Origin of the sequence: Kocuria sp. CPCC 205297 (assembly GCF_040981035.1) — a bacterium.
Classification (GTDB): domain Bacteria; phylum Actinomycetota; class Actinomycetes; order Actinomycetales; family Micrococcaceae; genus Kocuria; species Kocuria marina.
In genome coordinates, this window is record NZ_JAVKPY010000007.1 from 112,935 (window position 1) to 169,314 (window position 56,380).

Sequence of the window (56,380 nt, forward strand, 5' to 3'; positions counted from 1 at the left end):
AGCTCTCACCGGTCGCCTCCACGACCTCCCGCATGACGGGCAGTGCGGTGCCGGCGTAACCCCTGGCCGTGGCCGCCTTCTGTCCCATCGCGAAGAGCAGCAGACCCAACCGGTACTGCTTGGTCGCGGGCTCGTACTCCGCGTACCCGGCGTCCACGAGGGTGCTCAGCAAGCGGTAACACGTGCTGAACGCGTAGCCGGAGTCCGCCACGAGTTGCCCGGCGGTCGCCCCGTGGGGGTACTCGGCCAGCATCTCGAGCAGCGCGAGCCCCTTGCGCACGGTTCCCGAACGGTCAGCGGCCCGGGACCGGCTACCGGCCCCGCCCTCCCCGGACTCCCGACCCGGTTTTCGGTCGCCTTCTCGCTCCGGTTCCCAGCCGGATTCCTGCTCCGGTTCCTGGGCCGGTTCCTTGACCGCCGACGCCGCGACGCGCGACTGCGATGCGCTGGGGCTCACGCTCAACTCCTGATTCGCTGACGGACATTCTTCTCGACCACTTGACGAACAGTGTGACCCACACCATTCTTGGTTTCAAGTATTCGGAAGTGATTTTCATTATTTGGCAATTGCCAACGCGATGACGCCCCACGGAAGGACCCGCTCATGAGCACGACCCCAGGACCGGATCAGCCGATCCACCCGCCGGCCCCGGCGGCGTCGGCGTCGTCGGGACAACTGACCGACTCACGCCCCGAGAACGTCAAGACCCCCAAGAAGGCGGCGCTGGCCAGCTGGATCGGCTCCGCGCTCGAGTACTACGACTTCGCGGTGTACGGCACCGCGGCGGCGCTCGTGCTCAACCACTTGTTCTTCCCCAAGGACGCGTCCCCGGGTGTGGCCATCCTGTTGGCCATGGGCACCGTGGGCGTGGCCTACGTGGTGCGGCCGCTGGGGGCGCTCATCATGGGCCCGCTCGGTGACCGGATGGGACGCAAGTTCGTCCTGATGCTGACCCTGTTCATGATGGGCGGCGCCACGTTCCTGGTCGGGTGCCTGCCCACGTACGACCAGGTGGGCCTGTTGGCACCCGCCCTGCTCGTGCTGTGCCGCGTGATCCAGGGCCTGTCCGCCTCTGGTGAGCAGGCCAGTGCCATCTCGGTGTCCCTGGAGCACGCCGACGACCGCCACCGTGCGTTCACCACCTCGTGGACCCTGCAGGGGACGCAGTTCGGCACCCTGCTGGCCACCGCCGTGTTCATTCCGTTCACTCTGTTGCTGAGTGAGGAGCAGCTGTTCAGCTGGGGCTGGCGCGTCCCGTTCTGGATCTCCGCCGTGGTGGTCCTGGTCGCCTACCTGATCCGCCGTCACCTGGAGGAGCCGCCCGCCTTCGAGGACGCCCAGGCCGAGACCCCCGGCGAGAAGCCCGCGACCCCGCTGGCCCTGATGCTCAAGTACCACAAGGCCGCCGTGATCCGGATCGCCGCCGCCGCGCTGATCAACACCGTCAACGTAGTGTTCCTGGTGTGGTCCCTGTCCTTCGCGACCTCGGTCGTGGGCCTGGAACGCTCCACCATGCTGTGGGTGTCCGTGCTCGCCAACTTCGTGGCCCTGTTCACCATCCCCGTGTGGGCGCTGCTCGCGGACCGGGTGGGCCGCAAGCCCATCTTCGTAATGGGTGTGATCGGTTCCTCGCTGCTCATGTTCCCCTATCTGGGCGCGGTGTCTTCCGGTAACTGGGTCCTGATCTTCCTCCTGGGTGCGGTGCTCTCCGGCGTGTTCTACTCCATGGCCAACGGCATCTGGCCGTCCTTCTACGCCGAGATGTTCCCCACCCGGGTGCGCGTCTCCGGGCTCGCGCTGGGCACGCAGATCGGCTTCGCGATCTCCGGCGGCGTGACCCCCTTCCTGGCCACCGCCGTGGCCGGCGCCGAGGGCGACGCCTGGCTCAACGTGGCACTCGTGGTCTGCGCCGCCGGTCTGATCTCGGTGATCGCCGCACTCACGGCCAAGGAGACCAAGTCTCGTTCGCTGCGCAACATCGACGACCTGCACACCAGCCGCACGGAGGCACTCGAGGTCGTGGCACTGGGCAAGCGCAACGCCGCGGGCCGCTGATTCCGAGCTCTGGTCATCGCACTGCCATTCCGTGGAAGGCGCGGTCGGGAGCTCCCCGGTCGCGCCTTCCGTCTGCCCGCCGTCAGGTGCGGTGGGTCGCGGAGGCTGCGCAGCGTCGTCGTCCGAGCACGGGGACGACGACGCCGCGCGGCCCCGTCCTCAGACGTCCCGGCGGCGTCCGGGCGGGCGGGTCGCGTGGATGGCGACCGAGACCAGCAGGGCGGCCACCCCGGCCCCGAGGGTGAGCAGGAACCCGTGCCGCGGCACGACCGACAGGACCCCGCCCAGTGCCGAGCCGAAGGAGACCCCCAGGACCAGGCAGGTCGTGAGCATGGTCATGACGCTCGCGATCCGGTGGGACGGGGCCACGCGCTCACCGCGCGTGTAGGCGCTGACCAGGATGGAGCCGACGCCCAGGCCGATCACCGTGAACAGCAGCGCCAGACCCACCGAGCCGGGGACCGGCAGCAGTAGGACGGACACCAGCACCACGAGAAGTGCTCCGCCGGCCACGCGCCATGCGAGCGGCACGCGCTCCGGGAGCCGGGACACCAGCACGCTCGCCACGGCGCTGCCCAGCCCCATGAAGCCGTAGATGATGCCCGTGTAGGCATCGGTCCCTCGGGCCGCGTTGATCGCGGTGAGTGCGGTCTGCGTGGAGCCGAAGACCGTGCCCACGCACAGGCACGCGAGCATGGGCGGGAGGACAGCCTTCAGGCGGATCCGTGGGGCGGTGCCGTCGGTGGGGGTGGGCGTCTGCGCGTCCACCCTCATGCCGCGGCGGCTCACCAGGTAGGCGATGAAACACCCCTGACCCACCACGACCCACGTCATGAGCACCAAGAGCGCCGGATTCGGGCCGAGTACACCCACCAGGATCCCGGCGATCACGGGCCCCAGGATGAAGCTGATCTCGTCGCACGCGGTCTCGTACCCCAAGGCCTTGCCCACCAGGCCGGGGGTGTCCCGGCGCCTGGCCAGGGCGGACCAGCGGGCCCTCGCGATGGCTCCCACCTGGGGGTTCGCGGCGCCGACCACCGCGGCGCACACCAGGATCAGTGACCGGGGCGCGTCGTGAAGGACCACGGCGAGCAACGATCCCATCCCGAGCAGTTGCACCACGGTGGCCGCGAGCACCACGGGCAGGGGTCCGAAGCGATCCACCAACCGCCCGATCACGGGCGCGCCCACGGCGGAACCGAGTCCCGCGGCGGCCACGGTGATCCCCGCGAGCCCCAGGCCCAGACCGGCCCCGCTCACGTACAGCAACAGACCCAATTGCACCGTGGCGGCGGGGAGCCTGCCAACCAGCGCGGTGATGAGGAAGGGCCATCCGCCCGCAGCCGCGAGGGACAGTGAGTCCCGGGCGGGTTCAGGGACGGCGGGTGGGCGAGTGCTCACGGATTCTCCTGGGTACGACCGACGCCGCGCACCCGACCACACGCGCGGATAATCCCCTGACGACACCTCGATGCTACCCGGGGGCCATCGGGCCGCGGTCTCTACTGCACCCTCGTGGCCCAGCGCGCCAAGTCGGCCCAGGTCCGAGGCAAGCGCTTCGTCCACGTCGACTGCACGGAGTATTCCCGGCCCATCCTCGAACGGACGGGCCTGACGCCGACCACTTCGGTCACCGCCGCGACGTGGCGCCGAGGCTGATGACAGGGCAATTCGTCGAGCCCGAGCGGTTGTTGGGGCCGATCAAGGGCCAGCTATTTTGTGCGGTTGACGTAGTCGAGGAATGCGAAGTGGAGCAAAAGCAGCATCACCCCCCGCGAATCGACATTTGCTCAGCTAAAGCAGGGGGTCAGCCGCTCGTCCGAGGATCCCGGGCTGAGGCGCCAGTCACGACCCAAGAAACGCAGGAGGGTGGCAGCCGTCCGTCCAGACGGCTGCCACCCTCCTGAAGGAACCCGTGCCTACCGGGCCGCCACCTTCGCGAACGGGTAGTCCACGTACCCCTTGGGTCCGCCCACGTAAAAGGTCGTGGGATCCGGGGTGTTCAGCTCCAGCCCGTCACGCCAGCGCTCCACCAGGTCCGGGTTGGCGATGAGCTCACGGCCCACCACCACGCCGTCCGCGAGATCGGCGCTCATGATGTGCTCCGCCTCCTCAAGTTCGGTGACCACGCTGAAGCCGCTGTTGAGGTAGAACACACCCTCGAAGTCACGGCGCAAGTCCCGCACGAACTCCCCGTCCACGTCCTTGTGCAGCACCGACAGGTACGCGAGGTCGAGTCCGCGCAGACCGGTGAGCAACGCGTCATAGGTGGCCACGACGTCGTCGTGGTCGTCCTCGATCGCGCCCTGGACGTTGTGCTCGGGCGAGATCCGCAGCCCCACGCGCTGCCCGCCGATCTCCTCGGCGACGGCGCGCACCACCTCGATCACGAACCGTGCCCGGTTCTGCGGGGAACCACCGTACTCGTCGGTGCGGTGGTTGGAGGACGGGGCGAGGAACTCGTGGAGGATGTAGCCGTTGGCGCCGTGGATCTCCACGCCGTCGATCCCGGCGTCCACCGCGCGGCGGGCGGCGGCGACGAACTCCTGCTTGATGCGGGGCAGCTCGTCGGTCTCCAGGGCACGGGGCGTGGGCATGGGCTGCTTGCCGCTGGGCACGTGCACCGTCTGGTCCACACCGATCGCACTGGGGGCCTCGGGCAGGGGGCCGCCGGTGAGTTCGGGGTGGGAGACCCGCCCGGCGTTCATGATCTGCAGGAAGATCACGCCGCCCTTCTCGTGTACGGCGTCCGCCACCCGGGACCAGCCCTGGGCCTGCTCGGCGGTCTCGATGCCGGCCTGACCCCAGAACCCGCGGCTCGTCACGGCCGGGAACGTGCCCTCCGTGACCACGAGGCCCGCGGACGCCCGCTGCGAGTAGTACTCGACGTTCATGTCCTTGGGTACACCGTCCGCGTCGGAACGCATCCGGGTCAGCGGCGCCATGGCCACACGATTGGCGAGCTCGAACTTTCCTACGGTGATCGGGTCGAACAGGGTGGGCATATGTTTTCCTTCGTCGAAAGCTGTTGGTACTTAGTCAGTACGCACAACATCCTTCCCCCGCACACCATTCCCGAGGAAGGCTTTCAGAAGGGTCGCCGGAGGAGTTGCCGCAGCCCTTCTGCCCCTGGCCCACCAACGGGTTGTCGTACTGCAGCTTGTTCTGCAGCGGACCCAGGACGTTCTGTTCCTCACGTCCATTGCCCATGGGCATCTGCTGCGCCACGCCGACGAGCGCCTCGCACACGGAGTCGTAGACGTCCTCGTGGACGTAGAGGCGCGTGAGCGCGGCACACGTCTGGCCCGTGTTGATGAACGCACCCCAGAACAGGTCCCCGGCAATGGCCTGCGGGTCCACGTCCGGCAGCACCACACCGGCTTCGTTGCCCCCGAGCTCGAGGGTCAGTCGTGCGAGCCCGTCCGCGGCCGAGCGCATGATCGCCTGGCCGGTCTTGGTGGAGCCGGTGAACATGATCTTCTCCACACCGTCGTGTTCGGACAGCGCCTTGCCCACCTCGCCGCCGCCGGGCACCACGTGCAGGACGTCCGCCGGGAGCACCTGGTTGAGCACGTGGATCAGGCCCAGCACGGACAGCGGGGTGTACTCGGAGGGCTTGACCACCACGGTGTTGCCCATGCGCAGCGACGCCGCGACCTGCCCCACCGTGATCATCATGGGCCAGTTCCACGGCCCGATCGCCCCCCCCCACGACGCCCAGCGGGACGTAATGCAGTTCGGCCCGCCCGGACTCGTCGTCCACGAGCACCTCGGCGAGCACCTCCGCGTTCGCCTCCACGGCGTCCGCGGCGCGGTGCAGGTACTCCGAGCGCTTCGCGTGCCCCAGCCCCGCCCATTCGGGTTGGGCCGCGCGGGCGGCGGCCACGGCGTCGTCGAGCTCGGCGACCGCGCACTCGTGGACGGAACCCACCACCTCACCGGTAGCCGGGTCCAGGATCTCGCGCCCTGACGGGTCGGTGACGGCGGCGAACAGGTCTTGGTAGGTGCTCACGGTGGCTTCTCGTGGCTGGGTCGGTTTGGCGCCGGTACGCGCGCAGCTGCCCCCATTGTGTCCCAGATCACCCCCCGGTGGCTTGTGCAGGCGTGCAGTGCGGTTGGCGTTGCATGCCGGGGACGACGACGCCGCACGCTGCCTGCGCGCACACCCGCGCCTCGACAGCCAGGCGCACGGCACGGATGTGCGAGGCCACCGTGAAGTCCTGTGCCGCGAAACGGGTGTGCACCTGGCGGACGGAGACGTAGAGGGCCCGGGCCACGGACCCCGGGGACAGCTCGGGATCATCGAGGTGGCCGGCGATGTACGCCATGGCCTGCTGCACCAGCAGGTCGCTGGCGTTCTCCTCCGCGGGCTCCACGACCTCGGCGGAGAGCACACTAACCAGCATGTCCAGCGCGGAGCGGATACTTCAGGGGCATGTTCCAGCGGTAGGCGACGTACACGATGAACAGGATCACGGAAGCTACCGTGACCACGTACACCCAGCCCAGATTGATGGCGAGCCACTGCACCAGGCCGAGCATGGCCTTGTCCGCCCGCACGGGGGCCAAGATGGTCCACACGGAGAAGGCACGATGATGGCACCGGACACGATCATGACCCGCCAGTTCACGCGCGTCTCGCCGCAGCAGGAGAGATCTGCGTATCCGCGACTGAGATCCATGGGTTCCTCGGGCCCGGGGTGAATGGCTCCGACCTGGGGGTGCTCCCGCTCTAGGCCAGCCCCAGCATCGCCCGGGCGATCAGGAAGTAGACCACGAGCCCAGCGGCATCCACGAACGTGGAGATGAACGGGTTGGAGAACACGGCCGGGTCCGCCCCGATGGCGCGTGCGATCAATGGCATACATCCCCCCACGGTGGCGGCTAACGTGCACAGGGCCAGCAGTGTCAGCCCGATCACCGCGCCGATGTCCCACCCGTAGATCAACCCCACGATCACGAATCCCAGTCCGCCCAACAACAGCCCCAAACACAGTCCCACGCGCATCTCGCGCAGCATGACCTTGACGACGTCCCGGGTGTGCACGTCCCCCAGGGCGAGCGCGCGGGTCAGGGATGTCGCCGCCTGGTTACCCGTGTTGCCGCCGGTGCCCGTGAGCAGCGGGATGAACACGGACAGCACCACGAGCTGTTCCAGGGTGGACTCGAACGTCTCCAACACCCGTACGGTGAGCACGGCGCTGACCGCGAGCACCAACAACCACACCACGCGCGAGCGCACGAGCCGGAACACGGGGGTGGACAGGTACGGCCTGCGCAACGGCTCGGAACCGCTGAGCCGCGCCTGGTCCTCGGACTCGGCGTCCTCGAGAATGTTCAGGGCGTCGTCCACGGTGAGCACGCCCACCAGGCGGTCCTCGTCGTCCACGACGGGCAGGCTAAGCACCCGCAGGGCCGCGCACTGGCGCGCCGCCCGCTCCCGGGGTTCCGTCGCGGACACCCGGTCCGCCTGCTCCATGACCTGTGAGACGAGGGTGTCCGGAGGGGCTGCCATGAGTCGCTGCAGGCTGGTCACGCCCAGGAGCCGCCGCTGCGGATCCGTGACCATGACCGTGTACACATTGCGGGTGCGTTCCAGTTCCCCGCGCACCCGTTCCAGACTCTCGGCGCACGTCAGGTCGGGGTGGGTCGTGACGTACGAGGGGTTCATCCGCCGCCCGATCGAGTTCTCCGGGTAGCCGAGCACCGCCGCGGTGAGCTCGCGCTCGGAGGGCGGCAATCCCTTCAACAGCCGGGTGGCCAGGGCCGCAGGCAGTTCGTCCAGCAGACTCACGCGATCGTCGGTGTCCAGGGACTCGACGACGCCCGCGACCTCCTCGTCCCGCAGACCCGTGACGAGTTCGCGCTGCAGCGGCGCGTCGAGACGTTCGAACACGGTCACCGCGCGGTCCTTGGCCAGCATCCGGTAGGCGACGGCGCGCTGGCGCACTCCCAGCCGCTCCAACAGGTCCACGACCTCCCCCACCGTGAACTCCGCGAGCAAGCGTGCCACCTCCGGCAGGTCCTGGCTCCCGATGGCCGATTCGACGGCGCGGAAGGGCCGTTGGACCTTGACTTCGTGGACACGGCTCACGTGCCACCCCTTCCTGGTCATTGGACGGCACCGACGGGACGCGGGAGCCGTTGCCAGCCTGTCAGAAATCGGACGCGCCCGCCCAGTGGTGGCCGCACTCTAGAGTGTTCTCGTATCGCCCCACCCCGCACCCGGGAGTGGTCCTCCAGGCCCGGCCAGGCCCCGCACCGAAGGGTGACCGTGTACGCAGACCCCACCGACATGACCGCCATCCGTGAACTCCTGCACGAGATCCTGCGCAACGATCCCGCTCCCCTGCACCTGGGCATGGACCTCGGTGAGATCGAACAGGGCCGAGTGACCATGTCCATGACCGTGTCCGACTTCATGGCCAACGGCCACGGTGTCTGCCACGGCGGATACCTGTTCACCCTGGCGGACACCACGCTCGCGTACTGCTGCGCGACCGCCGGCTCCCCCATCCTCACGCGCAACGCCGAGATCACGTTCACGGCTCCCGCGCACAGCGGCCAGGTGATCACCGCGATCGCCACGCGCCGGGTGAGCTTCGGCAGGAATCAGATCTGCGACGTCGTCCTGGAGGCCGACGGGCGCGTGATCGCCTACTTCACGGGGCAGGGCACCACCCCGCCGCAGCCCAAAGGTACGGTGAAGTGACGGGCCGAACACTGTAACGCCCACCGCTGGAAGTTCTCGGGCACGCCGAGGCCACGTTCGACCCCGTGAGGTAGCCTCGGCGTGCCTCAGACTTTGGTGCGGGCTCGCGAATGACGCGCGGATGCGGCGTCGGCACTGGAACGCCGCGCCGTCACCGCATGACAGACCGGAACGGCGCTACACCCGCCCCCTGTGCACGATGCGACCGTCGCGGTTCACGCGCTCCTGGCCCAAATTATTGATGTGCGAATTTCCGAGCTCCTACACGAACGCGGTCGAGGACGCCGCGATGAGGTCCAAGACTTGCCTCACGGCGCGGTCCCCGATCCCGTGGATCACCCCCCGCAGCCCACTGCTCAGGGCACGCCCAACCATGGCGGCCACGGCCGGAAGCGCGTGGTCAGCTCTTCTGCGGTGTGCAGCCGCTGGTAGGCGCCCACTTCCAGGGGGCCGCTGCTCATGCCGTGGACGGTGGTGATCCCCCACGCGGAGAAGTCGGCCAGGGCCACCCGCTTCCCGGCCAGCAGGTCGGCCGGGCCCGTCCATCAGGTGCTCGTCGTAGCCCACCCACGCACCCACTCCCCCGCCTCGGCTTCCTGTGCGGCCTCGCGGATCGCTTTGACGACGTCGCTCGCTCGCGGTGTCACGGACGGCCTGCAGTCCGCCTTCATGGCCAGGCAGACATATATCCCGGGATGCCCGTGGGACTCGATGAACCCCGGCATGAGGTAACGCCCACCCGCATCCACGACGGGTGCACCCTCCGGGGTGCGGGCGCGCGCGATGGCCGAATAGCGGACCTTGACCGGGAACAACTGGGTCAGGACGGTGCACACGGGGGCGTACGGGATGGAGGCGAAGCCGAGTCCCAGGATCATGGCCACGGCGATCAGGGCGGTGCCCCGGGTATCCACGAGCCAGAAAATGGGGAAAGCCTCGAGCGCGGCGATCGCGTAGCCGACGGCCTCCACGATGGACGGGGAGGTCTTGTCCGCGAGGGCCACCACGGCGGCCACGATCATGGAGGACAGGATGGTGCCGGTGGGCGAACCCAGCTGCACCACCGCGCTGGAGAAACCGCGCTTGTGCTCAGGGGCGTTCTCCACGGCCAGCAGGGTGGCGCCGCCCCATTCGTCGCCGACCGCCATGCCCTGCAGGAACCGCAGGACGGCCAGCGCGGGGTCCTCGCCACCGAAGAACAAGGGCGCGAAGACGATGGACGCGGTGGCGCCGAACAGGAAGAAGTCGTACCACTCGGGGGACGTGCCCACATAGGCGCCGATCAGCGCTTTGCAGGCCTTGCGGGGGTCGTGTTCTCGGGCCGCGGGATGCCCCGTGGGACCTTCGGTCGTGCTGGACATGACAACCTCTGGATCAAGGAAGTGGTGCCGTTGCCCCGGGACCCGCTCATACGAGCACCCGGAACAGTGGCCGCGATTATTTATGTGACCAGGGTCCTACACCGGAGTTTTCCGGCGGGTTCAAGACTGGAAGGGGTCCGTCCGAAATTCGCTGCCGCGAGACGGTTGTCGCGTCCCGTGGCAAGTGGTCGAATGAACGCATGAGTGAAAACAGCATCTGGGATGCCCTGGAATCCGCACGCGACAAGGCCAAGGAACGGGAGCAGGAGGAGATGCAGCGCGTCGAGGACGCGGACAACCACGAGCAGCAACGCGCCGCCAGCTCCCGCATGGCAGCGCGCCAAGCCGTGCGCGAGACGCTCGACGACATTCTCGCGCAGCGGGAGGGGTGAGGGGTTCACGGAGGGGGTGAGCCCCCTCCGGCAACCTCGTGCGGCTCGGGGAACGGTTCCGTTCCCCGAGCCGCCGCGCCATCTGATAGTGATGCTGGGGACGCACATCGACCGAGGAGTCCCCACGAGCACGCATCACTTCATCCGAGCACGGCTGCCGTGGGTGGTGGCCGGGATCATCCTCGTGGCGCTGAGCTTGCGCGGGCCGATCATCGCGCCCACGCCCGTGATCACGAACATCCAGGCGGACATCGGCCTCTCGTCGGTCGCGGCGGGGCTGCTCACGGGACTCCCGGTGTTCCTCTTCGCCGTGGTCACCCCGGCGGCCTCCACGGTCATCCGACGTGCGGGCCCCGAGGCCGCCGTCCTGCTCAGCCTCGTCGGTGTCCTAGTGGGCACCATCATCCGTTCCCTCGGCTCCACGCCCCTGCTGTTGGTGGGCACCGTGGTCATCGGGGCGTCGATCACGATCGGCAACATCGTGATCCCGGTCATCATCCGCCGCGACGTCCCCTGGCGCCAGGTCTTCGTGGTCACCGCCGCCTACTCCGCGGCCCTCAACGTGGGGTCCATGATCACCGCGCTCGGCACCGCGCCGCTCGCCGCCGCCCTAGGGTGGCGCTGGGCCATCACGGCCTGGGGCGTCCTGGCGCTCGCCGGCATCGGCTACTGGCTCCTGCTTTCACGACGCCGCTCCGGCAGCCCCGGCGACGACGCCGCCTCAGCCGCCCACACGCCGTCGTCCCCCGACGCCCCCGGCCGCGGCGCGGCCCCCAACCCCCACGCGCCGTCGGCCCCCGAAACCTCAGAGGCCCCCGCGGAGATGCTGCCGCCAGCGGAACCCGACACCGCTCACGCGACGGGCGTGTGCGGCGCATCGGCTGGTTGCTCGCGCTGGCGTTCTGCGGGCAGGCCATGGCCTACTACTCGGTGACGGCGTGGCTACCCGCGCTGCTCGCGGACACGCGGGGGTTGAGCTTGGCGAGTTCCGGGGCCTCGGCGTCGCTGTTCCAGGTGGCCGCCGTCATCGGGGCGTTCGGCGTGCCCCTCCTGGCCGCACGGGCGCCCGCGTGGGTTCCGGTGGCACTGATCGGAGCGCTGTGGATCACCCTACCCATCGGCCTGATGCTCGCGCCGGGGTGGTTCATCGCGTGGTCGCTCATCGGCGGGGCGGCCCAGGGCGGCGGTTTCACGGCGATCTTCTCGATCGTCGCCCGCGTGGCCCGCTCCTCCGCCGAGGCGGCGCGGATGTCCGCGCGGGTGCAGGGCATCGGCTACCTCGCGGCCACGATCGGGCCACCCCTGGCCGGAGGTTTGAACACCGCGACCGGGGCGTGGACGGCGCCCCTGCTGTTGGTGCTCGCCGCGACCGTGGTGTTCACGGTGGGCGGGGTGTTGGCGGCGTTCAGTGCGCGGTCGTGAACACCACGACATGACAGCGCGCGTTCCACGGCAGTTGATGTTACGGATACAGGACTGGGGCCCACTCACGAATGAGTGGGCCCCAGCCATCACGTCCTGGATCTAGAACCTACGGAACGAGGTCTCAGCGACCCGGGTGGGTGGTGCCGTCCACGTTGATGGTCCCGGTGTCGCGCACGGTGCTGGTCCCGGTGTCGCGGCGACGATCCGTGGTGTGGTCGACGTGGCGATCGTTGTGGACGCTTCGCCGCCTCTCTCGGGCAACAGTGTGCTCTCTTTATATTCGGGAATAATCAAAGGCGAGTCCGAGAGCTTGATTCTCCTGGCCGGGGCCAGCCGGAACACCGGCGCGTACTGCATCACCCAGGTGAAGCGGCGATTTCCTTAAATTTTCCCGGATACACGCGGGCGAAGAGGATGAATCGGGAATAAATATACGATTTGGTCCTCGCGCCCCCAGCACCGATGATCGAGGAATGCAGAGGGCATTCCCCTACCCCCTCCGCAACCTCACCCGCCCCGGACCAGCGCGCCCCCTTCCCCGGGTAGTTTCAAGATCAGTCACCCCGGGAGGAGCTCACATGTCCCAGCGCATCGCCATCATCGGCGCGGGAATCGGCGGTCTGACCCTTGCCATCGATCTGCAGCGCAAGGGGTTGGACGTCCGGATCTACGAACAGACCGCTGTCCTGCGGGAGGTCGGCGCCGCCGTCCCCCACCACGGCCAGGGCGCGAGTCCCTGATCCGGTCCCACGCCGTAGCGAGAGCCGCCGTCCCCCACCACGGCCAGGGCGCGAACCAGTCCATCGAGGACGCGATCGTCCTATCCGACCTACTCTCCAGCACGACCGACTGGGACCATGCGCGTGCCGAGTACGAGCGGCGTCGTCGTTTCCGCACCCGCACGATCGTGGACGCGTCCGTCACCGTGGGTGAAATGCTTCACCTGCCCGACGGCGCTCGCGCCCGGGAACGCAACACTCGCCTGGCCTCGCCGGACGCCTTCGACCGGGACCTGGACTGGATCCATTCGTTCCGTGCCGATGAGCAGGCCCCGGAAGCCCCGGCCGTGGGTGGGTGATCAGGAAGGGCGTCGCGCCCAGCGCGGCGCCCGCTCCGGCCGCGGTCCTACGCCCACCGCCAACGCCGGGAACGCACTGAGCCACGGCACCCGCCGCACGACCTTCACGACCCACGACGGCGGCCGCAGGTCCCTGCCCCGGATCGCCGGCATGATCAGTGCCGCGTGCAGGATTCGCTGCATGCCCTGGATGACCACCGTGGGCACCATGCGGCGTCGCTGGATCCGCGCCAACCCACGCGCCTCCGCCCGCCCGGATGCACCGCCAGAACGCAGCAGCGGAGCCAGAATGCGGGCCGCAGCCACCGCGTCCTGCACCGCCAGATTGATCCCGACGCCGCCCACCGGCGACATCGCGTGTGCGGCGTCCCCGATGCACAGGACCCCCGGGGCGTACCAGCGGCGCAGCCGGTCCAGGCGCACGTCGAGGTGCTTCACGTCCGCCGTGGACCCGATCCCGGTCACCCCGGCGGCCGCCTCCGGGAAGAGCTGCGCGGCGTCGGCCCGGAAGGCGTCGAGACCGCGGGCGCGCACGGCGTCGTCGGCACCCTTGGGGCCCAGCTGCGCGACCTGGATGTAGCCGTCGCGCGGGATGCCGATAGCCACCCGCCCCCGGTTCGAGCGCGGCAGCAGCGACTCCCCCACGCGGCGCTCGGTGGGCAGGCGGTACCACCAGACGTCGAAGCCCACGGCGCGTTCCCGCGCCGGAAACCCTACGGCGCGGCGGATCACGGACCAGCGGCCGTCGCACGCGATCGTGAGATCAGCCGCCACCTGTCCGGTACCTTCCGGCGATTCGACGACAACGCCGCTCACCCGTCCCTTCTCCCACGTCACCCCGGTGACCTCGTGCTCCGTGCGCAGCGAGAACGTGGGCTCGGCGGCGGCCGCGTCCGCGAGCAGGTCCAGAAGATCCCACTGTGGGACCATGGCGATGTAGGGGTGGCGCACCGGCAACCGGGTGAAGTCCACCATGCGCACCGGGCGGCCCTCGGGGTCCGGGAGGTCCACGTGGGTGACCCTGGAATGCGGAATGGCCTCGAAACGATCGAAGAGACCGAGATCGTCGAGCAGGGCCAGAGTGGTGGGATGCACGGTGTCCCCGCGGAAGTCGCGGAGGAAGTCCGCGTGCTTCTCCAACACCGTGACCGCCACACCCGCTCGCGCCAGTAGGAGACCCAGCACCAGGCCGGCCGGACCGCCGCCGACGATGGCGCACGTGGTGCGAACGGTGGGCGGCTCCGCGGGCGTCGTCACCCCGCCAGCCCCTTCACGAATCCCCAGAACGTTTCCGCGCTCACGGTCAGATTGTGCGCGAAGGTCTCCAGGTCCTCACTCGAGTCCCGGCGGTAGTTCACGCAGAACTCGTAGCCGTCCGTATGGGTCGTGTACGTGACACCGAAGCCCTCGGGTGTGGTGGGCGCGAACGCGTAGCGCACGATCGGGTCCGGACCACCGATGGACGTGGTGGACAGGAAGTCGTGGCGCATGGCCGCGATCCCCGGGGAGTCGAAGAACTCGGACAGCTCCCCCGTCTTCCGGGCCATCATGGCGAGTCCCAACAGGTGGCGATCCACACCGCGGGCGTTCTTGCAGGCCTTGACCCAACCACGATGTGCGTCCAGGGCCTCCGTGAACAGCTCCTCGGTCGCCTCACCGGCGAGGAGGGCGCGGGCGAATGCGGTGGCCTGCGGGGTCACGGGGCGGAGGCACTCGGTGCGTCCCGCCTGGAACTCACGCATGTCCACCGATTCATATACACCGCGCGCCGTCCCGTACGTCGCAAGCTGGGCGAGCAACATGATGAATTGCTGAGCGGCGTCGTCGCTGATCTTGAACGGGAGTTCGGCGCGGTGCAGCCGCGGCACGAACACCCGGTGCACGCCCAGCAGCGCGGCCTCCGTGCGGTATTGGGCGACCCGCGCCACGAGTTCGTCACGCAACTGCGGCTCGAGCTCCCACGTGATCGCGGCGGGTTGCGGGGCGTCCGGCAGCGCGGCCTCGTCCGGGATCGTCACGTCCTGCATGGCTCCCGCGACGGCCAGGATCGTGGCCCCGTCCACGGTGCTGTGTTCCACGTGCATGGCCAGCCACGGATCCTCGAGGCACACCTCGTACGTGATCGGTTTGTAGGCCCACGCTTGTCCCACCTCGAACGCGCAGCGCTCCAGGTGCTCCACGACCTCGGCCCGTGCCCCCACGACATTGACCAGGAACACCATGCGGCTGATCCGGTCGTAGATCTCCGCGTTGTGCTCGTTCGAAGTCAACTTTTCCAACAGGGGCGCGGCCGTCTCACTGCCCAGGTAGGACAGCGCCCCGAACGGCAGCTCGGTCTCCCGCGGTTCGTCCCGCTCCACGACCGCGCGCAGCCCCGCGGCCACCGTGCGCAGCGGCAGCGGTTGCCGGTCCTGGGTACTGATCGTCAGCGCGTACAGCCGGCCGCGGTGGATCACGCCGATCTCCTCCGCTGCCTCGGCCGACCCCGACGACGCCGCTCGCTCCGGTCTGCGGATCTCGTCCCGTTCCGCGCGAGGATGCCGCACCCCGCCCGTGAGACATTCCCACTGGGACATACTCACGTCGTTACCGCGGGGGTCCACCCCCTGCGGGGTCTCCCCGCGCACCTGCCGTAGATGCACCCACGCCGCCCGGTAGACGAGTTCAGCCGCCCGGCCCAGCCCCGGGGCGCCGAAGTCCCCCGTGATCTGGAATCCCACGTTGGTGGTCAGCGGCAGGGGTGTGCGCACGCTCAGATATCCGTCCAGCCACTCCCGGGACAACCAACTGCGCCCCTCGGCGTCCTCCGCACGGGCGAACTCCTCGAGTGCCGCTTGTAACCGCGGGCCCTCCCCGGTCCGGAACGCTTCCGCATCACGCCGGGTCCGCTCGAGCGCCGCGCCGTCCACGAGGGGTTCGACGGCGCTCAGCATCCGCTGCAGCGTCTCTTCCAGCGGGGGCACGGGAAGGGGTTTGACACCCATGAGGCATCCTTTCGGTCGCGGGAACAGGAGGGTCGGGTCAAGGGGAGGGTCGGCACGACGGCGCCCGTGCGGATCCGCCGCGGTGTTCCATGGGGCCGAGGTCTACAGCTCCCCGTAGCGGGCCAGCGCGCGGGCCAGCCGCTGCACGCCCTCGTGGATTACGTCCGGGGCATGGGTCACGAAGGACAACCGCATGGTGGACTCGTCCGGGTCGTGCGCATAGAAGGAGGCACCCGGGACGAAGGCCACGCCTTCCTCCACCGCGAACGGTAGCAATCGGGCGGTGTCGATCCCGTGCCCCAGGCGGACCCACAGGAACATGCCTCCGTCCGGGCGGGTGATGTGAGCGTCCCGCGGGAGGACGGCCTCGAGTTCCGCGTACATGGCCCGCGCCCGCTCGGCGTAGACGGGACGTACGCGCTCGAGGTGCGCCTCGACGTCGGCGGTTGCAAGATACCGCGCCACGGCCAACTGGTCCGGCACGGGCGACTGCAGCCCGATCGCCTGCTTGGCCACAGTGAGCGTGAACTGGATGGGCCCCTCGGAGCGCATCCACCCGATCCGCACCCCCGGGGCGATGATCTTGGACACCGAGTTCAGCAGGATCGTCTGCGCGGACATCCCCGGAAGGGATGCGATGGGGGCCATGGGTTCGCCCGTGTAACACAGCTCGCCGTACGGGTCGTCTTCCACGAGCGCGGTGCCGGTGCGCAGTAGGACGTCCGCGACGGCGCGGCGTCGTTCCACGGGCATGCAGATCCCGGACGGGTTCTGGAAGGACGGGATCAGGTAGACGAAGGTGGGGTTGTGCTCGGCGATGAGCCGCTCGAGCTCCTCCGGCACCACGCCGTGCTCGTCCGTGGGGACGCCCACCATGTGCGCACCGTTGAGATCGAAGGCCTGCACAGCCGCCAGGTAGGTGGGCCGTTCCACGAGGATCACGTCCCCCGGGTTGACGAGCGCCTGGGCCACCACGAACAACCCCTCCTGAGAGCCCGTGGTCACCTGGACCTGGTCCGCAGTGGTGGGCAGGTGCCTGCTGACCCGACGCGCCGCTTGCTCGCGAAGTTCCAGCTCACCCTCGCTCGAGGCGTACTGCAGCGCGCGTGCGGGGTGATTCGCGAATACCCACTCGTAGGCGGCCTTGATGTCATCGACCTCGAAGTACGCGGGATCCGGGACACCACCGGCGAACGAGATCACACCCTCCTTGGACACCACCTCCAACAGGTCGCGCACGGGGGAGGAATCCACCCCGCGCAGACGGTCGGCAATACGGAACGAGAAGGGTTCGAGGGTGCTCATGCGGCCAGTATCCCACCGGCCCCGGAACGGTGAGGGGCCGGGATCACTCACCCAGGGGCGTGCACGCGCACCAGGCTCTCAGGAGGGCGAGCACGTGACGGTCGAACGCGGCGTCGGCGTCCGTGTCGGGGAGGACCGGACGGCTCATCTCGATGGCGATCCATCCATGGACGCCCGCCCAGAGTGTGGCACCGATGACCTCCACGGGGAGGTCATGGAAGATCCCCTTGTCGATGGCCCCGCGGACCAGTCGGTACATGGGTTGCATGGCCGTGTTCGCGAATTCCGCGCGGCTGGATCCCCCGGTGGAACCGTCCCTGCGGGCGCCGATGCAGTCCCCCGCCTTGGCCAGGATCACGTTGTACAGCGCCGGGAACTCCAGGGCCCAGCGTCTGCCGGAGCGGGCGAGTGCGCGCATGTCCGCCACGGGTTCGCCGGTGCGCACGGCCATCTCGTGCGCGCTGAGGTAGCTCACGATCGCTTCCTCCCGCACGGCATCGATCAGGCCGTCCCTGCTGCCGAACATGGTGTAGATCGCGGTGGTGGAGCAGCCGTGCTTGGCGGCCAGTGGCCGGAGGGAAACGGACTCGACACCGCCGGCCAGGATCTGTTCGGCGGTGTTCTTGATCAGTGCTTTGCGAGTGATCTCGTCAAATTTTCGGGGTCGGGGCACACGTGCGATCGTACTGGTCAGAGCCTTGTTAGTGCATTAATTATCGAGAATTGTGGGCATCTTAGGGGACAACTGTATATCAGTTCGCGACCCCTCGAGGTGCCCCGTGATTCATCCCTCGTGAGCCGAACGACGATTGCGCCGGATCCGCTTGACGACCCACCACACCAGGAACAGGAGGACCGCGATCACCACGATGCGTGAGAACACCCCGGCGTACTGTTCCGCGATGTGCCAGTTCTCCCCCAGGAAGTACCCGGCGAGCACGAAAATGGTGTTCCAGATCAGGGACCCGGCCGCGCTGAGCACCACGAACAGCCCGAACGACATCCGCTCGATCCCCGCGGGAACGGAGATCAGGGATCTGAAGATGGGGATCATCCTCCCGAAGAACACGGCGGCCTTGCCGTGGCGGTCGAACCACTCCTCGGTGCGATCCAGGTCATGCAGATCCACGAGCGGCATCTTGTCCACGATCACGCGCAGGCGGCGTCGTCCCAGTGCGGCGCCGATCCAGTACAGCGCGATCGCGCCCACGACCGACCCCAGCGTGGTCCAGAAGATGGCCCCGCCCAGGCTGAAATTGCCCTGGCTGGCCGTGAAACCGGCGAGCGGGAGGATCACCTCGGACGGCAGCGGCGGGAACAGGTTCTCCAGGGCCACGAGCAGTCCGGCGCCGGGAGCGCCGATGGCTTCCATGACGTCCACCACCCACCCGGCGATACCGGAGAGCTGAGCACTCTCGTCGGCTGATGTGGCGGCCAGGATGGCAGGCAGGGACATGAAGGCGTTCTCCGCACGTGGTCGTCAGGGGTGTGTCCGCCATGCTACGGGAGGAATCTTGGGGTCCGCTTGGAGCTATCGGGGCGGTGCGCGATTGAATGGGGCCATGCGTCTGTGGTCAGTTCACCCGTCCCTGCTGGACCGTCGTGCTCTGGTGGCGTGCTGGCGGGAGGGTCTGCTCGCCCAGAAGGTCCTGCTCGGTCAGACCAAGGGCTACACGCGCCACCCCCAGCTACAGCGCTTCCGCGCCACGAGCGATCCGGTCCTGTCCGTGGCCACGTACCTGCACGGCGTCGCCGACGAGGCCGACCGCCGCGGCTACAACTTCGACCGCACTCGCCTGGCCCGGGAGGCGAGCACACAGCCCATCACGCTCACCGTGACCACCGGTCAGCTGCGCTACGAGTTCGAGTTCCTGCTGCGCAAGGTCCTCGACCGCGACCCAGAGTGGGCGCGATCCGCACTGGACGGCATCGATCCCCATGCCGCTCCTCACCACCCGTTGTTCGTCCCGGTTCCCGGGCCGGTCGCCGAGTGGGAGCGCGTGAAGTAACCGGTTCGGTCCACCGGCGGCCTCGCGGACCGGTGCGGTGGTATGGCGTGGGGCATCGCACAAGCAGCCCTGTGGCGTCCTCGTCGGGACCGGTTCGATGGTTTCGACGGTGAGGCGAGGGGCGACGCATAGCCGGCGCAGCGGCGTCGTCGTCCGGGCCACCGTCGTGTCCGAAATCCGCTAGCGCCCGGCGCCCGGGCGTGGGACCGTGGGACGCATGCCCCCTCAAGACTCCTCGTTCGACGAGCGCTACCGGGCTGTCGAGTCCCGGGACGGGCGCTTCGACGGGCAGTTCGTGACCGCGGTGCGCACCACCGGGATCTACTGCCGCCCGAGCTGCCCCGCGCGCACGCCCCACCGCGAGAACGTGCGCTTCTACCGCACGAGCGCGGCCGCCCACGCCGCCGGGTACCGCGCCTGCAAACGCTGTGTCCCGGAAGCCGTGCCGGGGTCCCCGGAGTGGGATCTGCGCGGGGACGTGGTGGGGCGCGCCATGCGGCTCATCACCGAGGGGGTCGTGGACCGCGAGGGCGTGCTGGGACTCGCGCGGCGCGTGGGATATTCCACGCGCCACCTCACCCGCGTGCTGACGGAGGAACTCGGCGCCGGACCGCTCGCGCTCGCCCGCGCCCACCGGGCCCAGACGGCGCGCGCCCTATTAACGCAGACGGACCTGCCGGTCGCGGAGACCGCGTTCGCCGCGGGATTCTCGAGCATCCGACAGTGCAACGAGGTGATCCGCGAGGTGTACGACATGACCCCGCAGCAATTGCGGGCGCGCAACACGAGCACCGGACCCTCGGGACACGGCGCGGGGAGTGAGCCGGGCGAGGTGGACCTCGCGTTGAGCTATCGCGAGCCCCTGGACGTGCGCGGGCTGTTCGTGTGGTTCGCGGTCCATGCGGTGGACGGCGTGGAGGTCGGGACCCCCACCTCCTACACCCGCGCGCTGAGCCTGCCCGGCGGCCCGGTCTGGCTGCGCGTGTACGAGCGCGCGGGGCGGTTGCGGTTGCGCACGCGGGTCACGGATCTCGCGGACCTGCCCGTGCTGATCGCCCGGGTGCGTCGGCTCTTCGACCTGGACGCCGATCCGGTGGCAGTGGCCGCCGCGCTGTCCCGCGTCCCGGTGTTGCGCCCGCTGGTCGAGGCCGCCCCGGGGCTGCGGGTCGCCGGTTCCGCGGACCCGCACGAGACGTTGATCCGCACGCTCATCGGTCAGCAGATCTCCCTGGCCGCGGCCCGCACCGTGTTGGGTGCCCGCGCGCGGGACATGGGAGAGCCCGCGCCCTCCTTCGCCACGGGCATCCGGTACATGTTCCCGACCGCAGCGGCCATCGCCGAGCACGGCGTCCAGTTCCTGGGCGGGCCGGCCGCGCGGGTCCGGGCGGTCCTGGGTGCTGCCCGCGCGCTCGCCTCGGGTGATTTGCAGTTGTCCCCCGGCGACGACGCCACTCAGCAACGCGCCGCGCTCCTCACCCTCCCCGGGGTGGGGCCATGGACCGCGGACCACGTGCGCATGCGGGTCACCGGGGACCCGGACGTGTTCCTGATCGACGACGGGGCCATGCGCGCCGGTGCCCGACGGCTCGGGCTCCCGGACACCAAACCCGCACTCGTGGACTGGGCAGGGGCCGCTGCCCCATGGCGCAGTTACGCCACCACCCATCTGTGGGGCCCGCTGACCCCTCCCGCATCCTTCTCGGAAAGTGTGCAGTCATGACATATATCGTTGAGAGCATTGACACCCCTGAGGGTTCCTTCACGGCAGTGGCCCGGGAGGACGGAACCGTCGTGGCCTCCGGATGGACACGCTCGACCGAGCAGCTGCTCGCGCGGATCCGCCCGGCCTTCCGTCCGGAGGAAGCGCAATCCGGTGACGTTCCCGCACTGGAGGCGGTCCGCGCGTTCTACGACGGCAACCTCGACTCCGTCATGACCGTGCCCGTGGACCTGCACGGTACCGAGGGCCAGCAGGCCGGGTGGGCCGCGCTGCGCCGCATCCGCCCCGGGTCCCCCCTGACCTACACCGAGTTCGCGCGGGAGCTCGGCAATCCCCGGGCCGTTCGGGCGGCGGCGTCGGTGTGCGCCCGCAATCCCGTGGCGCTGTTCGTTCCGTGCCACCGGGTGCTGCGTTCGGACGGTTCCATGGGTGGGTTCGCGTGGGGCGAGGCGATCAAGCGTGATCTGCTGCGGCGAGAGGCACGCTCCGCGGCATGACAGACTGGACGGGTGGAACGGGAGAACACCGAGCAACGCATGACCTGCAGCGTGGTCATCCCCGTTCGTAACGACTCTTCCTACCTGGAGCGCTGCCTCCGGGCCCTGCGTGAGCAGACCCGCACCCCGGACGAGATCGTCGTGGTGGACAACGGTTCCACCGATGATCTCTCGACAGTCCTGGACCGCCACCCCGAAGTACACCGAGTGTGGGAACCCGTCCCCGGAGTGGCCGTCTCCGCGGCCGCGGGCTACGACGCCGCCCGCGGGGACCTCATCCTGCGCTGTGACGCGGACAGCCTCCCCTCCCCCGGCTGGGTCGAGCGACACACCGCGGTGCTGTCACGGGCCCTGCGGGATCCGCAGGGGAAGGCCACCGTGGCGGTGTCCGGGATCGCGCGGTTCGGGCCGCGGTACGAGTTGGCCGGACGCATCCTGGGTGCAGCATACATCACGGCCTACCGCCTGGTGGCCGGCACGGCGCTGGGCCACTGGGCCTTATGGGGGTCCAACATGGCCTTCACCCGGGCGTGGTGGCAGCATGTCCGGGAAGAGGTGCACCGGGATCCACGGGTGCACGACGATTTCGACCTCAGCTTCCGCGTCCGTCGCGATCAGCGCGTGATCATGGACCCGGGCAATATCGCGATCGTGTCCTGGCGGGCCTTGGTCTCCCCCGCTCGGATCCGCCGGCAGCTGCGCATGGCCATGGCCACCGTGTTCCTCAACTGGCGCGGTGAACGACCGTGGGTGCGTATCCGGCGACGCGTTCTCTCCGGCCACCTGGGTCGTGGGGGCAGCCGATGACGTCCGAGCAGACGCACAGCGTGGGCGGCGTGGTCGCATCGGCCATGTGCTTCACGGCGATCATCGGGGCGGGTTACTACGCATTGGACGGGCGCCGGGTGGACATGGCCGTCCTACTGCTCGCGGGACTCGGACAGGTGATCGCGTTTCTGTGGTTCCGCACCCAGTACGCGCGGGCCGTGTGCTCGCTCATCATGCTCACCGCCGCCATGAGCGCGGCCGAACAGCTCTACAGCAGGATCTGGTGGTGGGACATCCTCATCCACTTCGTGACGCTGTACGCCCTGGTGTGGATGGTATGGAATCGCGTTCTGACCCACCACCCCCGGGTGCGGGGCCGGGTGCGCGATCGTCCCGCGATGCGGTTCACGTGGTGCGCGGTGGCCGGCTTCGTGATCGCTGTGGTGTGGGAGGTCATGGAACTGTTGGGGTTCCTGTTCGCGACACCGGACATCCACATCCCACCCCTGGACACGCTGGGGGACATCGTCATGGGGGTGCTGGGGGCTGCCTGCGTGGGCTTCCACAGGGAACCGCACTGAGCGTCGTCGTCCCCGGCGGGCCGCGAACGGTCGCGTGCGGTGAGTCCCGACCCCCCAAGTGCCGGGACTCATCGCACGCTTGCGGCGTCGGCGAACAGTATGGAGCCCCGCTGGGGAGCGGGGCGTTCGATCCGGACGCGCGGTCACCCGCCGTTTGCTGGACCAAGGCGGGGGCCGGGGTGCAGTGCTCGGGCGACCGGGCTTAATCATAGTTGTTCACATTTTAGTTGTCCACAATTAGATAGAGACACCAGTTGTCCTTCGCGGTCGCGGCGCGGTACCGGGCCGGTCACGCCCAGCGCGGACGACGTGGCACGGTACCGGGCCGCGGTGGAATTCTGGGACGCATGACCCACGAACACGCTCCCCACCGCACGCCCGAGACCGCTGCCGGCTGGGACGAGCGCTACGGCGCCACGCACATCTGGAGCGGCGAGCCCAACGGTGCCCTGATGGCGCTCACGTCGGACCTCGCTCCCGGCACGGCGCTGGACGTGGGTTGCGGTGAGGGCGCCGACGCCGTGTGGCTGGCCCGACGTGGCTGGACGGTGACGGGGCTGGACGTCTCACGCGTCGCCGTCGACCGCGCTCGGGCCGCGGCAGAAGCCGCGGGGGTCGAGATCACGTGGCTCGTTGAAGGGTTCGGCGAGCGCCCCCTCGGCCCGTTCGACCTGGTGTCCGCCCAATACCCCGCGGTGCCCAAGCGGGGCGACGACGCAGCGGTGCGCGCGTTCGCGGACGCCGTGACACCGGGCGGGCGGCTGGTGTTCGTGCATCACGAGCTGGATGAGACACCTCACGGTTTCGACCCCGCCGACTACGTGATGCCCGAGGACGTGGTGACGTATCTGACCGGGCAGGGATGGCAGATCGAGACGAACGAGATCCGCGAGCGACACCTGGAACGCGGTGCCGGGTCCGGCCACTCGCGGGACCGGATGGTCGTGGCGCGGCGGGGCGCGTGAACACCTCCGGCGTGGATCGCGCCTCGGTGGGGCTGCGCTCGCAGCGTGGTCCCGTCCTGCTGGCCGTAATGCTCTCCACGGCTCTGGTGGCCCTGGACGCCACGATCCTGGCGACCGCGGTGCCGAGCATCGTGGGTTCCCTGGGTAACTTCGCCCAGTTCCCGTGGCTGTTCTCGAGCTACATGTTGGCGCAGGCGGTGAGTGTGCCGATCTTCTCCAAGCTCTCGGACATGTACGGGCGCAAACCCGTGATCCTCACCGGCGTGGGGCTGTTCCTGGTCTCCTCCGTGCTCGCGGGATGCGCGTGGAGCATGCCGTCGCTCATCGTCTTCCGGGTGATCCAGGGATTGGGTGCGGGAGCCGTGGCGCCCATGGGCATGACGATCGTGGGGGACATCTACACCGTGGCCGAGCGCGCCGCCGTGCAGGGGTACGTGGCCGGGGTGTGGGCGGTCTCTTCGGTCGTGGGGCCCACATTGGGTGGGCTGCTGTCCCAGTTCTTGAGTTGGCGGTGGGTCTTCTTCGTCAACATCCCGGTGGCCCTCGTGGCGGGGTGGCTGTTGCTGCGCAGCTATCACGAGAAGATCGAGCGCGAGGAGCACCGGGTGGACTTCACCGGTGCCGCGGTGCTCGCGATCGCCCTGTCCGCCCTCATCCTCGGCGCACTGGAGGGCGGCAACGCGTGGGAGTGGCTTTCGGTACCCACCCTGGTGTGCGGCGTCGTCGGCGTCGTGGGGCTGGCGATCTTCGTGGCCGTCGAGCGTCGCGCGAGCGAACCGATCATCGACCTCGCGCTGGTACGACGCCGCGTGGTCGCAAGCACCACCCTGGTCTCCCTGGGGATCGGCGCGCTGCTGGTGGGGATGACGAGCTACGTTCCCACCTATTTGGAGCGCACGGCCGGGGCCACACCGATCGCGGCGGGAGCGGCCGTGGCCGCCGTGAGCATCGGCTGGTCCGTGGCTGCGTCCACGGCGGGGCGGATCTACATGCGGTGGGGCTTCCGGCGCACCATGTTTCTGGGCGGTGCGATCGCGACCGTGGGAGCGGCCCTGACCGCCGCGCTGTCGCCGTGGCCGAGCGTGATCGATATGGCCGTGTGCGCGTTTATCATCGGGCTGGGGCTCGGTTACACCGCGGCGCCGTCGCTGATCATGGCCCAGTCCTCGGTGGAGTGGAACCAGCGCGGGTCGGTGACGGGTCTCAACATGTTCGCCCGCTCCGCCGGCTCAGCCGTGGGGGTGGCGATCTACGGCGCCATCGCCACCAACCTCATCCGTGCCGGTGGCGGTGAGGGCGATCCCGCCACCGTGATCCACGCCTCCGGATGGGTCTTTGTGGCGGCGGCGGGTACCGCCGTACTCATGGCCACCGCGACACTCGCCGTCCCGCGGGACGAGCCTGACTCGGTGAAGTGAGCCGCGGGTACCGGCGGGTCGGTGGGGCGTCCACACGGGCCCGGTACGCCGTCGCCGCCGGGGTTCGCACGACGTCGGCACCCCGGGACCCATGGTGGCCTCGGCGCCCGGGGGTGCGACGTCGCCCCCGGGTTTGCCACGCAGCAGCGACGTACCCGCTCCGTATGCCACCTTCTCCCCCACCACCCCTCCCTCCCCTACCCTGGCCCCATGACCTCCTCCATCCGTCACCGCTTCACCGGCCACATCGCCGGGGTCGGCACGTCCTCCGGCACGCGGCTAGTTCTGGGGTGCTGGTCCCACACGCCGCAGGGCCCGTTCGCGGACGTCATGGTCGCCCACCCGGACGGACGCCGCGAACTGCTGGCACCCAACGACTGGGTCGCGCATTTCGTGTCCGACACCTACACCTTCGACACCGTCACCCGCGTCCCCGTGAACGTGCAGCGCACGGGCTTCTCCCGCGCCTCCCGGTGGACGGTCACCGCGGGGCCGCTTACATGGCACTTCAGCGTGGGGCCGCGAGCGCCCCTGGGGTACCTGCTGCAGGCGGTCCCCCGACCGATCAGCACCTCGCTGCCCTTCGCCCGGCTCACCGATCAGGTGGCCCACCGCGTGATGCCCGGCGTGCGCACCCTGGGTACGGCCGGCAACGACCGCACCGAGTGGTACGCCGCCTACGACCTCCACACCATCACCCACTCCCGCGCCACCTGGGACGACCAGGACCTGGGCTGCCTCACGGACATGACCCCGGCCCCGGACTTCGGTTTCAGCTCCACCCCGCGCCGGCCCAGCCTCACCGCCCTGACCAGCACCGTCCGGGTGCCCGACGCCGCTGCGGTCACCTCCCCTGCGCGGACCCCGGAACTCGGGTGAGCGCCGTCGACGAACCGGCAGAACTGCGTCGACTGAGACCGGAGGACGCGCTGGCGCTACAAGCGCTGCTCGAGGCGACCCCCGATTACACCCGCCGGATCAGTGGACACGCGCCCCTCCCCGGCGACGCCGCCGAGATCCTTTCCGCGCTCCCGCCCGGCCTCGCACGCGAACAGAAGTACGACGTCGGGCTGTTCCGCGGGCCTGCTCTGGTAGCCATGGCCGACGTCATCCGCAATTTCCCCGAGGAGCATCACGCTCACATCGGTCTGCTTCTCGTGCGGCAGGACCACCAGGGAGAGGGCCTGGGGCGGGCGATGCATGATGCCGTCACGAACCTCGTGAGCGGCTGGCCCGAGGTGACCACACTGCGCCTGGGGATCGTGGAGACCAACGCGGCGAGCGCCGTCGGCTTCTGGAAGGCTCGGGGATACGAGCCCACGGGCGAGACCGCGCCGTACGAGAACGACGAGGTGCGCAGCCGTGTGACCTTGTGGGAACGACCGGTACACCCGACCCCGCCATCCCATGAGAGGACCGCCACATGACCCGGAACTGGTTCGAGCAGGGCGGAGGGAACTACGCCGCGCACCGCCCCGATTACCCCGCGGAGCTGGGCGCGGAACTGGCACGGATCGCCCCGCGGCGGGGCACCGCGGTGGACGTGGGCTGTGGGACAGGCCAGCTCACGGGCTTGCTGGCCGAGCACTTCACGCACGTGATCGGCGTGGACCCTGGTGAGGATCAACTCGCTCATGCCGCCCCCGCACGCGGCGTCGACTACGCGCACGGGACGGCGGAGGATCTGCCCGTGGCCGACGGCCGCGCCGATCTCGTGACCGCGGCCCAGGCCGCACACTGGTTCGACCTGCCGGCCTTCTACACGCAGGCACGCCGCATCGCGGCCCCCGGCGCCGTCCTCGCACTCATCAGCTACGGCGTGGTGGAGGTGGAGCCGGGCCTGCGGGAACGTTTCGAGCGGTTCTACTGGCGCGAGATCGGTCCGTTCTGGCCGCCCGAGCGCCGCCTCGTGGAGACCGGGTACCGGGACATCGACTTCCCCTTCCCGCAGGTCCCGGTGGCCGCGCTGTCCATCCGGCGATCCTGGCCGCTCGATGCCCTCCTGGGCTACTTGGGCACGTAGTCTGCGGTGCGCAACGCCGCGGAGTCCGGGCACGACGACGTTCTGCGCCATTACGCCGCCGACCTCACCGAGGCGTGGGGCGAACCGTCCCGGCCGCGCGACGTCGTCTGGCCCATCACCGTGCGGGCGGGCAGGCTGGACGGGGAGTCCCGATAGGTGCCGCCCGTGCGCTTGGACCGGGTCTCCCGCAGCACCACGTTGTGCCGGCGCACCTGCTCCTCAGCGTCGCGCGACCCGCGCCTCGAGTCCCGCCTTCACCGAGGGCCACTCGTGCTCGAGCACCGAGTACACCACGGTGTCCCGCAGCGCGCCGTTGCGCTCCAACCGGTCCGCGCGCAGCACACCGTCCAGCCGAGCACCGAGGCGCTCGATCGCTGCCCGGGACTGCTGATTGGCCCAGCTCGTCTCATAACGCACGCACCGGCACCCGAGCTCCTCGAACGCGTGGGTCATGAGCAGCAGCTTGGACTCCGCATTCGTCCCCGTCCGGTGGGTGGACGCCCGGTTCCACGTGTGGCCCACGCTCACGCGCGGCACACCCCACTGCGGGTCGTAGAACGTGGTCATCCCGAGCACGACGTCGTCGGCCTGCCGCACGGTCACGAAGGGCAGCATGAATCCCTCGTCCTGCCACGTGAGCCACTTTTCCACGGCCGCGGCCATGCCGTCCGGGTCCGCCACGCTCGTGTACCAGCGCTCCCACATGCGCCCGTCCTCGGTGGCCTCGATCAGCCCGCCCAGGTGCTCGCGGCTGAGGGGTTCCAGGCGGACCAACCGCCCGCGCAATGTCACCGGTGTCCACGTCATGGGATCACTGTCTCACGACGACGCCGCGCGGCCCGCGGGTGCAGCCCCTGACGGGTTCACAACCCCGCAGGACAGCGACTGCCTCCCTACAGGTGTATGCCCACCCCCAAGGGTGCTGACAGTATGGGAGAACCACGTCGCACTCCATGACCGCGGCGTGCGTCAGCTTCGTAGGAGGATCGTCATGTCCGCACGCGATAACAACGCCCCCCAGGTCCCGGGAGTTCCCGGGACCGGTGAGCCGACCATCGAGGAGCCCACCGCTCCCCGTCAGCCGCTTCCGCCCAAGCCCGATCAGGGTGCCCCCGAGCGGGTCACGCCCACGGGTGCGCCCACCGATGCCCCGATGTCCGCGATGGCCCAGCAGGGTGAGTACCTCACCACCGCGCACGGCGCGCGCCTGACGAACTCCGACCAGTCCCTCAAGGCCGGGGCCCGCGGTCCCGTGCTGCTGCAGGACCACCACTTCCGGGAGAAGATCTCCCACTTCGACCACGAGCGCATCCCGGAGCGCGTGGTGCACGCCCGCGGCGCGGGTGCCCACGGCACGTTCCGCGGCTACGGCTCGGCCACCAAGCTCAGCCGCGCGGGCCTGTTTGCCAAGGACAAGGAAACCCCGGTGTTCGTGCGGTTCTCCACCGTGCTGGGCTCCCGCGGTTCGGGCGATCTGGCCCGTGACACCCGCGGTTTCGCCGTCAAGTTCTACACGGACGAGGGCACCTGGGACCTCGTGGGCAACAACATGCCGGTGTTCTTCATCCAGGACGCCATCAAGTTCCCGGACGTCATCCACGCCGGTAAGCCCCACCCGGATCGCGAGATCCCCCAGGCCCAGTCCGCCCACGACACGTTCTGGGACTTCGTGTCCCTGCACACCGAGGCCCAGCACCACACCATCTGGAACATGTCCGACCGCGGCATCCCGCGCTCGTTCCGCATGATGGAGGGCTTCGGCGTCCACACGTTCCGTCTGGTGGCCGAGGACGGCTCCACCGTGCTGGTCAAGTTCCACTGGAAGCCGCGTCTGGGCGTGCACTCCGTGGCGTGGGAAGAGGCCCAGCTGATCAACGGTGCGGACCCGGACTTCCACCGCCGGGACCTAGCGGACGCCATCGAGGCCGGGGCGTTCCCGCAGTGGGAGCTGGGCGTGCAGGTCTTCGAGGACAACGAGGAGCAGAGCTTCCAGGGCATCGACCTGCTCGATCCCACCAAGCTCGTGCCGGAAGAGCTGGTTCCCGTGCAACCCGTGGGTCTGATGACCCTGGACCGCAACCCCTCCAACTACTTCGCGGAGACGGAGCAGGTGGCGTTCAACCCGAACAACCTGGTCCCGGGCATCGACGTGACCAACGACCCCTTGCTGCAGGGGCGTCTGTTCTCCTACCTGGACACCCAGATCACCCGCCTGGGCGGACCCAACTGGAACCAGCTGCCCATCAACCGCCCGCACGCGGCGGTCAACGACATGCTGCGTGACGGTTTCCACCAGAGTGCGGTGCACTCGGGTGTGGCCCCCTACCGGCCCAACTCGCTGGACGGCGGCAACCCGGCGGAGACTCCCGAGGACGAGCACGCGTTCATCGACTACCCGGCCCCGGTCCCCACGTCCGTCAAGGAGCGCGTGCGGCCCCAGTCCTTCGAGGACCACTTCAGCCAGCCGCGCCTGTTCTGGCTCTCGCTGAGCGAGGTGGAGCGCGAGCACACCGCCCAGGCCTACGCGTTCGAGCTCGGCAAGTGCTGGGACGAGAACATCCGCACCCGTCAGCTGCGCCACCTGTTCGCGATCGACCCCGCGCTGGGCAAGACCGTGGCCCAGGCGCTGGGGCTGCCCGAGCAGGAGCCCACCGAGGCTCCCGCCCAGGACGTCCAGGCCTCCCCGGCCCTCACCCAGGTGGGCGAGACGTGGCCCGTCGAAGGCCGCCAGGTGGGCATTCTCGTGGGTCCGGACACGGACGCCGACCAGCTCGCCACGCTCGTCTCCGAGATCGACGGCGCGGACATGGTCCCGCTCGTCATCGCACCCCAGGGCGGTGAGGTGGCCCCGGGCATCGTGGCGCACCGCACCCTGCTCACGGCACGGTCCATCGAGTTCGACGCCGTGGTGGTCGCCACCGCCGGCGCTCCTGTGAACCCCGTGGCCGGTGGCCTGGACGCGAAGGCCGGTGCACCCAGCCCGGGTGACATCGACCCCCGCGTGAGCCTGCTGCTCAACGAGATGTGGCGCCACGCCAAGGCGATCGCCGCGTTCGGCCCCGGCACGGACGTGCTGGACGCCCTGCAGATCGCCCAGACGCCTGGCGTCGTGAGCGCGGACTCCGCCAAGGACGTGCTGAGCACCGTGGTGGAACTGCTCGGCAGCCACCGGGTCTGGGAACGTTTCCCGACCACGGGTATGTTGGCCTAATGAATAGGAAGTAGTCGTACTATTTCCGCCGATTGCCCGCGGACCGCTCCACCGCGGTCCGCGGGCAATCCCCGTCTTCAGAGACACCCCACCCGCGCCGAGCACCCACCTTCCCGAGCGGAGAACACCATCATGACGACCGTCCCCACCCGAACCGTGGCCCCGACCGCTCGCGGACCCGTGAGCACGGCCCTCCTGGAGATCCTGACCGGCCCGGAGGAGACCCCGGCGAGCGGGTACGCGGCGCTGTCCGAAGCGACGGCCACTGCGGTCAACGCGTCGCAGGACGTCCTCGCGGACGAGGACCTGCAGCTGTCCCTGTTCCTGCTCTACCTGTTGCACTACGGGCCCGCGGAATTCGTGACCGCGGACCGCGAGTGGGATCCCGAGCTGCTGCGCGTGCGCACAGTGCTCGAGACCGGTTTCGAGGCTGAGCTGCGCCGTCGCGTGCCCCTCCCCGATCCCCTGCCCGGCGACTCCGCGCAGCTCGTGGACACGATGTTCGCGATGACCGGCGGGGACGCCAAGCCCACCCTGGCCACGTGGCTCGCCCGGCACCCGAGCGAGGAGATCCTGAGCGAGTTCCTGGTCCACCGCTCCATCTACACGCTGCGCGAGGCGGACCCCCACTCGTGGGGCATCGCCCGGTTGCGGGGCCGCGCGAAGGCAGCGCTCGTGGAGATCCAGTCGGACGAGTACGGCGGGGGCCGTCCCGAGCGCGTGCACGCCACGATCTTCGCGCAGACCATGCGAGGTTTCGGCCTGGACGACACCCTGGACCACTACCTGGACCTCGTGCCCGCCCCCACGCTCGCGTCCATGAACCTCATGAGCCTGTTCGGGCTGCACCGCCGGTTGCGCGGGGCCATCGCGGGTCACCTCGCGGCGTTCGAGATGACGTCCTCGATCCCCAACAAGTACTACGGTCGGGCGTTCCGCAAGCTCGGTTACGACGCGGACGTCACCTGGTACTACGACGAGCACGTGGAGGCCGACGCCGTTCACGAACAGATCGCCGCGCGTGACCTCGCCGGGGCGCTCGCCCAGGACGAGCCCGAGCTGCTCGAGGACGTCCTGTTCGGCGCGGCCGCGTGCCTGTACGTGGACGGGCTCATGGGTGATCACATGCTCGAGTGCTGGTCGGACGGGCGGACCTCCCTGCGCGGGAACATGCCGGGACTGCAGACCGTGGGTTCCGAGGCCGCGGCCGCCGAGCGGGTGGCCCTGTGAGCGAGCAGGATCCACGCACCACGGACGACGGGAGCCCCGTCCTCTCGGTGGCGCACGACGCCGAGGATCCCGTGGTGATCACCCCGTGCCCGGACGGACCGCTCTTGGTGCGCGGTGACGTGCTGATTGCCCCGGAACCGGGGGCCGAGCCGCAGAAGCCGCCGCGGCGCGTCGTCGCCCTGTGCCGGTGCAACATGTCGTCGATCGCGCCGTTCTGCGACGGTTCGCATAAGCTCGCGAACTTCCGCACCCGCCCGCCGCGGTACAACATCGGCAACCCCCGCGAGGATCCCGGCGAGGAGGACTGAGCCGGACATCAGAGACCTGAATACGCGATCGGCCCGTGGCATGTGCCACGGGCCGATCGCGTAGTGGTTCAGGTCAGTTCTCGGTGGCGGGCTCGTCGCCCTTGTTGTCCGTCATGGCGCCCACGCCCTCGTCGGCGGGTTCGGCGTCCGCCTGGGTCTCCCGACCTAGGGCCGCACTCTCTTCCTGGGGGCTCATCTTGATGGATTCCTCGCCCGCGTTGGCGGGATTCTTCTCTGCCACGTGTTGTCCTTTCGTCGGACGTCTCGGTCGGCGGAATCGCTGACCCTCCCATCCTCGTCAGCGTACTGACGATTGACAAGAGAAGACGTCCCCCGGCCGATGTCAAGCGGATGTCATCGCACTACACGTTGTGACGCACGGCGCAACATTCCTTGGGTGAGCGCCCACCCGGTTCCTAGGCTGAGTCACCTCACCCCTTCCACTGCACAGGAGTCGCACCGTGCGTACATTGATCTTGCTCGCCCTGGTGGGTTTCGGGGCGCAACTCGTGGACGGTTCGCTCGGTATGGCCTACGGCGTGACCTCATCCACCCTGCTGTTGGCCGTGGGTCTGACCCCCGCCTCGGTGTCCGCGACAGTGCACCTCGCGGAGGTGGGCACCACCCTGGCCTCCGGGCTCTCGCACTGGCGCTTCGGCAACATCGATTGGCGCGTCGTGGGCTTCATGGCGGTTCCCGGCGGGATCGCCGCGTTCGCGGGCGCCCATCTGCTGACCCTCTCCGGGGAGGCTGCCGCACCGGTGATGTCCGTGATCCTGTTGCTGCTGGGCTGCTACGTGATGTGGCGGTTCTTGCGGCTCGGCGGGCGGCGCCCGAACTTCACGGGCAAGGTGCGCGGATTCTTCCTGATCCCCCTGGCCACGGTCGCGGGCTTCATGGACGCGATCGGCGGCGGTGGGTGGGGCCCCGTGGGCACCCCCACCCTGCTGGCCTCCGGCAAGATCGCCCCGCGCAAGGTCATCGGATCCATCGACACGTCCGAGTTCGTGGTCAGTCTGGGTGCCTCCGTGGGGTTCCTGATGGCACTCGGCAGCCAGGGCATCGACTTCGGCATGGTCCTGGCTCTGCTGATCGGCGGTGTGGTGGCCGCGCCGATCGCCGCGTGGCTCGTGCGTTGGCTCGCCCCGCGCATCCTCGCCGTCGGCGCCGGCGGACTCATCATCTTCACAAACACGCGTACCCTGTTGCGCCTGGACGCCGTGCAGGCGCGCCTCCCCGGCGACGCCGCGTACTACGCGATCCTCGGCGTGCTCGCCCTGCTGTGGATCGTCGCGGTCGTCTGGGTCGTGCGCCGCGAACTCGCCGACCGCCGCTCCGCGACCCTGCGCACCGAGGTGCGCGTCCCCGAGAACGTCTGAGGGCGACGTCGCGCCGAGGGGACGTGACATCCCCCTCGGCGCCGTGGGGCTCGTGGCTCCCGCCCGCGCGTCACGTCAGGGCCGCAGGACGCCGGGGACGTGCCGTGCGCTCTCATCGGGCGCGGTGCGATGCGCTCGTCAATCCTCCACCACGGTCACGGTGACCTCGATGTTGCCGCGCGTGGCGTTGGAATAGGGGCAGACCTGGTGCGCGGCGTCCGCGAGCTCCTGGACCGCGTCGTGCTCGAGTTCGGGGATGATCACTTCCAACTGCACGGCCAGGGTGAACCCGCCTGCGCCATTGTCGCCGATCTGCACGCGGGCACCCACGGCGGAATCCCCGAGCGAGACCTTCTGCTGGCGGGCGACCATCTGCAGGGCGGAGTGGAAGCAGGCCGCGTACCCGGCGGCGAAAAGCTGCTCGGGATTGGCGCCGTTCCCGGATCCCCCCATCTCCTTCGGCACGGCCAGGTCGAACTGCAGCGACCCGTCCTTGGTGGCGACGCTGCCGTTGCGGCCCGCGCCCTGGGCAAGCGCTTCCGCGGTGTACATAGCCTTCATGATGATTCCTCGTCCTTTCCGTGGCCGGTGAGCCCCGGCCCTGAACGCCGGGTGGTACGACCGCAATCGATGGTAGGTCGCGGTATTTAGATTGTCCACAATCTAGACGTGCACTTTTCATGCGGGACGGGCCGGTGAAGGCCCTCCGGAATCCCCCTCCCCTGCACCCCACCGCGTGATCCGCACACGATTCTCCCTCGCTCCAAAATTACCCCCGGGGGTATGTGCTACAGCGAGCAGGCTCGCTTCGGCGCGCACCCCAGGACCGTCATCATCCCGCAGGAGTGATCGCGCTCATCGTCGTCATCGCAGGGCTGCTGGTGGGGCTCGTCATGGGCGCGCTGGGCGGCGGCGGGGCCATCATGACCGTACCGATGCTCACCTTCACCCCGGGACTCCCCCGACCCACGCAACGGTGGGTTCTCTGGTGGTCGTGATCTCGGGTGCGATTTCGGGCCTGGTCTCGCATCTCCGGGGCCGCCACGTCCGCTCTGGGATCGGCGTGGTCTTCGGCGCCCTGGGCACAGGGGGTGCGGTGCTCGCTGCCGACGTGTCCGGACTGCTGGACGACGCCGTGCTGCTCACGCTGTTCTCGGCGCTGCTCATGGTCGTGGCCGCGGCCATGATCGTGAATAACACGCGGCGACGCTCGCCCCGCCCGTCCTCGAACCACGACGGCCCCGAGAACCGTCCCGTATGATCCGACCCGCGCTCATGGCTACCGCTCATCCTCACCGCCCTCGTCAATAGTCTCGTGACCCTGTCGCTGCACGCGAGCGTCCTACCCCACCTGGAGTGGGAGGTCGTGGGGCCGCTCGCGGGCGCCGCCGTGGTGGGCTCAGCACTCGGCGCCCGCGTGGGCCACCGGATCAACACGCGCCTGCTGTCGTTGGGCTTCGCCGGCCTGCTGGTGCTCACGGGGTGTTACACCGCCCTGCAAAGCGTGCCCCGGCTCCTGGGCTGACCCTGTGACACCCCGCACCCGAGCCGGGCACCGTCCCGTCCGACAACCACTCGAGAAGGAGAACACCATGTCCTCACCCGCCACCGTTTCCGCCTTCGAACTCCAGGATCCCATGAGGGTGCACCGCTGTTCCTGGACGTCAGGACCCCCGTGGAGTTCGGCATCAGTCACATTCCGGGCTCCGTCAACGCCCCCCTGGCTCTCACCGAGAAGCACACCCGGCAGATCGGGCAGCTACTACCCCGCGACACCGTGGTGATCTGCCGCCCCGGAGCCCGCTCAACGCGCGCCGCGGAGCTGTTGGCCTCGGCGGGTATGACGAGCGCAACTGTCCTGACCGGCGGGATGGACGCATGGCGCGACGCCGGACGCACGGTGCGCACCGGTGCTGGGATCTGGAACGCCAGGTCCGACTGACCGCCGGGTCCCTGGTACTCGCAGGGATTCTGACGAGCACCGTGGCGCCGCGTGCCACATGGTTCTCCGGCGCCGTCGGCGCGGGGCTGGTCTTCGCCGCCGTGAGCAACACCTGCGCCATGGGCCAGCTGCTCTCGGCCCTGCCGCACAACCAGCGCGACCACGTCCACCTGGCGGACGTCACGCGTCGGCTCTCTTGAGACGCGACACCGCAGCGCCGCCGAGAACGTTCTCTCGGCGGCATTGCACGGAGAAGGACCGCATCGTGGTGGTGCCGCCGCTGTACCACTGCTTCGGGATGGTGATCGGCAACCTCGCGGCCACGTCCCACGTCCCACGGCAGCGCGATCATCCTGTCGGGGCCGGGGTTCGACCCGCGGGCCGCGCTTCGCGCCGTCTCCTAGGAGAAGGCCACAAGCCTGTACGGGGTGCCCACCATGTTCATCGCCGAGCTCGAGCTGCCGGACTTCGGGGACTACGACCTGTCCTCGCTGCGCAGCGGCGTGATGGCCGGTTCCCCGTGCCCCATGGAGGTCATATGCGCAAGGTGATCGACAAGATGCACATGAGCGAGGTCGCGATCTGCTACGGCATGACGGAGACCTCGCCGGTGAGCTTCCCGACGCGCGCGGACGACTCGGTGGACCGCTGCGTGGAGACCGTGGGCCGGGTGCACCCGCCCGTGAAGGGCAGGACCGTGGATCCCTCCACAGGTGAGACCGTGCCGCGCGGCACGGCCGGGGAGTTCCACCCCCGCGGCTACTCGGTCGTGAAGGGCTACTGGGGTCAGGAGGAGAAGACCCGCGAGACCATCGACTCCGACGGCTGGTTGCACACCGGGGACATCGCCGTCATGGATCAGGACGGGTACGCGCAGATCACCGGCCGCATCAACGAGATGGTGATCCGGGGCGGGGAGAACATCTACCCGCGCGAGGTCGAGGAGTTCCTCTACACCCACCCGGACATCGTGGACGCCCAGGTGATCGGTGTACCGAGCAAGAAGTACGGGGAGGAGCTCATGGTGTGGATCCGGGCGCGTCAGGGCGCGGCCCCCATCACGACGGAATCCATCGCGCAGTTCTCGCGGGGGAAGATCCCCCACCACAAGATCCCGCACTATGTGCACGTGGTGGAGGAGTTGCCCATGACCGTCACGGGCAAGGTCGCAAGGTGGAGATACGTGAGGAGGCGCTCAAGCTGCTGCATCTGGAGCGCAGAACCCACAGGCCATTTCACGTATATGTGAATGAGTGTTACGGTATAACTAAATACTTACAAGCACGGCGCGAAGGGAGACGCCAATGACCACCATGACTGAGCGGATCACGATCTCGGCCCAGACCGTGCGCGCGGCGCAGGCCCCCGCGCGTCAGGGTTCAACCTTGGTTCTGCGCGATGCAAACGGCGGGGAGGTGGAACTCCCGGACGAGGTCCAGAGGACACTCCTCCATGCACTCACGGCCATTGCCGAGCACGGTTCGGTCAGCATTGCTCAAATGCCCGACGAGCTGACAAGTACGGTGGCCGCGGACATCCTGGGGGTCTCTCGCCCCACCCTTCTCCGTTGGACCCGCGAGGGGCTGATCGAATCCTTTAAGGTCGGATCACATACGCGCTTCCGTCGTTCCGATGTCCTCCGATTGCGGGAACAGCGGGAAACGGAACGTCGCGACGCCTTCGAGAAACTGCGGGCACTCGACGCGGCAGACGATGTCGAGCTTTTCGAGGACTGAGATCATGCGTTCGTGAGCGACACGTGGGGCACCCCTGTTTTCAACCGGGGTGCCCCACGTGATGTCATTAGATTGGGACCATGACGCAAAGAGTTTTCGTCGATGCCAACGTCCTCTTCAGCAAGACCCTGATGGATTGGCTCTTCTTGTTGCGCTTTGAAAACCCCGCGATGTTCCAGGTCCACAGCACGGAGGACGTCTTCGCGGAGGTCATCGCGAACATGCGTAAGAAATGCCCTACAGCTCCGGGACATAGAACCGCCCAGCGGGCGCAGCTGATACGCAAGAACATGGATGAGGTCCTGCAGGGCTTCCCGTCCGATCTCGACTTCACCGGTACGGATCGCCACGATTACCACGTCCACGCAGGGGCCGTTTTCGGAGGCGCAGACATCATCCTCACATGCAACGATCCCAATGACATCACGACAACACCCGAGACAGAACCGTATGAGGTCATCCATCCAGACGATTTCTTTTTGCTGGTTACTGATTCGAATCCGGCCTGCGTAGTTCCCATTGCGCGCAATCAAATAAAGTATTGGAGTGGCAAGTCCAACCACCTGCAGTTGGACCAGGCGCTCCTCAAAGCTGGGTGTCCCCGATTTGCTTTCCGAATCCGAGAGGTCTTAGCCCACATTGCTCAACTACCCTGAGGACGCTTCCTGACATGCTCACGTTGGAGGAGATCTTCCCGCCCTACGGGCTGCGCATCACCTGCAGGAACGTGGAACTGCGTGTACTCCGGGACGAGGACTTCCCGGAGCTCGTAGAACTCGTCCAGAACGGCATCTCGGTCTCCGGCCTCCCCATGCCTTTCCCGCACGCGTGGCACGAGGAACCGTACGCCCCCGGGACACCGGACGGTTTCCCGGCGACGTCACTGTCCTGGTGGTGGACGCAACGGTCAACGTTCGCGCCGGATCGCTGGAACCTGGCGCTGACCGTCCGCTATGACGGCGAGCTCGTCGGCGTGCAGGACGTGATGGCCCAGGACTTCCCCCTCACCCGCTGGGTCACCACGGGATCGTGGCTCGGCCGAGCACACCAAGGCAGGGGTCTCGGGACGCTCATGCGCCAAATGGCAGTCGGCTTCGCATTCGATGAGCTGGACGCGCTCACGTGCGAGTCCGCGTATGTCGTAGGCAATCACGCCTCGGCCGCGGTCAGCCGGAAGACCGGTTACGTGGACAACGGCCTGGCCCGCGGGGTGCAGCACACCCGGGAGGGGACGGTCGGGATGGAGGAGCAGCGCGTCGTCGTCACGCCCGACACCTACGTGCGGCCCGGGGAGCCGGTGACCTACGAGGGCACGCAGGCGCTGCGCCGCTTCTTCAGGATCGAACGCGACTGACCTCCAGCACACTAGAGGCCCACGCGCCATGCTCTGACGACGGCAAGGTAGCAGTCCTCGCGACATCGACCCGTCGCACGACGGGCCGCTGCGGTGCCGCCTCTCAGTACTCCGCCCGCAACCACTCGTCGAAGCGCTGCGAGGTGACGAACGCGTCCTGTGGGATCAGGCCACCGTGGGCGATCGCCCGGCCGAGCAGCGGCGCTTCCTTCAGCACACTGGGCGTGCGGCCCGCGAGGTCACCGCCGGCCGCGAGGATGCGGCGCGCGAAGTTCGCCATGGTGTCCACCTCCGGGCCGCGCACCGCGAGGATCTCGTGACGTGCCTCGCGATGGGTGGTGGCGACCTCGGCGACGAACCGTGCGACCTCCTCGCGCCGCGCGGGCGCCATGAGAAGGGTGGGCACCAGGGCCACCGGGCCGCGGGCGACCAGGCCGGTGGTTGCGGGAATGAAATCGAACCACTGGGTCGAGCGCACCGTGGTGGAGGGGATCCCCGCCTGCTGGTACACGCTTTCCTGCGCGGCCTTGCCCTTGTAGTAGCCGAAACCGCCGTTGACCCGCGGATCCACGGCACCCGCGATGGACAGGCACACGATCCGGCCCACGCCCTGCTCGCGCGCCGCCTTAACGGTCTGAGACGCGGCCCGCGTGAAGAACGGGACGGACTTGCGGGCACCGAACGTCTTGATGTGCAAAGCGTCCACGACCACGTCCACACCCGCCAAGGCCTGCAACAACCCCCGACCTGCCACGACGTCCACCCTCGTGCGGCGGCTCGCCCGCACCACGATATGGCCGACGGCCTCGAGGAGGTCGGCGACGTCGGATCCAAAACTCCCGCTGGCACCCAGCACGGCGATCTTCATGAGGCCAGCGTAGGCGTGGATCGTGCGAGGTTCACAGGGTCTTGAACAGCTCCAGGGCGTGGGCGCGGGAAGCCTTGAGGTCCACGATGGATTCCACGCCCTCCTGCCGCCCGTTCCAGCGGTCCACGTACACGAAGTCCGGGTCGAACTTCTTCTGCTGGGTCTCGGGGTTGAAGATCCGGAAGTAGGGCGCGGCGTCGGTCCCGGAGCCGGCCACCCACTGCCAGTTGTGAGGGTTCGAGGCGGGGTCCGCGTCCACGAGGGTGTCCCAGAACCACTGCTCCCCCAGCCGCCAATCGATCAGCAGGTTCTTGGCCAATAGAGACGCGGTCACCATGCGCACCCGGTTCTGCATGGTCCCGGTCTCCCATAGTTCGTGCATGCCCGCGTCCACCAGGGGGATCCCCGTGCGCCCGCGCTGCCACGCGGCGAGCGCGTCTTCGTCCAGCGGAGGCCATGGGAAGCGCTCGAATTTGGGGTTGATGGGGCGGGTGGCCATGTCCGGGTGGATGTAGAGGTTGTACCAGGCGTACTCCCGCCATCCCAGTTCGGTGAGGAACTTCCCCGGGTTCTCCGCGCCGGACAGCGCCCTGTACCACACGGTGTGCGGGCTGATCTCCCCCCAGCGCAGGTGCGGAGACAGGCCCGACGTCGCCGGTTTCGCCGGGACGTCCCGGTCCTGCGTGTAGGTGGGCAGGCGCTCGTCGAGGAAGTCGTCGAGGCGGTCGTGGGCCGCGCGCTCGCCCACGGTCCACGTGCGGGCCAGCCCTGCCGACCAGTCCGGCGCGGTAGGCAGGAGCCCCCAGTCCTCGAGGGCGTCGGAGGCAGGGGTGGGCTCGGCGGGCACCACGGACGACGGCGCCGGATACGGTTCACGCGGAGGCGGCCCGCTCGTGCACGCGCGCCAGAACGGGGTGAACACCCGGTAGGGGTCACCGGCCTGCGTGGTGATGGCCCACGGTTCGAACATCAGGTTCCCGGCGTAGGAGTGCGCTTCCACCCCGTTCTCCCCAGCCCAGTCCTTGAGCCCGGCGTCCACCGCGCGCTCGGGCCCGCCGTAGCGCCGGTTCCACAGCACACGGTCCGCACCGGTTTCGCGGACGACGTCGCGCACGACCTCCCCCGCCGCCCCTCGCCGCAGGGTCAGAGGCGTCCCCAGGGCGGCGAGATCCGCCGCCAGCGACGTGAGGGAGTGATGCAGCCACCACTTCGCTGCACCCCCGAGGGGCCGGATGCCCGGGGATTCCTCGTCCAGCACGTAGAGGCACACCACAGGCTCACCGTGGGACACCGCCTCGTGCAGGGCGGGGTGGTCGGTGACCCGCAGGTCGTCGCGGAACAGCACCACGGTGGTCATGCGAACTCCTCGATGGGACGTGCGTGGGACGTGCCGGATTCCAGGCCGGTCAAGGGACACCTGTCAGCCTGGCACACCCACCGGTGAGGAGGGACCGGGCACCGGCCTGTGTGGCATCGGCGCCGTGCGCAACACGTCCGACCCCCTCCCACCCCGCGGCGCCGTGTGGCTGATCGTGGCACTGGCCGCGCCGGCCCTGGGGCTGCTGCGCACCACGATCGCCCTGAGCGTCGGGCCTACGGCAACAGCCCGCCGTAGCGCCGGTTCCACGGCACGCGGTCCGCACCGGTTGTGCGGACGACGTCACGCACGGACTCCCCGGCCGTCCAGCACTGCGCGGGGCCCGGAGCCTGCTCCCCGTCAATCTACAGCCCCGGCACAGGCACACCCCACGCGCAGCACAGGCCGGTCGGACCGTGGATCCAGCCCGGCTCCGTAGCGTCGGGGGTTCGACGCGCCACTGAACGCCTTCCGAAGGAGCATGTAATGAACCCGATCCGTCGACGCCGCGGCATCCGCACCTACCCGGCCACCTCCGAGACCTGCGCCATGCAGTCGCAGAGCACCGACCGCGACCACGCGGGCCGCCACCACCCCGGGCACCGCGACACCGGCGGCCCTGACACCGGCCACCCCCGCGATGAGGGTCACGACGCCTCCGGGGCCCTCCCCGCACCCGCAGCCGGCACGTTCGAGGAACGGGTCCTGGACCGCCCCCACGAGGACGTAGAGGACCAGGGCCTCGCTTTCGACCTCGGAACGCTGATCGACCGCCGCCGCGCGCTCGGCATCTTCGGGGCCGGCGCGAGCGTCTTCGCACTGGCGGCGTGCACGGGAACCACGACGTCGAGCTCGTCCAGTTCCGCCTCCGCGACCGCATCGGCGTCCGAGACCGCGAGCGCCACGCCATCGCCCTCCAAGACGTACAACGAGGAGATGCCGCAGGAGACCGCTGGGCCCTACCCCGGTGACGGCTCCAACGGTGCGGACGCGCTGGACGTCTCCGGGGTGGAGCGCAGCAACATCACCGCGAGCATCGACGGCGGCGCCGCGGTGGACGGCGTAGCCATGACCCTGACGATGAACATCGTGGACATGGTCAAGGACAACGGTCCCATGACGGGCGCGGCCGTGTACGTGTGGCACTGCGACCCGGACGGCAACTACTCCATGTACTCGGAGGGCGTGGAGGACGAGACGTACCTGCGCGGCGTCCAGGTGGTGGGCGACGACGGCAAGGTCACCTTCACGTCGATCGTCCCGGGCTGCTACGCGGGCCGCTGGCCGCACATCCACTTCGAGGTCTTCCCGGACATCGGCTCGATCACGAACGCCACCAACGCGGTGCTGACCTCGCAGATCGCACTGTCGGAGGAGATGGCCAACACGGTCTACAAGGACTCCCGCTACCCGGACTCCGCCACGAACATGTCCCAGGTCACCCTGGAGACGGACAACGTCTTCTCGGACGGGGTGGACATGCAGATGCCGAAGGTCTCGGGCAGCGTGGCCAAGGGGTCACGGTGACGATCGACGTCCCCATCGACACGAGCACCGAGCCCACGGCCGCCGCAGCACCGGGCGGCGCGGGCGGTCCCGGCGGCGTCCCGGGCCAGTAATTCCGTCGAACGAGTGATCCCGCAGGTCCCGCCGCGGACGACGCGGCCGCACCGCCGGTTCCCCGGCACCCGTGCGCCGGGGCGCGGGGCCGTGTGAAGCGGCGTCGTCCACGGGTCAGGCGTCGCCGCCCGGGCGTGGGAGCCTGCCGGGGCGGGGACTCAGGGCAGCAGCCCGTAGACGATCCCGCTCACGGCCACAATGCCGGCCACGGTGACGAACACGTTGGAGATCTTCCCGCGGTACGGCTCCAGCCCGGGGAGCCTGCGGATGGCGTACATGGGCATGAGGTAGAGGATCACGGCGATCACGGGCCCGGCGAGGGACTCGATGAGCGAGAGGATGCTGGGGTTGGCGATCGCCACGAACCACGTGGTCACGAAGATGAACACGGCCACGGCCGTCCGCAGGGCCTTGTCGCTGATTTTCGTGCCGTCCCGGTCCACCATGGAGCGCACGATGCCGGTGGCACCCTCCGCCGCACCCATGTAGTGGCCGAAGAACGAAGAGGCGATCGCCGCGAGCGCCACGGCCGGGCCGAGGTAGGCGATGAACGGGCTGCCGTGCTCGTTGGCCAGGTAGGAGAGCACGGGCAGGTTCTGGTCCTTGGCGGCCTGCAGCCCGTGGGGGCCCAGGGCAAGCACGCAGGACCACACGAAGCCCATGGTGAAGACCACCAGCAGCAGGGTGCTGCGCTTGAGCACCACCGAGGCGCGCTCGCTCGCACGGGAGCCGTACTCGTGCTTCATGGCCACCGAGAACTGGGAGATGGCCGGGGAGTGGTTGAACGCGAAGACGAGCACCGGGATGACCAGCCACTGGGTGATGATCAGCATGATCCGCTGACCGGTGAGCATGACCGCCATCATCGGTACCACCAGCAGACCGGAGCAGCCAGCGCGGCGGTGGCTGCGGTCACCGAGGATCCTCCGGCCGGTGTGGACGTACGGTCGTGGTCATGCTCCGGCACCAGGGTCTCCGTGCTGTTGGGGGAAGGGTAGAGCGGAAGGATGCGGACACCCTGTGAGCCGGGCCATAGCTATACGCGACGTGCCCTCGTTGTTCCACAACCCCGCCGTGGTGGGCGCCTCCCGTACCATGGTGGGCATGGATCCCGAGTTCCGCCTGGACACGCAGCTGTGCTTCGCGCTGTACACTGCCTCGCGCAAGGTGACCAGCGCGTACCGTGAACCTCTCAAGGCCATCGGGCTGACCTACCCGCAGTACCTGGTGATGCTCGTGCTATGGGAGCAGGACCACCGCTCGGTCCGCCAGCTGGGCGAGACCCTCGCCCTGGACAGCGGCACCCTCTCCCCGCTGCTGCGCCGCGTGGAGGCGGCGGGCTTCGTGACCCGCCGCCGCAGCGAGCAGGACGAACGCTCGGTGGTCATCTCTCTCACGGACGCCGGGCGTGCCCTGCAGGAACCGGCCGCGGGGATGCAGCGCGAGCTGCTGGACGAGCTGGACATGTCCCCAAGGGACAGGAAGACCCTGCACATGCTGGCCCAGAAGCTGTGCCACGTACTGTGACGGCTTCCGGGTGCACCCGTGCAGGGTCGCTCAGCCCGCACTGAGGATCACAGCACGCCGTACTCCTCCAGCAGCTCTCCCACCTCGCCCTGTTCGAGGCGCTTGCGGAGCCGGCGGCGGATGGGCTCGGGCCCGGGGACCCGCACCTTCTCGCCGTCACGCAACCGGGTCAGGGCGTCGAGCAGGACGCGCACGTCGTAGGTGCTGCCCCACGTCTCGGGAACTCCGCGCTCCACGCCCATGAGCTGGTACACGGCCTCCATGCCGGTGCGCACCGAGTACTCGGTGGTGAAGATGCAGTCGCGGCCGGTCTCGGCGAACTGGCCGATGAACGCGAAGTTGCGGGCACCCTCGGGCACCACCCGGGGGCGGTCCCCCGCGTGGCGGGGCATGAAGAAGCTGGTCACGTACGGCATCATCACGGGAACCGTCTTGGCGCCGGTGGCCGCGAGCTCCGGGATCTCCTCCACGGGAACGCCCATGTGGTAGAGCCACTCCTGGGTGATCTCCTCGCCCGTGCACTCGGCCATGGTCTTCTTCACGAAGTCACCGGGAGTGTCCACGAACAGCGAGTAGACCCACACCACGACCTGGTCCTTCGGCTGCTTCTTGAAGTGCGGCTGGCGGTTCACGGTCCAGCTGAGCAGCCACGAGGAGTCCTCCGCCGTGACGATCCCGCCCGTGACCACCCGGCCGCTGAACGGGTCCCGCTGCGCGATCTTGCGGATGTACTCGGGGATCCGCTCGTCCAAGGTGGTGACGGTGGCGGACTCCCACTTGGTCTCGTCGATCGATGAGCAGAACACCTCGGGACGCCCGAACGACGGGTCCTTGGCGGCGATCCGCTTCCACAGGTCCCAGGCCGAAGCGGGGCCGCGGTCTAGCGTGGCGGCCGTGGCGTGGTCGCCGTCGTTCGAGTTGTCCACGAGGGATCCGATGGTGGTGAACACGAGGTCGTGCTCACCCAGTTCCTGGGTCTCGGTGGAGCCCTCGCGCACCCAGTGGATCGCGGTGGCACGGATCTCGCCGTTGCGGTGGGCGAAGTCGATGTCACGGACATCGGTGTCGTACTGGAAGGTGACACCGTGCTCGGTGAGGTAGGAGATCAGGGGCAGCACGAAGGACTCGTACTGGTTGTACTTGGTGAACTTCAGCGCGGAGAAGTCCGGCAGCCCGCCGATGTGGTGCACGAAGCGGTGAAGGTAGAGCTTGAACTCCAGCGCGGAGTGCCACTCCTCGAACGCGAACATGGTGCGCCAGTACATCCAGAACGGGGAAGCCAAAAACTCCTTGCTCATGACTTCCTGGATCTGCTTGCCCTCCATCTCCTCACGCGTGGCCAGGAAGATGTGCAGGAGGTCCTTCTGGGCGCGCTGCGGGAGGTCGAACTTGCCCTCGTGGCCCGCGTCCTGGCCCTGCTTCACGGTGGCGCGGCGCAGCGAGTAGTTGGGGTCGTCCAGGTTGAGCCACGCGAACTCGTCCAGCACGGATGCGCCCGCGATCTCCAGGGACGGCACGGAGCGCATCATGTCCCACAGGCACTCCATGTGGTTCTCGAGCTCGCGGCCGCCGCGGATGACGAAGCCCTTCTCGGGGACGTCCAGCCCATCCAGGGCACCGCCGGGCAGCTGGCCCTTCTCCACCACCGTCACGTTCTCGCCGGGCACGCCGGCGTCCCGGATCAAGAACACTGCCGCCGCGAGTCCGGCGAGACCGGATCCCACGATCCACGCGCGGGTGTCCTGTGCGTGCTCCGCCGGGCGGGGCCGCATGAAGGCCTCGTAGTTGCCTGCTGTGAACTGCATGTCGTTCCTCCTTCCGCGGGAGCGTCACCTTGGCGCTCCCTGCGTTCATAATTGAGCATACTCAATTTTGAGTGCAATACAATTATTCGGTGGAGAAAATTCAGAACCCGACGCCCCGCCGCAGAGCACGCCCCCTGGAACACGTGGCCGCCCGCGTGAGCCCGCGCGGCCCCGGGCGCCGCGAGATCGCCAAGGCGCAGAAACGCGCCCGCATCCTGGCCGCCGCCCGCTCGCTCATGAGCGAGAAGGGCTACGCGCAGATGTCCATGAGCGAGGTCGCCTCCCGCGCGGACGTGGCCGCGGGCACCGTGTTCCAGTACGCCGCCACCAAGGCGGAGCTGCTGATGATGGTCACCGAGAGCATCTGGGCGGAGCACGTCAACGATGCACTGCTCGCCACGTCGGCGCCCGGCCAGAGGTCCCCCGCCGAGGTGGTGGACGCCATCATGAACTCTCTCGACCCGATCTTCGACATGGCCGTCCACTGGCCCGAGACCACCGTGTGGATCGCTCGCGAGATCCTCTTCGGGGAGGACCTCCCCCACCGCCGCGAGGTGCTGGGGCTCGTCGAGAAGCTCGAGGCCCACATCGCCCACCTCTTGGGCACGTGCTCGTCCCGAGCCCAGGACGCCGACGACGCCGCGGCACCCGGGACGGCGGCGCTGTCGCCCGCGAGCGCGGCACCGGGCAGGAACGACCTTGCCACCTCGCCCGATCGCGCCCACCGCGACACTGCGCTGGACGTGGGCGCGCGGATGATCGTCACGAGCGGGCTGGCGGAACTCAACCGCGCACGCCAGGGGCGCGGGGAGATGCGGCTGCTCATGGGTAGGATGCGCGAGATCGTCACGCTCGTGGCGGCGGGTGTCGGCGCCACCCACCGCGCAGTCTGACGCCCGGCCCCTCACAGCTGAGGCGCGATCTGACGTCCGAACACGCCTTCCGACGATCAGAACGCGCCCCAGATGGTGCCCCGCCGCCACCCCGGCGCGGGAGACGACTGCGCCACGCACGATAGAGCCCCGGCACGCGGGCGAACCGCGGGCCGGGGCTCCGCGCCGGAGCAACTGCGTCGATCAGGTGCGCGGCAGGGTGATCAGTGCGGTGTGGTCGTCGAGCTGCGGACGGTTGCGGCCGTTGCCCTTCACGAACAGGACATAGCCCACGCCGAGCAGCACGAGCCACACGGCTCCCACGATCAGCGCTACCCGGGTCTCCGGGAACCAGCCGAGGAGCACGATCACGAAGAGGATAGCGGCGGTGGCCAGCCACGAGGCCACGGGCCACAGCGGCACCTTGAACGCGGACTCCGGGCGGCCCTTCTTCTCGATCTCGCGGCGCATGGCGATGTGCGAGAAGAGGATCATGAGCCACACCCACACGGTGGCAAACGTAGCGATCGAGGCGATCACCAGGAACACGTTCTCCGGGATCACCGCGTTGAGCACCGCGCCGATGCCCAGGGCCACACCCATGACCACCACGGTCAGCCAGGGCACGCCGTTGCGCGAGACCTTGGTGAACGCCTGGGGGGCCTGACCCTGCTCAGCGAGGCCGAAGAGCATGCGCCCGGCACCGAAGGTGTCCGCGTTGATCGCGGAGATCGCCGCCACGATCACCACCACGTTGAGGATCGCGGGGGCGGCGGGGATGCCGAGGGCGGAGAAGATCTGCACGAACGGGCTGGCGTCCCCGGTGATCTGGTTCCACGGGACCAGGGACATGATGACCACCATGGTGCCCACGTAGAACAGCATGATGCGCGCGGGCACGGCGTTGACGGCCTTGGGGATGGAGCGCGCGGGATCGCCCGCCTCACCGGCGGTGATGCCGATGGTCTCGATGCCGCCGAACGCGAAGACCACCACGGTCAGCGCGGCCAACAGACCGCCCACGCCGTTGGGCATGAACCCGCCGTGGTCCACGAGGTTCTGCGGGCCCACGGTCTCCCCCGGGGCGAACGAGACACCAATGACCATCAGCGCGATGCCGCCGGCGATCATCGCGAGGATGGCGCCCACCTTGACGATGGTCAGCCAGAACTCGAGCTCACCGAAGATCTTCACGTTGCGGGTGTTGATCGCGGCGATGAACAGGATCACCGCGGCCACCCAGATCCAGCGGGGCGTGTCCGGGAACCAGAAGCCCATGTAGACGCCGAACGCGGTGACGTCCGCGATGGCCACCACGATCATCTCGAACACGAACGTCCAGCCCGTCACGAAGCCCGCGAACGGGCCCAGGTAGCGGGCGGCATACTGACCGAAGGAGCCGGGCACGGGGTGGCGCACGGCCATCTCACCCAGGGCGCGCATGACCATGTACACCGCCGCACCCGCGAGCACGTAGGCCACGATCACGGCGGGACCGGCCATCTGGATGGCGGTCGCCGAGCCGTAGAACAGCCCCGTGCCGATCGCCGAGCCCAGCGCGATGAACTGGATGTGGCGCATGCTCAGACCGCGGGACAGGGTGTGGGTCTCCTGCGCAGACGCCTGTGGAGCCGAGCTCTGCGGTGCGGGCGATGGGGACGCGGGACTACTCATGGCGCTCTCCTGTGGTGTTCCCGGCGCGGCCGGTCGGTGGGGTGGGTGTCGTGCTGAGGGCGTCGTGCGCCAGGGTGGTGATGAGGCGCGCGGCGGCGCGGGCGGTGCGGCCGTCCACGTCCATCCGCGGCAGCAGCTCCACGACGTCCACCAGGACCAGTTTGCCGCTGCGGGCCACGCGGTGGCACACGGCCTGGATGGTCTCCAGCGGAACACCGTATCCGGCCGGGGCGCTCACGCCGGGCGCCACGGCGGCGGGGAGGACGTCCAGGTCGATGCTCAGGTGGATGGCGTCCACGCGCTCCATGAGACGGTCCACGACCTCCAGGACGGCGTCGAGATGGCGGGGCTGGCACTGCTCGTCCGTGAGGAACTCGACGCCCAGTTCGTCCGCAGTGCGGAACAGGACGCCCGTGTTGTTGGGCTCGCTGATACCCAGCACGGTGTAGTCGAACGTGCGGCCCGCCTCCTGATCCGCGCGGGCCATCTGCAGGAACGGGGTGCCCGAGGAGGGCTCGTCCGCCTGGCGCAGGTCGAAGTGCGCGTCCAGGTTCAGCACGCCCACGCGCTTGTCCCGCAGGCGCTCACTGCGGGTGCGGCCCAGGTAGCTGCCCCACGCGGTGTCGTGTCCGCCACCCAGGACGACCACGGGATTGCCGGTGTCCAGGAGGCGTGCGACCTGGCGCCCCAGGGTGTCCTGGCCGTCCTCCAGGTTGCGGTCCGGGACCACCACGGTGCCGGCGTCGTGGATGCCGACATCGGAATGGAGGGCGAGCGGGGCGAGAGCGGCGCGCAGGGCGTCGGGCCCCTCGGAGGCACCCACGCGGCCCTTGTTGCGGCGCACGCCCTCGTCGCAGGAGAAGCCGACGAGTTCGACGGCGGGGCCACCGGCAGCGCCGTCCTGATCGCTCGTCTCTGGACGCGCCTTCTGGTGCCAGCGCAGGTGCTCGGGGGTGTCCCCGTCCGTCCTGCCACTCCACATCTCGGGGTTCGGCGGTGTGATCCGGGTGGTTGTCATGCTGCGCCCTTCCCCGCGGTGCGGCCTCCCCGGGCCGTCTCGCGGCGCTCGCGTGTGATCTGAATTACCTTCTGCTCCACACAAGCCCATCACCGGGGATCGCGGGGCATCCCGGCACCAGATATCGTCTGGTATTCCAGACACGCAGATCGTACGACACACGACGTCGACGACGCCGCTCACCAGCTCTTCGGGGTGGGGCGCGGCACGGTGGAGACGGCCGGGGTGCACACAGGGTGACCGTGCGGCGTCGTCGAACACCACCACCGACCGGAGGAAACGCGATGACCGGAGCGAAAGTCCCCGCGGCGCAGAACACGTTGCGGATCCTGAGGTTCCTCGCGTCGCGGAAGGGGCCGGTGGCGGCGTCGTCGATTGCGACGGCGCTGGAACTGCCGCGCTCCAGCGTGTACCACCTGCTGGCGGTGATGACGGAGCAGGGGTTCGTGGTGCACCTGCCCGAGGAGCGGCTGTACGGGCTGGGGATCGCGGCGTTCGAGCTGTCCTCGGCGTACACGCGGCAGGACCCGATGGCGCGGTTGGGCGAGCCACTGCTGCGGGCGCTCGTGGACGCGGTGGGCGAGAACGCGCACCTGGCGGTGATGCACGGGCGGGACGTGGTCTACGTGGTGGAGGAGCGGGCGCCGTACAAGCCATCGCTGGTGACGAACGTGGGGGTGCGCATTCCGGCACACCTCACGGCGAGTGGGCGGTCGATGCTCGCGGGCCTGCCCGCCGCCCAGGTGCGGGCGCTGTACCCGGACCGGGCGTCGTTCGCGTCGCGCTGGGAGACCACGGCGATCACGACGCCGGGTCAGTTGCGCGCAGAGCTCTCGCGGACCCGGGAGCGCGGCTGGGCCGTGGAGGAGGGAGATGTGACGCCGAACTTCGCGTCCGTGGCGGTGGCGGCGCACGACCACCGGGGCTTGCCGGTGGCGGGAGTGGCGCTGACGTTCCTGGAGCACCGCACGGACGAGGCACGGCGGACCGAATTGGTGGGGCACGTGCGGCGGACGGCGGAGGCGCTGACGCGACGGTTGCACGGGGCGGTGCCGGGGAGTGAGGGGTGACCAAAACGGGCCCCGCACAGAGCTTCTATCCGCAGCCGAGAGGCACCTTCGGCTAGGACCAGCCCCGACCCCTCCACCACCTCACACCCTGCTACAACTAGGGCCCCTGACCCTTTTAGCATGGCTGTTTAGTAAGACGATCTGGCCTGATCCATATGGGCATAAGCGCTGAAACCTCTATAACAATTATGTTACGATGTGTAGACACAGTAACATCGCGAGACTATTATATCTTCATGGTTTCCCCGTTGACAAAGTTGCCATTAGACGCATACGTCCCGATCCTCAAAGGTAAAGCGGCTGAGCTTGGTGCAGTTTCTACTGCGCCGAAGGAACGATTGGTTCCGCTGCTCGAGTTCATCGATCCGGTAAAAGCATCGAGCGCACTCCCCAAAGCGTGGAATACAGCTGACGGTGCTGTATGGGTTCAGATGCTCAATGTGGAAGGTATCAATGATCCAAAATTCGCCGGGCAAATCGCCGACTTCTTTGACCGGGTACGTGAAAAAGTATGCGCTGTCCCAGTAGTTACGACTACTGAGACGCCGGATACATTTTCGGCCATCGCGAGCGTTATCGCTAAAGATGGACGAGGTGTTATACTACGGATTGACGTAGAAGATCTCATTGATAGTGAGGTTAATACTGCCGATGATATTACGGCTGTATTGGAGCAATTAAACATTGCGTCATCTCAAGTCGCCCTCGTGGTGGATGGTGGCACCCTGACGGGGTCGCAAACTATTCAAGCGACGCTTGCGATTCAAGCTTTGAGCGCGTTAAACCTTCGCGAATGGATGTCGGTTGTATTGAGCTTTTCCGCATTCCCCGAAGAACTTGGGAAAGTCGCGGCGCGCAACTCTGTGACCCCGATTCCCCGCGTGGATGCGAAGACATTTGTAACCGTCCGCAATAAAATGGAGGGCAGTTTAATCTACGGCGACTACGCAGTAGGCACTCCTCGCTATGGCTCTGCGCCTTTTGCGCCGATCCCCAATATTCGGTATGCAACTAATGACGCATGGCAAGTGCATCGGGGGGGAAAAAGGAGTTCCCCCTCGACGCAATATGTTGCGTTGGCAAAGGATATTGTGAACGCATCCTATTACGGCGGAAAAAATTTTAGTCCAGCAGATCAAAAACTTAACGATGTTGCGTCGAAAGTCGGCGGGCCAGGAAACGCGACGATACATTTGCGTATTGCAGCCTCGCGACACCTTCATCTAGTGCTTTGGCGTCTCGCCAACCTCGGCGCTCCGTGAGCATAGTGGAGACTATCCCTCGCAGTTCTTCATGACCGGTCAGGGAAGCAAGACGTTTTGCAAGTTCAGGACGGGTGGCGCTTCGGAATCCACGGACAGCATTCAAAGTATCTAGCGCGCGAATTAGCTCTTCCCGCCACAGTAGCTCAGCGAGAACCACCTTATCTTGTCCCCGCCGGGGAGAGGCCTTACGAATTTGATCATAAAACAGCGTGTTAGGTTCAGAGCGCCTGACGACTGCTAGACCCCAGCCACGTTTGATAACTTTTCGCGCCTTTTCTAAATGCCGATCTGTAACAACTAGTGTGCAGTAGTCAAAAATTTTGTTAAAAGCGTCCATTTGACGGGGCAAGCGCGCAAGTGTATCAAGATCGCTCTTGATTTCATACCCGACTAGCGTGCTGCCGATGGCAGCGATATCAATTCGCCCTAATTCGCCAATTACGAACTCATCCACAATCAACGATTTTTCGGCCACTTGAGATGAGACTTCTCGCCTCACCGTCTCTCGCATCTCACGCTCAGTCACAGGGAGCATCAGTAGGACTATACCTTCCGCTCGCTTGGGCGTCTGGGCCCCTCTTCCTGCATCATCCGGACTCCAACTGGTGCTAGATATATGAGGTCTTGACGGTGCTGGCGCGGACCCCACCATCACGCCACGAGTCGCCTGCACCGTTGCCGGATGGCCTCACCTGTCGTCCCCACGAAGTTCACCATCGTAGCCCATGACATACCCGCGTGGTGAGCCGCGCACGGCGTCGATGACGCGACGTTCCGCGTCAGGCTGTTCAGCGACGGCCGCACGCAGAGCCATGAGGGCACCTACGTCCAGCTCGTCCTCGGGTCGCGGCTCATACTGCTCGAAGCGCGCAGCTAACTCACCAGCGTGAGCAAGAATTTCTTCGACGGCACAGGGGCATGATCATCACCTCAGATATCTCCGGCTGGCAGGCATCGCATGGACGGTGACGTCATCGGTGCGTCCCTGTACGTACCCAACTTCCAGAACAATGTCCGCTCGGTTCGCACCTATCAACGTGGTAGACCCCTCGCCGAGGTCTCACGCACGGATCGGGTTGCGGTAGGCGTGGAGAATGTCGGCCCCCACAAGGCCGTTCTTCAACGCTGATGGCGCGATGATCGGCTCACCCACCCTTACAAATTATCTTGCGGTGCAGTAAAGCCACAAGGCGTTGACCCCCGCCCCCTGTCTGGCATCCCAGACACAACCCCCTCCAGAACCCGTGACCCCCGTCACCGCCCGTGGTCCCATGGACTCATTCCCCGTCCGCCGCCCGCACGCCCCGGACCGACCCGCACCAGGAGGACTCCTCATGGCACTGCCCAACGCCCGCCCCGTCCGCGCACCCCGCGGCACCGAGATCAGCGCCAAGAGCTGGCAGACCGAAGCGCCCATGCGGATGCTCATGAACAACCTGGACCCGGAGGTCGCCGAGCGTCCTGACGACCTGGTGGTCTACGGCGGCACCGGCCGCGCGGCCCGCAGCTGGGAGGCGTTCGACGTCATCGTGAAGACCCTCAAGGAGCTCGAGGAGGACGAGACCCTGCTGGTCCAGTCCGGCAAGCCGGTGGGTGTCTTCCGCACGCACAAGTGGGCCCCGCGCGTGCTGATCGCCAACTCCAACCTGGTGGGCGACTGGGCCACGTGGCCGGAGTTCCGCAAGCTGGAGGACGAGGGCCTCATGATGTATGGCCAGATGACCGCAGGGTCCTGGATTTACATCGCCACGCAGGGCATCCTGCAGGGCACCTACGAGACGTTCTACGCCGTCGCCCGCAAGATGCACGAGGAGGGGCGCATCCCCGAGGCCACCCTCGCCGGCACTCTGACCATCACCGGCGGCTGCGGCGGCATGGGCGGCGCCCAGCCGCTCGCGGTGACGCTCAACGGCGGCGCGTGCCTCGTCGTCGACGTGGACGAGACGCGCCTCAAGCGCCGCCAGTCCAAGCGCTACCTGGACGAGGTGGAGACGGACCTGGACACCGCCCTCGCCAAGGTCATGACTGCCAAGAACGAGCGCCGCGCACTGTCCGTGGGGTACGTGGGCAACGCCGCGGACGTGTTCCCGGAGCTGCTGCGCCGCCACCGCGCGGGCGAGATCTCCGTGGACGTCGTGACCGACCAGACCTCCGCGCACGATCCCCTGTCCTACCTGCCCACCGAGTTCACCGTGGAGCAGTGGGATGCCGAGGCCAAGGCCGATCCCGTGGGCTTCACCAAGAAGGCCCAGGAGGCCATGGCCGCGCAGGTGCAGGCGATGGTCGAGTTCCAGGACGAGGGCGCCGAGGTCTTCGACTACGGCAACTCCATCCGCGACGAGGCCCGCCACGCCGGCTACACCCGCGCGTTCGAGTTCCCGGGCTTCGTCCCGGCGTACATCCGCCCCCTGTTCTGCGAGGGCCTCGGCCCCTTCCGCTGGGTGGCGCTCTCCGGCGACCCCAAGGACATCGAGGTCACGGACAACGCGATCAAGGAGCTCTTCCCGGACAACAAGCACCTGCACGAGTGGATCGACGCCGCGCAGGAGCACGTGGAGTTCGAGGGCCTGCCCGCGCGCATCTGCTGGCTGGGCTACGGCGAGCGCCACAAGGCCGGACTGCTCTTCAACAAGCTCGTGGCCGAGGGCAAGGTCTCCGCGCCCATCGTGATCGGCCGCGACCACCTGGACTCCGGTTCGGTGGCCTCGCCCTACCGCGAGACCGAGTCCATGAAGGACGGCTCGGACGCCATCGCGGACTGGCCCCTGCTCAATGCGCTGACCGCCACGTCCTCGGGCGCCACCTGGGTGTCCATCCACCACGGCGGCGGCGTGGGCATCGGCCGGTCGATCCACGCAGGCCAGGTCTCCGTGGCGGACGGCACGGATCTCGCGGCCGAGAAGCTCGAGCGCCTACTCACCAACGACCCCGGCATGGGCGTGATCCGCCACGCGGACGCCGGCTACGAGCGTGCCATCCAGGTGGCGGACGAGCGCGGCGTCAACATCCCCATGCACAACGACCTCGCCACCACCCGGGACGCGGACCAGTGAGCGAGCTCATCACCGGCATCGGTGAGCTGCACACCGTGGACCCCGCCCGCGGCGAGGACTCCGTGCTCAGGGACGCGGCCATCGTCGTCGAGGACGGGCTGATCGCGTGGGTGGGCTGCGCCTCCGAGGCGCCCGCGGCGGACCGTGCCGTGGACGTCGAGGGACGTGCGGTGCTGCCCGGATGGGTCGACTCCCACACGCACCTGGTGTTCGCGGGGGACCGCGGTGAGGAGTTCGCCGCGCGTATGGCCGGGCAAGCATACGCAGCAGGCGGCATCGGCGTGACGACGAATGCGACCCGGGAGGCCAGTGACGAGACCCTGCGCGGGCTCGTGGCCGGGCGCGTGCGGGACGCCGTCGCCGGAGGCACCACCTACGTCGAGACCAAGACGGGCTACGGCCTTGACGTGGAGCAAGAGCTGCGCGCGGCGAAAATCGCCGCGGGCGCCGCGGACGAAGTCACGTTCCTGGGCGCCCACCTGGTGCCCGAGGGCGCGAACCCGGACGAGTACGTGGAGCTCGTGTGCGGGCCCATGCTCGAGGCCGTGGCGCCGCACGTGCAGTGGGCGGACGTGTTCTGCGAGCGCGGCGCGTTCAACCCCGAGCAGTCCCGCCGCGTGCTCGAGGCCTGCCGGGATGCGGGGCTCGGGCTGCGGGTGCACGGCAACCAGATCGGCCCCGGTGAGGGTGTGTCCCTGGCCGTGGAGCTGGGGGCGGCGTCCGTGGACCACTGCAACTTCCTCTCGGACGAGGACGTGGCGGCGCTGGCCGGCTCGGACACCGTGGCCACCGTGCTGCCGGCGTGCGACCTCTCCACCCGTGCCCCGCTGGCCCCGGCCCGTGACCTGCTGGACGCGGGTGCCACCGTGGCGATCGCCTCCAACTGCAACCCCGGCACCAGCTACACCACCTCCATGAACTTCTGCGTGGCCACCGCCGTGCTGCAGATGAAGCTCACGGTGGACGAGGCGATCCGCGCGGCCACGCTCGGCGGCGCCAAGGCGCTGCGTCGGGACGTCTCCACCCCGGACCGCCCCGCCGTGGGCCACCTCGCGGTGGGAACGCGCGCGGACCTGCACGTGCTGGACGCCCCGCAGGCCGTCCACCTGGCCTACCGCCCCGGCATGCCCCTCACGTGGGGCGTGTGGCGGGCGGGCCGCCGGGAGATCTGAGCGGGAGGTCCTGCGGTGTGCCGCGGGGCCTCCCGGATCGAACCCCGCCCGGCACTGCCGCACTCCGCGGCACACGACCTCCACCCACGATTCACCCGTCACGAGGATGTGAAATGAGCACGCTCCAGGAACCCGCGCGCACCAACCGCGCCGATGTGCTGCGCTTCGTGCTCTACAGCGCCATCGGCATCTTCATGTTCTTCGTGCCCGTCACCATCGGCGGCAAGAGCACCATCCCGTTGGACCACATCGTCACGTGGCTCCGGGAGAACGTGGGTGCCGCCGTGCCGTACTACGCGCTGGCAGTGATTCTGGCGGGCACGGTGTTCCCGTTCGTCACGGGTTCCTGGCGGGCATCCCCGGTGAAGATGGTGTTCGCGTTCCTGAACATCCTGGGCCTGGTGGTCGGCTGCGCCCTGGTGTTCAGCGTGGGCCCGGACTGGCTCATGGCCAAGGACATGGGCCCGTTCCTCTTCAACTCCCTGGTGATCCCGGTGGGGCTGATCGTGCCCATCGGGGCCGTGTTCTTGGCCCTACTCATCGGGTACGGACTCATGGAGTTCATCGGGGTGTTCCTGCAGCCTGTCATGCGTCCGGTGTGGCGCACCCCGGGCCGTTCGGCCAT

General features: G+C 68.5%; 60 protein-coding genes and 3 pseudogenes (2 of these 63 only partly in view). 38 read left to right on the top strand and 25 right to left on the bottom strand.

What is annotated here, in order from left to right; translation table 11 throughout:
• On the bottom strand, nt 1-457 hold the 5' end (the start) of the coding sequence (locus RF650_RS08270) for an IclR family transcriptional regulator (RefSeq protein ID WP_242670520.1). The gene continues 458 nt to the left of window position 1, outside the view; 457 of the gene's 915 nt are visible here — the first part of the coding sequence; it begins with the start codon at nt 455-457; its stop codon lies beyond the left edge, outside the window.
• A gap of 147 nt (nt 458-604) precedes the next feature.
• Here RF650_RS08270 and RF650_RS08275 point away from each other — a divergent pair, with 147 nt between their 5' ends.
• A complete protein-coding gene (locus RF650_RS08275) occupies nt 605-2,056 on the top strand; it encodes an MFS transporter (protein ID WP_312918644.1) in 1,452 nt (483 codons plus the stop codon).
• 159 nt (nt 2,057-2,215) lie between these two features.
• On the opposite strand, the gene RF650_RS08280 is transcribed toward RF650_RS08275, so the two are convergent.
• From RF650_RS08280 to mgtE, 6 genes and pseudogenes are all read right to left on the bottom strand, one after another.
• A complete protein-coding gene (locus tag RF650_RS08280) occupies nt 2,216-3,457 on the bottom strand; it encodes an MFS transporter (protein ID WP_193519247.1) in 1,242 nt (413 codons plus the stop codon).
• 518 nt (nt 3,458-3,975) lie between these two features.
• Nucleotides 3,976-5,061 carry an alkene reductase gene (locus RF650_RS08285; protein WP_131333769.1) on the bottom strand — a complete coding sequence of 362 codons (1,086 nt, stop codon included), beginning with the start codon at nt 5,059-5,061 and terminating at the stop codon, nt 3,976-3,978.
• A gap of 142 nt (nt 5,062-5,203) precedes the next feature.
• Nucleotides 5,204-6,068, bottom strand: a pseudogene (locus tag RF650_RS08290) (aldehyde dehydrogenase family protein); the annotation flags it as partial.
• A 67-nt stretch (nt 6,069-6,135) separates the two neighbouring features.
• A complete protein-coding gene (locus RF650_RS08295) occupies nt 6,136-6,462 on the bottom strand; it encodes a hypothetical protein (protein WP_368814628.1) in 327 nt (108 codons plus the stop codon).
• A complete protein-coding gene (locus RF650_RS08300; protein WP_368814629.1) occupies nt 6,452-6,637 on the bottom strand; it encodes a hypothetical protein in 186 nt (61 codons plus the stop codon). Before RF650_RS08300 ends, RF650_RS08295 begins: the two co-directional genes overlap by 11 nt.
• A 151-nt stretch (nt 6,638-6,788) precedes the next feature.
• Nucleotides 6,789-8,150, bottom strand: a complete 1,362-nt coding sequence (mgtE, locus tag RF650_RS08305; protein WP_368814630.1) for a magnesium transporter — start codon at nt 8,148-8,150, stop codon at nt 6,789-6,791.
• Nucleotides 8,151-8,330: 180 nt separating this feature from the next.
• Here mgtE and RF650_RS08310 point away from each other — a divergent pair, with 180 nt between their 5' ends.
• Nucleotides 8,331-8,768 (top strand): PaaI family thioesterase, encoded by a 438-nt coding sequence (locus RF650_RS08310; protein WP_064846888.1) that lies wholly within the window; start codon nt 8,331-8,333, stop codon nt 8,766-8,768.
• 356 nt (nt 8,769-9,124) lie between these two features.
• Here RF650_RS08310 and RF650_RS08315 read toward each other — a convergent pair whose 3' ends face one another.
• Together RF650_RS08315 and RF650_RS08320 are read right to left on the bottom strand one after the other, a co-directional pair.
• Nucleotides 9,125-9,277 carry a hypothetical protein gene (locus RF650_RS08315; RefSeq protein ID WP_165489830.1) on the bottom strand — a complete coding sequence of 51 codons (153 nt, stop codon included), beginning with the start codon at nt 9,275-9,277 and terminating at the stop codon, nt 9,125-9,127.
• A 36-nt stretch (nt 9,278-9,313) separates the two neighbouring features.
• Nucleotides 9,314-10,129, bottom strand: coding sequence for an MFS transporter (locus RF650_RS08320; protein WP_368814631.1), 816 nt, complete (start codon nt 10,127-10,129; stop codon nt 9,314-9,316).
• A gap of 200 nt (nt 10,130-10,329) precedes the next feature.
• On the opposite strand from RF650_RS08320, the gene RF650_RS08325 reads away from it, so the two are divergent.
• The 5 genes and pseudogenes from RF650_RS08325 (at nt 10,330) to RF650_RS08345 (ending at nt 13,024) form a co-directional block, all read left to right on the top strand.
• A complete protein-coding gene (locus RF650_RS08325) occupies nt 10,330-10,521 on the top strand; it encodes a hypothetical protein (RefSeq protein WP_368814632.1) in 192 nt (63 codons plus the stop codon).
• Between the two features lie 91 nt (nt 10,522-10,612).
• Nucleotides 10,613-11,146, top strand: a pseudogene (locus RF650_RS08330) (MFS transporter); the annotation flags it as partial.
• Entirely contained in the window at nt 11,137-11,943 is an 807-nt protein-coding gene (locus RF650_RS08335) for a CynX/NimT family MFS transporter (protein WP_368814633.1), read from the top strand. The pseudogene RF650_RS08330 and the gene RF650_RS08335, both read left to right, overlap by 10 nt.
• A 581-nt stretch (nt 11,944-12,524) precedes the next feature.
• Nucleotides 12,525-12,686, top strand: coding sequence for an NAD(P)-binding protein (locus RF650_RS08340; RefSeq protein WP_368814634.1), 162 nt, complete (start codon nt 12,525-12,527; stop codon nt 12,684-12,686).
• A gap of 194 nt (nt 12,687-12,880) precedes the next feature.
• Entirely contained in the window at nt 12,881-13,024 is a 144-nt protein-coding gene (locus RF650_RS08345; protein ID WP_368814635.1) for a hypothetical protein, read from the top strand.
• Here RF650_RS08345 and RF650_RS08350 read toward each other — a convergent pair whose 3' ends face one another.
• From RF650_RS08350 to RF650_RS08370, 5 genes are all read right to left on the bottom strand, one after another.
• Nucleotides 13,025-14,281, bottom strand: a complete 1,257-nt coding sequence (locus tag RF650_RS08350) for an FAD-dependent oxidoreductase (RefSeq protein ID WP_368814636.1) — start codon at nt 14,279-14,281, stop codon at nt 13,025-13,027.
• Nucleotides 14,278-16,008, bottom strand: coding sequence for a choline/carnitine O-acyltransferase (locus tag RF650_RS08355; RefSeq protein WP_368814637.1), 1,731 nt, complete (start codon nt 16,006-16,008; stop codon nt 14,278-14,280). Before RF650_RS08355 ends, RF650_RS08350 begins: the two co-directional genes overlap by 4 nt.
• Before the next feature lie 102 nt (nt 16,009-16,110).
• Nucleotides 16,111-17,313: a PLP-dependent aminotransferase family protein gene (locus tag RF650_RS08360; RefSeq protein ID WP_131333777.1), complete on the bottom strand. Its 1,203-nt coding sequence runs from the start codon at nt 17,311-17,313 to the stop codon at nt 16,111-16,113.
• A 43-nt stretch (nt 17,314-17,356) separates the two neighbouring features.
• Nucleotides 17,357-17,986, bottom strand: coding sequence for a TetR/AcrR family transcriptional regulator (locus RF650_RS08365; protein ID WP_239321938.1), 630 nt, complete (start codon nt 17,984-17,986; stop codon nt 17,357-17,359).
• Between the two features lie 111 nt (nt 17,987-18,097).
• Complete coding sequence (locus tag RF650_RS08370) at nt 18,098-18,769, bottom strand: DedA family protein (protein WP_035965656.1); 672 nt, start codon at nt 18,767-18,769, stop codon at nt 18,098-18,100.
• Between the two features lie 106 nt (nt 18,770-18,875).
• On the opposite strand from RF650_RS08370, the gene RF650_RS08375 reads away from it, so the two are divergent.
• The 10 genes from RF650_RS08375 to RF650_RS08420 all read left to right on the top strand — a co-directional run bounded on the left by RF650_RS08375 (nt 18,876) and on the right by RF650_RS08420 (nt 27,294).
• Nucleotides 18,876-19,322, top strand: coding sequence for a pyrimidine dimer DNA glycosylase/endonuclease V (locus tag RF650_RS08375; protein ID WP_035965658.1), 447 nt, complete (start codon nt 18,876-18,878; stop codon nt 19,320-19,322).
• Between the two features lie 217 nt (nt 19,323-19,539).
• Nucleotides 19,540-21,042 (top strand): DNA-3-methyladenine glycosylase 2 family protein, encoded by a 1,503-nt coding sequence (locus RF650_RS08380; RefSeq protein WP_368814638.1) that lies wholly within the window; start codon nt 19,540-19,542, stop codon nt 21,040-21,042.
• On the top strand, nt 21,039-21,539 hold the full coding sequence (locus RF650_RS08385; protein WP_368814639.1) for a methylated-DNA--[protein]-cysteine S-methyltransferase: 501 nt from the start codon (nt 21,039-21,041) through the stop codon (nt 21,537-21,539). Before RF650_RS08380 ends, RF650_RS08385 begins: the two co-directional genes overlap by 4 nt.
• A gap of 12 nt (nt 21,540-21,551) precedes the next feature.
• On the top strand, nt 21,552-22,346 hold the full coding sequence (locus tag RF650_RS08390) for a glycosyltransferase family A protein (RefSeq protein ID WP_368814640.1): 795 nt from the start codon (nt 21,552-21,554) through the stop codon (nt 22,344-22,346).
• Nucleotides 22,343-22,888, top strand: coding sequence for a hypothetical protein (locus RF650_RS08395; protein ID WP_311254154.1), 546 nt, complete (start codon nt 22,343-22,345; stop codon nt 22,886-22,888). The genes RF650_RS08390 and RF650_RS08395 overlap by 4 nt, the downstream gene beginning before the upstream one ends.
• 347 nt (nt 22,889-23,235) lie before the next feature.
• Nucleotides 23,236-23,853 carry a methyltransferase domain-containing protein gene (locus RF650_RS08400; protein ID WP_368814641.1) on the top strand — a complete coding sequence of 206 codons (618 nt, stop codon included), beginning with the start codon at nt 23,236-23,238 and terminating at the stop codon, nt 23,851-23,853.
• On the top strand, nt 23,850-25,271 hold the full coding sequence (locus RF650_RS08405; protein WP_311254152.1) for an MFS transporter: 1,422 nt from the start codon (nt 23,850-23,852) through the stop codon (nt 25,269-25,271). The genes RF650_RS08400 and RF650_RS08405 overlap by 4 nt, the downstream gene beginning before the upstream one ends.
• A 210-nt stretch (nt 25,272-25,481) precedes the next feature.
• Entirely contained in the window at nt 25,482-26,150 is a 669-nt protein-coding gene (locus RF650_RS08410) for a hypothetical protein (protein ID WP_311254151.1), read from the top strand.
• Nucleotides 26,147-26,698 carry a GNAT family N-acetyltransferase gene (locus RF650_RS08415; protein WP_311254150.1) on the top strand — a complete coding sequence of 184 codons (552 nt, stop codon included), beginning with the start codon at nt 26,147-26,149 and terminating at the stop codon, nt 26,696-26,698. Before RF650_RS08410 ends, RF650_RS08415 begins: the two co-directional genes overlap by 4 nt.
• Nucleotides 26,695-27,294 (top strand): class I SAM-dependent methyltransferase, encoded by a 600-nt coding sequence (locus RF650_RS08420; protein WP_207387863.1) that lies wholly within the window; start codon nt 26,695-26,697, stop codon nt 27,292-27,294. Before RF650_RS08415 ends, RF650_RS08420 begins: the two co-directional genes overlap by 4 nt.
• A gap of 50 nt (nt 27,295-27,344) precedes the next feature.
• Here RF650_RS08420 and RF650_RS08425 read toward each other — a convergent pair whose 3' ends face one another.
• Nucleotides 27,345-27,506, bottom strand: a complete 162-nt coding sequence (locus tag RF650_RS08425) for a hypothetical protein (RefSeq protein WP_207387864.1) — start codon at nt 27,504-27,506, stop codon at nt 27,345-27,347.
• Nucleotides 27,507-27,513: 7 nt separating this feature from the next.
• Complete coding sequence (locus RF650_RS08430) at nt 27,514-28,101, bottom strand: GNAT family protein (RefSeq protein ID WP_313361603.1); 588 nt, start codon at nt 28,099-28,101, stop codon at nt 27,514-27,516.
• Nucleotides 28,102-28,285: 184 nt separating this feature from the next.
• Here RF650_RS08430 and RF650_RS08435 point away from each other — a divergent pair, with 184 nt between their 5' ends.
• From RF650_RS08435 to RF650_RS08445, 3 genes are all read left to right on the top strand, one after another.
• The gene (locus RF650_RS08435) at nt 28,286-30,505 is read left to right on the top strand and encodes a catalase (protein WP_368814642.1); all 2,220 of its coding nucleotides are present in this window, start codon (nt 28,286-28,288) and stop codon (nt 30,503-30,505) included.
• Nucleotides 30,506-30,637: 132 nt separating this feature from the next.
• Nucleotides 30,638-31,735, top strand: coding sequence for an iron-containing redox enzyme family protein (locus tag RF650_RS08440; protein WP_368814643.1), 1,098 nt, complete (start codon nt 30,638-30,640; stop codon nt 31,733-31,735).
• Nucleotides 31,732-32,043 (top strand): CDGSH iron-sulfur domain-containing protein, encoded by a 312-nt coding sequence (locus RF650_RS08445; RefSeq protein ID WP_307723023.1) that lies wholly within the window; start codon nt 31,732-31,734, stop codon nt 32,041-32,043. Before RF650_RS08440 ends, RF650_RS08445 begins: the two co-directional genes overlap by 4 nt.
• Before the next feature lie 73 nt (nt 32,044-32,116).
• Here the strand turns inward: RF650_RS08445 and RF650_RS08450 are convergent, their stop codons facing one another.
• Nucleotides 32,117-32,284, bottom strand: coding sequence for a hypothetical protein (locus RF650_RS08450; RefSeq protein ID WP_165489832.1), 168 nt, complete (start codon nt 32,282-32,284; stop codon nt 32,117-32,119).
• A 220-nt stretch (nt 32,285-32,504) separates the two neighbouring features.
• Here RF650_RS08450 and RF650_RS08455 point away from each other — a divergent pair, with 220 nt between their 5' ends.
• Nucleotides 32,505-33,422, top strand: a complete 918-nt coding sequence (locus tag RF650_RS08455) for a sulfite exporter TauE/SafE family protein (RefSeq protein WP_368814644.1) — start codon at nt 32,505-32,507, stop codon at nt 33,420-33,422.
• 138 nt (nt 33,423-33,560) lie between these two features.
• Here the strand turns inward: RF650_RS08455 and RF650_RS08460 are convergent, their stop codons facing one another.
• On the bottom strand, nt 33,561-33,983 hold the full coding sequence (locus tag RF650_RS08460; protein ID WP_368814645.1) for an organic hydroperoxide resistance protein: 423 nt from the start codon (nt 33,981-33,983) through the stop codon (nt 33,561-33,563).
• 284 nt (nt 33,984-34,267) lie between these two features.
• Between RF650_RS08460 and RF650_RS08465 the strand changes: the two genes are divergently transcribed.
• The 9 genes and pseudogenes from RF650_RS08465 to RF650_RS08505 all read left to right on the top strand — a co-directional run bounded on the left by RF650_RS08465 (nt 34,268) and on the right by RF650_RS08505 (nt 38,454).
• Entirely contained in the window at nt 34,268-34,420 is a 153-nt protein-coding gene (locus tag RF650_RS08465) for a hypothetical protein (protein WP_186313851.1), read from the top strand.
• Nucleotides 34,399-34,683 (top strand): TSUP family transporter, encoded by a 285-nt coding sequence (locus RF650_RS08470; RefSeq protein ID WP_368814646.1) that lies wholly within the window; start codon nt 34,399-34,401, stop codon nt 34,681-34,683. Before RF650_RS08465 ends, RF650_RS08470 begins: the two co-directional genes overlap by 22 nt.
• Before the next feature lie 27 nt (nt 34,684-34,710).
• Nucleotides 34,711-34,947, top strand: a complete 237-nt coding sequence (locus RF650_RS08475; RefSeq protein ID WP_368814683.1) for a TSUP family transporter — start codon at nt 34,711-34,713, stop codon at nt 34,945-34,947.
• Between the two features lie 150 nt (nt 34,948-35,097).
• Entirely contained in the window at nt 35,098-35,364 is a 267-nt protein-coding gene (locus RF650_RS08480) for a rhodanese-like domain-containing protein (protein WP_368814647.1), read from the top strand.
• Nucleotides 35,301-35,564 (top strand): DUF2892 domain-containing protein, encoded by a 264-nt coding sequence (locus RF650_RS08485; protein ID WP_368814648.1) that lies wholly within the window; start codon nt 35,301-35,303, stop codon nt 35,562-35,564. The genes RF650_RS08480 and RF650_RS08485 overlap by 64 nt, the downstream gene beginning before the upstream one ends.
• 47 nt (nt 35,565-35,611) lie before the next feature.
• Nucleotides 35,612-36,579 (top strand): annotated as a pseudogene (locus RF650_RS08490) (AMP-binding protein); the annotation flags it as partial.
• Between the two features lie 89 nt (nt 36,580-36,668).
• Complete coding sequence (locus RF650_RS08495; RefSeq protein WP_368814649.1) at nt 36,669-37,100, top strand: helix-turn-helix domain-containing protein; 432 nt, start codon at nt 36,669-36,671, stop codon at nt 37,098-37,100.
• 80 nt (nt 37,101-37,180) lie between these two features.
• Nucleotides 37,181-37,756 (top strand): PIN domain-containing protein, encoded by a 576-nt coding sequence (locus RF650_RS08500; protein WP_368814650.1) that lies wholly within the window; start codon nt 37,181-37,183, stop codon nt 37,754-37,756.
• A gap of 14 nt (nt 37,757-37,770) precedes the next feature.
• Entirely contained in the window at nt 37,771-38,454 is a 684-nt protein-coding gene (locus RF650_RS08505) for a GNAT family N-acetyltransferase (protein ID WP_368814651.1), read from the top strand.
• A 103-nt stretch (nt 38,455-38,557) separates the two neighbouring features.
• Here RF650_RS08505 and RF650_RS08510 read toward each other — a convergent pair whose 3' ends face one another.
• On the bottom strand, nt 38,558-39,322 hold the full coding sequence (locus RF650_RS08510; RefSeq protein ID WP_368814652.1) for an SDR family oxidoreductase: 765 nt from the start codon (nt 39,320-39,322) through the stop codon (nt 38,558-38,560).
• 31 nt (nt 39,323-39,353) lie between these two features.
• Entirely contained in the window at nt 39,354-40,679 is a 1,326-nt protein-coding gene (locus RF650_RS08515; protein WP_368814653.1) for a deoxyribodipyrimidine photo-lyase, read from the bottom strand.
• Between the two features lie 486 nt (nt 40,680-41,165).
• Between RF650_RS08515 and RF650_RS08520 the strand changes: the two genes are divergently transcribed.
• Nucleotides 41,166-42,206, top strand: coding sequence for a 3,4-dioxygenase subunit beta (locus tag RF650_RS08520; RefSeq protein WP_368814654.1), 1,041 nt, complete (start codon nt 41,166-41,168; stop codon nt 42,204-42,206).
• A 251-nt stretch (nt 42,207-42,457) separates the two neighbouring features.
• On the opposite strand, the gene RF650_RS08525 is transcribed toward RF650_RS08520, so the two are convergent.
• Nucleotides 42,458-43,153, bottom strand: a complete 696-nt coding sequence (locus tag RF650_RS08525) for a hypothetical protein (protein WP_368814655.1) — start codon at nt 43,151-43,153, stop codon at nt 42,458-42,460.
• 241 nt (nt 43,154-43,394) lie between these two features.
• Here RF650_RS08525 and RF650_RS08530 point away from each other — a divergent pair, with 241 nt between their 5' ends.
• The gene (locus tag RF650_RS08530) at nt 43,395-43,826 is read left to right on the top strand and encodes a MarR family winged helix-turn-helix transcriptional regulator (RefSeq protein ID WP_131334015.1); all 432 of its coding nucleotides are present in this window, start codon (nt 43,395-43,397) and stop codon (nt 43,824-43,826) included.
• A 47-nt stretch (nt 43,827-43,873) separates the two neighbouring features.
• On the opposite strand, the gene RF650_RS08535 is transcribed toward RF650_RS08530, so the two are convergent.
• Nucleotides 43,874-45,631 (bottom strand): oleate hydratase, encoded by a 1,758-nt coding sequence (locus RF650_RS08535; protein WP_368814656.1) that lies wholly within the window; start codon nt 45,629-45,631, stop codon nt 43,874-43,876.
• 89 nt (nt 45,632-45,720) lie between these two features.
• Between RF650_RS08535 and RF650_RS08540 the strand changes: the two genes are divergently transcribed.
• Nucleotides 45,721-46,524, top strand: coding sequence for a TetR/AcrR family transcriptional regulator (locus tag RF650_RS08540; protein WP_368814657.1), 804 nt, complete (start codon nt 45,721-45,723; stop codon nt 46,522-46,524).
• A gap of 183 nt (nt 46,525-46,707) precedes the next feature.
• Here the strand turns inward: RF650_RS08540 and RF650_RS08545 are convergent, their stop codons facing one another.
• Nucleotides 46,708-48,177 (bottom strand): amino acid permease, encoded by a 1,470-nt coding sequence (locus RF650_RS08545; RefSeq protein ID WP_368814658.1) that lies wholly within the window; start codon nt 48,175-48,177, stop codon nt 46,708-46,710.
• Nucleotides 48,170-49,195 carry a formimidoylglutamase gene (gene hutG, locus RF650_RS08550; protein ID WP_368814659.1) on the bottom strand — a complete coding sequence of 342 codons (1,026 nt, stop codon included), beginning with the start codon at nt 49,193-49,195 and terminating at the stop codon, nt 48,170-48,172. The genes RF650_RS08545 and hutG overlap by 8 nt, the downstream gene beginning before the upstream one ends.
• 284 nt (nt 49,196-49,479) lie before the next feature.
• Here hutG and RF650_RS08555 point away from each other — a divergent pair, with 284 nt between their 5' ends.
• Together RF650_RS08555 and RF650_RS08560 are read left to right on the top strand one after the other, a co-directional pair.
• Entirely contained in the window at nt 49,480-50,265 is a 786-nt protein-coding gene (locus RF650_RS08555) for an IclR family transcriptional regulator (protein ID WP_368814660.1), read from the top strand.
• A gap of 236 nt (nt 50,266-50,501) precedes the next feature.
• Complete coding sequence (locus tag RF650_RS08560; protein WP_368814661.1) at nt 50,502-51,527, top strand: hypothetical protein; 1,026 nt, start codon at nt 50,502-50,504, stop codon at nt 51,525-51,527.
• Here the strand turns inward: RF650_RS08560 and RF650_RS08565 are convergent.
• Nucleotides 51,409-52,182 (bottom strand): sce7726 family protein, encoded by a 774-nt coding sequence (locus RF650_RS08565; RefSeq protein ID WP_368814684.1) that lies wholly within the window; start codon nt 52,180-52,182, stop codon nt 51,409-51,411. The genes RF650_RS08560 and RF650_RS08565 overlap by 119 nt on opposite strands.
• Before the next feature lie 682 nt (nt 52,183-52,864).
• Between RF650_RS08565 and RF650_RS08570 the strand changes: the two genes are divergently transcribed.
• The 3 genes from RF650_RS08570 to RF650_RS08580 form a co-directional block, all read left to right on the top strand.
• Nucleotides 52,865-54,583 carry a urocanate hydratase gene (locus RF650_RS08570; protein ID WP_368814662.1) on the top strand — a complete coding sequence of 573 codons (1,719 nt, stop codon included), beginning with the start codon at nt 52,865-52,867 and terminating at the stop codon, nt 54,581-54,583.
• Nucleotides 54,580-55,755 carry an imidazolonepropionase gene (hutI, locus tag RF650_RS08575; RefSeq protein WP_368814664.1) on the top strand — a complete coding sequence of 392 codons (1,176 nt, stop codon included), beginning with the start codon at nt 54,580-54,582 and terminating at the stop codon, nt 55,753-55,755. Before RF650_RS08570 ends, hutI begins: the two co-directional genes overlap by 4 nt.
• A gap of 113 nt (nt 55,756-55,868) precedes the next feature.
• On the top strand, nt 55,869-56,380 hold the 5' portion of the coding sequence (locus RF650_RS08580) for a YjiH family protein (RefSeq protein WP_368814665.1). Its footprint extends 808 nt past the window's final position; 512 of the gene's 1,320 nt are visible here — the first part of the coding sequence; it begins with the start codon at nt 55,869-55,871; the stop codon falls past the right edge of the window.

Coding starts and splice junctions, on each gene's coding strand:
- RF650_RS08275 (WP_312918644.1), top strand. CDS start 605: ATGAGCACGACCCCAGGACCGGATCAGCCGATCCACCCGCCGGCCCCG.
- RF650_RS08285 (WP_131333769.1), bottom strand. CDS start 5,061: ATGCCCACCCTGTTCGACCCGATCACCGTAGGAAAGTTCGAGCTCGCC.
- RF650_RS08295 (WP_368814628.1), bottom strand. CDS start 6,462: ATGCTGGTTAGTGTGCTCTCCGCCGAGGTCGTGGAGCCCGCGGAGGAG.
- RF650_RS08320 (WP_368814631.1), bottom strand. CDS start 10,129: ATGTCCAGCACGACCGAAGGTCCCACGGGGCATCCCGCGGCCCGAGAA.
- RF650_RS08325 (WP_368814632.1), top strand. CDS start 10,330: ATGAGTGAAAACAGCATCTGGGATGCCCTGGAATCCGCACGCGACAAG.
- RF650_RS08340 (WP_368814634.1), top strand. CDS start 12,525: ATGTCCCAGCGCATCGCCATCATCGGCGCGGGAATCGGCGGTCTGACC.
- RF650_RS08345 (WP_368814635.1), top strand. CDS start 12,881: ATGCTTCACCTGCCCGACGGCGCTCGCGCCCGGGAACGCAACACTCGC.
- RF650_RS08355 (WP_368814637.1), bottom strand. CDS start 16,008: ATGGGTGTCAAACCCCTTCCCGTGCCCCCGCTGGAAGAGACGCTGCAG.
- RF650_RS08360 (WP_131333777.1), bottom strand. CDS start 17,313: ATGAGCACCCTCGAACCCTTCTCGTTCCGTATTGCCGACCGTCTGCGC.
- RF650_RS08370 (WP_035965656.1), bottom strand. CDS start 18,769: ATGTCCCTGCCTGCCATCCTGGCCGCCACATCAGCCGACGAGAGTGCT.
- RF650_RS08375 (WP_035965658.1), top strand. CDS start 18,876: ATGCGTCTGTGGTCAGTTCACCCGTCCCTGCTGGACCGTCGTGCTCTG.
- RF650_RS08380 (WP_368814638.1), top strand. CDS start 19,540: ATGCCCCCTCAAGACTCCTCGTTCGACGAGCGCTACCGGGCTGTCGAG.
- RF650_RS08385 (WP_368814639.1), top strand. CDS start 21,039: ATGACATATATCGTTGAGAGCATTGACACCCCTGAGGGTTCCTTCACG.
- RF650_RS08395 (WP_311254154.1), top strand. CDS start 22,343: ATGACGTCCGAGCAGACGCACAGCGTGGGCGGCGTGGTCGCATCGGCC.
- RF650_RS08400 (WP_368814641.1), top strand. CDS start 23,236: ATGACCCACGAACACGCTCCCCACCGCACGCCCGAGACCGCTGCCGGC.
- RF650_RS08410 (WP_311254151.1), top strand. CDS start 25,482: ATGACCTCCTCCATCCGTCACCGCTTCACCGGCCACATCGCCGGGGTC.
- RF650_RS08420 (WP_207387863.1), top strand. CDS start 26,695: ATGACCCGGAACTGGTTCGAGCAGGGCGGAGGGAACTACGCCGCGCAC.
- RF650_RS08430 (WP_313361603.1), bottom strand. CDS start 28,101: ATGACGTGGACACCGGTGACATTGCGCGGGCGGTTGGTCCGCCTGGAA.
- RF650_RS08435 (WP_368814642.1), top strand. CDS start 28,286: ATGTCCGCACGCGATAACAACGCCCCCCAGGTCCCGGGAGTTCCCGGG.
- RF650_RS08440 (WP_368814643.1), top strand. CDS start 30,638: ATGACGACCGTCCCCACCCGAACCGTGGCCCCGACCGCTCGCGGACCC.
- RF650_RS08460 (WP_368814645.1), bottom strand. CDS start 33,983: ATGAAGGCTATGTACACCGCGGAAGCGCTTGCCCAGGGCGCGGGCCGC.
- RF650_RS08485 (WP_368814648.1), top strand. CDS start 35,301: ATGGCGCGACGCCGGACGCACGGTGCGCACCGGTGCTGGGATCTGGAA.
- RF650_RS08495 (WP_368814649.1), top strand. CDS start 36,669: ATGACCACCATGACTGAGCGGATCACGATCTCGGCCCAGACCGTGCGC.
- RF650_RS08500 (WP_368814650.1), top strand. CDS start 37,181: ATGACGCAAAGAGTTTTCGTCGATGCCAACGTCCTCTTCAGCAAGACC.
- RF650_RS08505 (WP_368814651.1), top strand. CDS start 37,771: ATGCTCACGTTGGAGGAGATCTTCCCGCCCTACGGGCTGCGCATCACC.
- RF650_RS08510 (WP_368814652.1), bottom strand. CDS start 39,322: ATGAAGATCGCCGTGCTGGGTGCCAGCGGGAGTTTTGGATCCGACGTC.
- RF650_RS08515 (WP_368814653.1), bottom strand. CDS start 40,679: ATGACCACCGTGGTGCTGTTCCGCGACGACCTGCGGGTCACCGACCAC.
- RF650_RS08520 (WP_368814654.1), top strand. CDS start 41,166: ATGAACCCGATCCGTCGACGCCGCGGCATCCGCACCTACCCGGCCACC.
- RF650_RS08525 (WP_368814655.1), bottom strand. CDS start 43,153: ATGCTCACCGGTCAGCGGATCATGCTGATCATCACCCAGTGGCTGGTC.
- RF650_RS08530 (WP_131334015.1), top strand. CDS start 43,395: ATGGTGGGCATGGATCCCGAGTTCCGCCTGGACACGCAGCTGTGCTTC.
- RF650_RS08535 (WP_368814656.1), bottom strand. CDS start 45,631: ATGCAGTTCACAGCAGGCAACTACGAGGCCTTCATGCGGCCCCGCCCG.
- RF650_RS08545 (WP_368814658.1), bottom strand. CDS start 48,177: ATGAGTAGTCCCGCGTCCCCATCGCCCGCACCGCAGAGCTCGGCTCCA.
- hutG (WP_368814659.1), bottom strand. CDS start 49,195: ATGACAACCACCCGGATCACACCGCCGAACCCCGAGATGTGGAGTGGC.
- RF650_RS08555 (WP_368814660.1), top strand. CDS start 49,480: ATGACCGGAGCGAAAGTCCCCGCGGCGCAGAACACGTTGCGGATCCTG.
- RF650_RS08560 (WP_368814661.1), top strand. CDS start 50,502: ATGGTTTCCCCGTTGACAAAGTTGCCATTAGACGCATACGTCCCGATC.
- RF650_RS08565 (WP_368814684.1), bottom strand. CDS start 52,182: ATGGTGGGGTCCGCGCCAGCACCGTCAAGACCTCATATATCTAGCACC.
- RF650_RS08570 (WP_368814662.1), top strand. CDS start 52,865: ATGGCACTGCCCAACGCCCGCCCCGTCCGCGCACCCCGCGGCACCGAG.